Annotated in this window: 37 protein-coding genes (1 of these 37 cut by a window edge); 13 read left to right on the top strand and 24 right to left on the bottom strand. The window is 72.9% G+C overall.

What is annotated here, in order from left to right; genetic code table 11:
* Positions 1-938: hypothetical protein (locus AB0M28_RS09105; RefSeq protein WP_365400149.1), on the bottom strand; the 938-nt coding region annotated here is incomplete at its 3' end.
* Positions 939-1,229: 291 nt separating this feature from the next.
* Here AB0M28_RS09105 and AB0M28_RS09100 point away from each other — a divergent pair.
* The 9 genes from AB0M28_RS09100 to AB0M28_RS09060 all read left to right on the top strand — a co-directional run bounded on the left by AB0M28_RS09100 (position 1,230) and on the right by AB0M28_RS09060 (position 12,776).
* Entirely contained in the window at positions 1,230-2,099 is an 870-nt protein-coding gene (locus AB0M28_RS09100; RefSeq protein WP_365400145.1) for a universal stress protein, read from the top strand.
* Between the two features lie 153 nt (positions 2,100-2,252).
* On the top strand, positions 2,253-3,161 hold the full coding sequence (locus AB0M28_RS09095; protein WP_365400142.1) for a universal stress protein: 909 nt from the start codon (positions 2,253-2,255) through the stop codon (positions 3,159-3,161).
* Positions 3,162-3,524: 363 nt separating this feature from the next.
* Positions 3,525-4,325 carry a VOC family protein gene (locus tag AB0M28_RS09090; RefSeq protein ID WP_365400139.1) on the top strand — a complete coding sequence of 267 codons (801 nt, stop codon included), beginning with the start codon at positions 3,525-3,527 and terminating at the stop codon, positions 4,323-4,325.
* A gap of 180 nt (positions 4,326-4,505) precedes the next feature.
* Positions 4,506-5,156, top strand: coding sequence for a carboxymuconolactone decarboxylase family protein (locus tag AB0M28_RS09085; protein ID WP_365400136.1), 651 nt, complete (start codon positions 4,506-4,508; stop codon positions 5,154-5,156).
* Between the two features lie 824 nt (positions 5,157-5,980).
* Positions 5,981-7,138, top strand: coding sequence for an acyl-CoA dehydrogenase family protein (locus AB0M28_RS09080; protein ID WP_365400133.1), 1,158 nt, complete (start codon positions 5,981-5,983; stop codon positions 7,136-7,138).
* Complete coding sequence (locus tag AB0M28_RS09075) at positions 7,138-8,808, top strand: 5-guanidino-2-oxopentanoate decarboxylase (protein ID WP_365400130.1); 1,671 nt, start codon at positions 7,138-7,140, stop codon at positions 8,806-8,808. The genes AB0M28_RS09080 and AB0M28_RS09075 overlap by 1 nt, the downstream gene beginning before the upstream one ends.
* The gene (locus AB0M28_RS09070) at positions 8,808-9,986 is read left to right on the top strand and encodes a Glu/Leu/Phe/Val dehydrogenase dimerization domain-containing protein (protein ID WP_365400127.1); all 1,179 of its coding nucleotides are present in this window, start codon (positions 8,808-8,810) and stop codon (positions 9,984-9,986) included. Before AB0M28_RS09075 ends, AB0M28_RS09070 begins: the two co-directional genes overlap by 1 nt.
* Positions 9,983-12,118, top strand: a complete 2,136-nt coding sequence (locus tag AB0M28_RS09065; protein WP_365400124.1) for an acetate--CoA ligase family protein — start codon at positions 9,983-9,985, stop codon at positions 12,116-12,118. The genes AB0M28_RS09070 and AB0M28_RS09065 overlap by 4 nt, the downstream gene beginning before the upstream one ends.
* A 67-nt stretch (positions 12,119-12,185) precedes the next feature.
* A complete protein-coding gene (locus AB0M28_RS09060; RefSeq protein WP_365400122.1) occupies positions 12,186-12,776 on the top strand; it encodes a TetR/AcrR family transcriptional regulator in 591 nt (196 codons plus the stop codon).
* A gap of 16 nt (positions 12,777-12,792) precedes the next feature.
* On the opposite strand, the gene AB0M28_RS09055 is transcribed toward AB0M28_RS09060, so the two are convergent.
* The 5 genes from AB0M28_RS09055 to AB0M28_RS09035 all read right to left on the bottom strand — a co-directional run bounded on the left by AB0M28_RS09055 (position 12,793) and on the right by AB0M28_RS09035 (position 17,572).
* Positions 12,793-13,230 (bottom strand): VOC family protein, encoded by a 438-nt coding sequence (locus AB0M28_RS09055; protein WP_365400119.1) that lies wholly within the window; start codon positions 13,228-13,230, stop codon positions 12,793-12,795.
* Between the two features lie 44 nt (positions 13,231-13,274).
* Positions 13,275-13,643, bottom strand: coding sequence for a VOC family protein (locus AB0M28_RS09050; RefSeq protein WP_365400163.1), 369 nt, complete (start codon positions 13,641-13,643; stop codon positions 13,275-13,277).
* A 109-nt stretch (positions 13,644-13,752) separates the two neighbouring features.
* A complete protein-coding gene (locus tag AB0M28_RS09045; protein WP_365400160.1) occupies positions 13,753-14,526 on the bottom strand; it encodes an SGNH/GDSL hydrolase family protein in 774 nt (257 codons plus the stop codon).
* A gap of 139 nt (positions 14,527-14,665) precedes the next feature.
* The gene (locus tag AB0M28_RS09040; RefSeq protein WP_365400117.1) at positions 14,666-15,385 is read right to left on the bottom strand and encodes an SIMPL domain-containing protein; all 720 of its coding nucleotides are present in this window, start codon (positions 15,383-15,385) and stop codon (positions 14,666-14,668) included.
* Positions 15,386-15,499: 114 nt separating this feature from the next.
* Positions 15,500-17,572 carry an alpha-galactosidase gene (locus tag AB0M28_RS09035; RefSeq protein ID WP_365400114.1) on the bottom strand — a complete coding sequence of 691 codons (2,073 nt, stop codon included), beginning with the start codon at positions 17,570-17,572 and terminating at the stop codon, positions 15,500-15,502.
* Between the two features lie 127 nt (positions 17,573-17,699).
* Here AB0M28_RS09035 and AB0M28_RS09030 point away from each other — a divergent pair, with 127 nt between their 5' ends.
* Positions 17,700-18,488, top strand: coding sequence for a tyrosine-protein phosphatase (locus AB0M28_RS09030; RefSeq protein ID WP_365400112.1), 789 nt, complete (start codon positions 17,700-17,702; stop codon positions 18,486-18,488).
* A gap of 6 nt (positions 18,489-18,494) precedes the next feature.
* Here the strand turns inward: AB0M28_RS09030 and AB0M28_RS09025 are convergent, their stop codons facing one another.
* The 11 genes from AB0M28_RS09025 to AB0M28_RS08975 form a co-directional block, all read right to left on the bottom strand.
* Complete coding sequence (locus tag AB0M28_RS09025; RefSeq protein WP_365400109.1) at positions 18,495-19,721, bottom strand: serpin family protein; 1,227 nt, start codon at positions 19,719-19,721, stop codon at positions 18,495-18,497.
* A 55-nt stretch (positions 19,722-19,776) separates the two neighbouring features.
* Positions 19,777-21,153, bottom strand: coding sequence for an aspartate aminotransferase family protein (locus AB0M28_RS09020; protein ID WP_365400106.1), 1,377 nt, complete (start codon positions 21,151-21,153; stop codon positions 19,777-19,779).
* Between the two features lie 40 nt (positions 21,154-21,193).
* Entirely contained in the window at positions 21,194-23,068 is a 1,875-nt protein-coding gene (gene dxs, locus AB0M28_RS09015) for a 1-deoxy-D-xylulose-5-phosphate synthase (protein ID WP_365400103.1), read from the bottom strand.
* Positions 23,069-23,091: 23 nt separating this feature from the next.
* Positions 23,092-24,114, bottom strand: a complete 1,023-nt coding sequence (hpnH, locus tag AB0M28_RS09010; RefSeq protein WP_365400100.1) for an adenosyl-hopene transferase HpnH — start codon at positions 24,112-24,114, stop codon at positions 23,092-23,094.
* A gap of 5 nt (positions 24,115-24,119) precedes the next feature.
* Entirely contained in the window at positions 24,120-24,758 is a 639-nt protein-coding gene (locus AB0M28_RS09005) for a 1-hydroxy-2-methyl-2-butenyl 4-diphosphate reductase (RefSeq protein WP_365400097.1), read from the bottom strand.
* A complete protein-coding gene (shc, locus tag AB0M28_RS09000; protein ID WP_365400094.1) occupies positions 24,758-26,764 on the bottom strand; it encodes a squalene--hopene cyclase in 2,007 nt (668 codons plus the stop codon). The genes AB0M28_RS09005 and shc overlap by 1 nt, the downstream gene beginning before the upstream one ends.
* Before the next feature lie 99 nt (positions 26,765-26,863).
* The gene (locus AB0M28_RS08995; protein ID WP_365400091.1) at positions 26,864-27,952 is read right to left on the bottom strand and encodes a polyprenyl synthetase family protein; all 1,089 of its coding nucleotides are present in this window, start codon (positions 27,950-27,952) and stop codon (positions 26,864-26,866) included.
* A gap of 23 nt (positions 27,953-27,975) precedes the next feature.
* Positions 27,976-29,433: a hydroxysqualene dehydroxylase HpnE gene (gene hpnE, locus AB0M28_RS08990; protein WP_365400088.1), complete on the bottom strand. Its 1,458-nt coding sequence runs from the start codon at positions 29,431-29,433 to the stop codon at positions 27,976-27,978.
* A gap of 187 nt (positions 29,434-29,620) precedes the next feature.
* Positions 29,621-30,541, bottom strand: a complete 921-nt coding sequence (hpnD, locus tag AB0M28_RS08985) for a presqualene diphosphate synthase HpnD (protein WP_365400085.1) — start codon at positions 30,539-30,541, stop codon at positions 29,621-29,623.
* Positions 30,542-30,547: 6 nt separating this feature from the next.
* Complete coding sequence (gene hpnC / locus AB0M28_RS08980; protein WP_365400082.1) at positions 30,548-31,447, bottom strand: squalene synthase HpnC; 900 nt, start codon at positions 31,445-31,447, stop codon at positions 30,548-30,550.
* Between the two features lie 457 nt (positions 31,448-31,904).
* Positions 31,905-32,525, bottom strand: coding sequence for a TetR/AcrR family transcriptional regulator (locus AB0M28_RS08975; RefSeq protein ID WP_365400079.1), 621 nt, complete (start codon positions 32,523-32,525; stop codon positions 31,905-31,907).
* 87 nt (positions 32,526-32,612) lie between these two features.
* Here AB0M28_RS08975 and AB0M28_RS08970 point away from each other — a divergent pair, with 87 nt between their 5' ends.
* Entirely contained in the window at positions 32,613-34,793 is a 2,181-nt protein-coding gene (locus tag AB0M28_RS08970) for an efflux RND transporter permease subunit (protein ID WP_365400076.1), read from the top strand.
* Between the two features lie 69 nt (positions 34,794-34,862).
* On the opposite strand, the gene AB0M28_RS08965 is transcribed toward AB0M28_RS08970, so the two are convergent.
* From AB0M28_RS08965 to AB0M28_RS08935, 7 genes are read right to left on the bottom strand one after another with little or no spacing between them, the layout of a single operon-like run.
* A complete protein-coding gene (locus tag AB0M28_RS08965; RefSeq protein WP_365400073.1) occupies positions 34,863-35,663 on the bottom strand; it encodes an ABC transporter ATP-binding protein in 801 nt (266 codons plus the stop codon).
* Positions 35,650-36,573 carry an ABC transporter permease gene (locus tag AB0M28_RS08960; RefSeq protein ID WP_365400157.1) on the bottom strand — a complete coding sequence of 308 codons (924 nt, stop codon included), beginning with the start codon at positions 36,571-36,573 and terminating at the stop codon, positions 35,650-35,652. Before AB0M28_RS08960 ends, AB0M28_RS08965 begins: the two co-directional genes overlap by 14 nt.
* 56 nt (positions 36,574-36,629) lie before the next feature.
* Positions 36,630-37,526 (bottom strand): glycosyltransferase, encoded by an 897-nt coding sequence (locus AB0M28_RS08955; protein ID WP_365400071.1) that lies wholly within the window; start codon positions 37,524-37,526, stop codon positions 36,630-36,632.
* Between the two features lie 5 nt (positions 37,527-37,531).
* Positions 37,532-38,311: a CDP-alcohol phosphatidyltransferase family protein gene (locus tag AB0M28_RS08950; RefSeq protein ID WP_365400068.1), complete on the bottom strand. Its 780-nt coding sequence runs from the start codon at positions 38,309-38,311 to the stop codon at positions 37,532-37,534.
* Positions 38,289-39,353, bottom strand: a complete 1,065-nt coding sequence (locus tag AB0M28_RS08945; protein ID WP_365400064.1) for an iron-containing alcohol dehydrogenase family protein — start codon at positions 39,351-39,353, stop codon at positions 38,289-38,291. Before AB0M28_RS08945 ends, AB0M28_RS08950 begins: the two co-directional genes overlap by 23 nt.
* Positions 39,341-40,078 (bottom strand): phosphocholine cytidylyltransferase family protein, encoded by a 738-nt coding sequence (locus AB0M28_RS08940; protein ID WP_365400061.1) that lies wholly within the window; start codon positions 40,076-40,078, stop codon positions 39,341-39,343. The genes AB0M28_RS08945 and AB0M28_RS08940 overlap by 13 nt, the downstream gene beginning before the upstream one ends.
* The gene (locus AB0M28_RS08935) at positions 40,075-41,877 is read right to left on the bottom strand and encodes a DUF5941 domain-containing protein (protein WP_365400155.1); all 1,803 of its coding nucleotides are present in this window, start codon (positions 41,875-41,877) and stop codon (positions 40,075-40,077) included. The genes AB0M28_RS08940 and AB0M28_RS08935 overlap by 4 nt, the downstream gene beginning before the upstream one ends.
* 356 nt (positions 41,878-42,233) lie before the next feature.
* On the opposite strand from AB0M28_RS08935, the gene galE reads away from it, so the two are divergent.
* Positions 42,234-43,229 (top strand): UDP-glucose 4-epimerase GalE, encoded by a 996-nt coding sequence (gene galE / locus AB0M28_RS08930; RefSeq protein ID WP_365400058.1) that lies wholly within the window; start codon positions 42,234-42,236, stop codon positions 43,227-43,229.
* A 196-nt stretch (positions 43,230-43,425) separates the two neighbouring features.
* Positions 43,426-44,024 carry the 5' portion of a cation diffusion facilitator family transporter gene (locus AB0M28_RS08925; protein ID WP_365400055.1) on the top strand. The gene runs 340 nt beyond the window's last position, so 599 of the gene's 939 nt are visible here — the first part of the coding sequence; the start codon lies at positions 43,426-43,428; the stop codon falls past the right edge of the window.

Genomic DNA, 44,024 nt, shown 5'->3' with positions numbered 1-44,024 from the left:
CGCCGCGGCGTGGCGGCGCCCGCCGGACCGTAGCCGAGGCGCAGCAGCATCTGCACATGGGAGTGCGGTGATCCGCGCAGGGTCCAGCGCAGGTCCGGCCACTCCAGCGCCTGGTGGAGCAGCGACGCCTTCACCGAGTGGGCGGTCGCCGCGAGCAGGACGTGCTCCAGCGCCTGGCCGGCGCGCAGCCAGTCCGCCCGCCGGTCGTGCGCGGTGGTGAGGACGGCGATGACCGGGCGGTCCTCGAAGACAGCCGCGGGAAGGGCGTGCGTCCGCGGCGCCCCGGTGAAGTCGCGCACCGGGACACGCCCCGTGGCGTCGGGCGGGCCGAGCGACGCGCCGGTGAGCCCGTCGCGCGCTCCCTCGCGGATCCAGCTGCGGCTCTCCGCGCGCCGCTCGGGATCGCGGACGTTGCGCTGCTCCGCCTCGCCGGTCACCTGCAGCAGCCGGCGCGCCTCGGCGTCGTCGGGCAGCAGCAGCGTCGCCCCTTCGAAGGCCGCGGCGGCGACGAGTTCGGCGAGCACCGACTCGGGCGGGCGGACGCCGGCGTACGGCAGCCGGCTCGAGTGGCGGCGCCAGATCGCGTCGTACAGGTCGGGGCGGTTGTGCCCGCCGGGGAGCACCGGTCCGGCGAACCGCACCTGCGCGAGCAGCTCCGGCCGCTCCGGGTCCGGCAGCAGCCGTACGACGGACTCCCATCCGAAGTGGGCGGCGGCGACACGGAGGTTGTACAGCGCCGCGCCGACGGACACGTGCAGGCCGCGGCCCATCGGGTCGGTGTGCCGCAGCCCGCGTCCGGGAGCGGCGTGCACGTCGAGGGTGGCGTCGCCGGGGCTGAGCCGGTAGCGCCAGGGCTGGCTGTTGTGCATCGACGGGGCCGCGACGGCGGCGGAGATGAGCCGCGTGAGCGTCCCGGCGTCGAACTGCGCAGCGGTCATGGGCGTTCCCAGCAGACTAGAGGCGGCGGTGATCACGGTGGTCCCCGTTGCGCTCGGTGGGCCCGCCGCCCCCGTTGCGCTCGGCGGGTCCCCCACCCCCACAGTGGCCTCGCGCGCACCCCCCGTGCAGGGGCCGACCGGCCCACCCGCCCGGCCGGTCGGCACCCCTCGGACGCACCCCCGCGCCACCCGTGCCCGCAACCACTCGCCGCTGTGCGGGGCTTGACGCGCGCGGGGCGGCCGGGGTGAGCTGGTGGGCGTTTGAGGTGGTCGTGGAAGGCGGTGAGGGGCGTGGCGCGGCACCTGGTGGTCGGCTTCGACGGTTCGGACTCAGCACGCAGAGCGCTCGACTGGGCGGCCGGTGAGGCGGCACGGCACGACGCCCTGCTGCACATCGTGTACGCGTCCCTGTGGGAGTACTACGACGGCTCCCTCCCCGCCGGCTTCCCCGTGGCGCCCGCGGACCGCACGCCGGCCGAGCACGTCGTGGCGACGGCCGCCGGGTACGCCGCGGCCCGCGAGCCCGGGCTCAGGCTGGCCACCGAGATCCTCGCGCAGGACACGGTGCCCGGACTGCTGCGCGCCGGCCGCGACGCCCTCGCGGTGGTCGTCGGCGACCGCGGCCGCGGCCGGCTGCCGCTGGCCCTCGGTACGACGGCGCTGGCCGTGGCCTCGCGGGCCGAGGGGCCGGTCATCGTCGTACGGGGCGGAGAGCGGACGTCGGCCGGCGGCGCGCGCCGCGTGGTGCTGGGCGTCGGTGAGACGGGAGAGCGCGGCGCGGCCATCGAGTTCGCGTTCCGCGAGGCGCAGCTGCGGGACAAACAGCTCGACGCGGTACGCGCCTGGCGGTCGCCGGAGCGCGGAGTCGCGACCCACGCCCACACGCTGGCGGGCGCCGCCGACCCGCGGATGCGGGACGCGGAATGGGCGCTGCAGCACGCGCTGAAGGACGCGGCCCAGCGTCATCCGGACGTCGAGGTCCGCCGCAGGACGGCCGAGGGACACGCCCGCGACGCGCTGCTGCTGGCCTCCGACGAGGCCGACCTGCTCGTGGTCGGCGCCCGCCGCCGCACCGGCGAGTCGGGCGTACACCTCGGCCACGTCAACCACGCCGTGCTCCACCACGCGAGCTGTCCGGTGGCGCTCGTACCGGAGCATTGAGCCGCCCGTTGACCCGACCTTGAGCCGCCCGCCGCCGCCCGCCCCGGGCAACAGCCGATCGGCCCCGGAATCCGGTCCTCCCGGCCCATGACCGCGCCCCCACCGGTAAGGCGAGGGTGGAGAGACACACCCGCCCCTTTCCGGGAGGAAGTCATGCCCGAACGGAACAGCTCCCCGCTCCCCCACGGCCGTGTCCTCGTCGGTTACGACGGGTCCGGGCCGGCGCTGCGGGCACTGGACCGCGCGGTGGACGAGGCGGTGCGGCGCGGCACGGCCCTGGAGATCCTCTGCGGCGCGCCGTGGGCTCCGCCGCCCACGCCGGGCACGGGGCTCGCTCCGGCGGAGCAGGAGCAGTTCCACCGCATCGCCCGCCTGGCGCTCGACGACGCCGCGGAGCGGGCCGCCCGGCACGCCCCCGAACTGCGGATCGTGCCGACGCTGACCGACGAACCCGCCGCGGCCGCACTGCTGCACGCGGCGCGGACGGCGGGCCTGGTGGTCGTCGGCACGCGCGGCCACGGCGGCTTCGCGGGGCTGCTGCTCGGCTCGGTGAGCCTGCGTGTCGCCGCGCACTCCGCGGCGCCGGTGATGGTCGTACGCGGAGACGCCGAACTCGACGAGAAGCCGCGCGGCGCGCTGCTGGTGGGCGTGAAGTCGGACGCCGACGCGCCGGCGGTGCGGTTCGCCCTGCAGGAGGCCGCCCGGCGGGACGCCCGGGTGCGGGCGCTGCACGCCTGGCTGCATCCGGCCCCGCCGGGCGGGATGCCGACCGTGGACGCCGAACGGATGTGGCTGCAGGCGGAGCAGCGCAGGGAGGCGGAGGAGACGGTCGCCCGCGACGCGGTGGCCGCGCTGCGGGCGGAGTTCCCGGACATCGACGTGGCCGCCGACCACGAACTGGCGCCGCCCGCCGCCGCAGTGCTGGAGGCGACCGCGGCGGTGGACCTGGTGATCCTGGCCGCGCGTCGCGACAAGCGACGCTACGGGCTGCAGTTGGGCCCGGTCACCCACGCGGTGCTGCACCATGCCCGCTGCCCTGTCGTGCTGGTGCCGGTGGTCTGACGGCGCGGGGCTCGCGGGGGCGGGAGGGCTGCGGGGCTGGCGCCGGTGGGCCCGCGCCGGGCAAGCTTCGGAGCCAGGGCGCCGCCCGCTTCTCGCGGACCATGATTGCGCGGTGCGCGGTGTACTGCTCCGCTTCTCCGCGCCTGTCGGCTGCGGTCCCTGGCTCCACTTCCAGCAGAGCACGGATGCCCCATGATCGGAAGGGGGGAGGGCGCCGCCGTTTGCCTCCGACGGCCCGCGAACCACCCGCCCCGGGCCCCGGACACGCCCCTGACCTGGGCGGACGCGAGCTCTCGGGCGATTGTCAGTGCCCGCTGCCATGCTGGGAAGACCCGGAATCCACCTGGCAGGGGAGGAGCGACGATGCTCACCACTGATACACCCGACGGCGCACCCACCTGGGTCGAGTTCGCCAGCCCCGACATCGGGGCATCCCTGGCGTTCTACCGTGAGTTGTTCGGCTGGGACTTCCAGTCCGCGGGCCCCGAGGCCGGAGGCTACGGCTTCCTGATGCTCGACGGGAAGATGATCGGGGGCGCGGGACCGCTGCAGGGCGACGACGCGCGCCCGGGCTGGACGATCTACTTCAGGACCGCGGACGTCGACGCCACGGTCAAGGCCGCCGAGCAGTCCGGCGGGACGGTGCTCCAGGCACCGATGGACGTGATGTCCTTCGGCCGTTCCGCCGTGCTGGGCGACCCGGCGGGGGCGGCGTTCGCGCTGTGGCAGGTCTTCGATCCCGCCATGGCCGGCATGCAGGTCGTCAACGACCCGGGCTCCCTGTGCTGGGTGGAGAGCTACACGACGGACGCCGGTGCCGCCGTGGCGTTCTACCGCCAGGTGCTGGGCTGGGAGACCGAGGAGATGCCGACGCCGGTCGGTCCGTACGTCGTGGCCCGTCCCGCCGGGGGCGCCGAGGACTCCGGCTTCGGCGGGCTCATGGCACTGCCCGAGGAGAACAGGGCCGCGGGCTCCGTCTCGGAGTGGCATCCGTACTTCGAGGTGGCGGACTGTGACGCGACCGCCGCGACGGCGGCGGGGCTGGGCGCGACGACGCTGGTCCCGCCGACGGACATGGAGGACGTCGGCCGGTTCGCGATGTTCGCCGATCCGCACGGCGGCGCCTTCGCAGTGATCAAGAGCGTGCCGCCGGCCCCCCAGTAGGCCCGCGGCCCGCCGTTGACGACCCGGTGCCGCGCCCGCACCCGCGGCGCCGGGTCCAGGCGATGCCTCCACCACCGCAGTGCTTGTGACCTGGATCACAAACATCCGTGTCACATTCCGGCCGCGACCTCCCGTCCTATCCGTGTCAGCACGACTACGCACGGATGGAGGCGCCGGCTCATGGCCCGCATCTCACTCAGCCCGCCCCGTACGCTCCTGGTCCGTTTCATGGAGTGGTACTCCAAGCGCACCTACGGCAAGGTGCTGGACCCCGGCATGGCGCTGGCCCACAACCGCAAGGTGCTGCTGGCCGACGTCGGGTTCGAGCGCAAGGTGGCCAAGTTCGACGCCCTCGACCCGCATCTGAAGAACCTGGCCGTGATGGCCTCGTCCGCGAGCATCGGCTGCAGCTGGTGCATGGACTTCGGCTACTGGGAGAGCCGGGAGATCGGCACGGACGCGCGCAAACTGCAGGACGTGCCGGTGTGGCGCGACAGCCCCGTCTACACGCCCCTGGAGCGGGACGTCCTGGAGTACGCCGAGGCCATGACGGCCACCCCGCCGGCGGTGGACGACGTCCTGGCCGCCACGCTGCTGCAGGAGCTGGGCGAGGCCGCGTTCGTCGAGCTGACGGCCATGGTCGCGATCGAGAACCTCCGCTCGCGCATCAACGCGGCCCTGGACCTGACGAGCCAGGGCTTCAAGGACACCTGCGACGTCCCGACCACCACCCGAACCGCGAAGACCCCGCGGATGGCCACCCCCGCCCCCGCCGCCCAGGCCGCCGAGACGGCCTCGCACCGGGCGTCGGACCCCCAGCGCGCCGCGTGAGCGGCATCGGACCGCCCCGGCCACCCTCCCCCGGTGGCCGGGGCACAGCCCGCACGTCCGAACGCCCCCAGGGCACAGAGACCCGCGCCTGAGCCGAGCACCTCCGTCGGGCGCACGACAGCCGCATATGCCCCAGCTACGCACGTCCAACAGCCGGGCGCCCCCACAGCCCCGCGTGCCCCTCGGCCAGGCGCCCCTGACGGCCGCACGTGCCACTCTGCCGGGCGCCCTCACAGCCGCACGTGTCACATGGCCACGCGCCCCTGACCGCCGCGCACCTCCCACAGCCGGCGCCCCAGTGGCCGCACACGCCGCGGAGCCGGGCGAGCCCGACAGCCGTGCGGCCATGTCTAGTTGACCGGCACGTACGCCGTCGCCGCAACGCCCGACACCCTCGCCGCTCCGCCGTCAACCGCCGAGCCCGGCCTGGAACTCCGCGGGCACGGGCCCCCCACCAGGCGTGCGGGGGCAAGCCGTCGGAGAAGCCCAGCAGGAGGCGCGCGGTCCAGCCGCCCCGCCTCCTCCCGGCGCAGCGCACCCGAGCGCTCGCAGACCACCGCGCCCCGCGCGGCCCCGGCCGGACCGCACAACCACGAGGCAGCGGCGCCTCGCCAAGCCGGACGCCGTACCATCATGTCCTCGCCAGGACCCACGAGCCGCCCCGGCGAGACGCTCGCTCCAGCCGCGCACCCCAACACCCCCGCCGTACCCCGCGACACGCCACACGACCTGCTGAAACTCCGCCCGGCGCGACACGTTGACACACCAACCGCCTCCCACCGATACTGAATGACGATTCAGTAAGCACCGGCTGGAGGCCCACCGTGTCCACCCTCCCCACCGAGCTCTGCCCGCTCACCCAGGAGCAGACCGACATCATCGAGCTGACCCGCGCCTTCGCCCGGGACGAGATCCGTCCGCGGGCGCGTGCCGTGGACGAGGCCGATGTCGAGACGCCCTGGGATCTGTGGCGCTCGGCCGCCCGGGTCGGCATCACGGGGTTCATGCTGCCCGAGGAGTACGGGGGCGGCGGCTTCACCGACGTGTTCACCCAGTGCCTCGTGCAGGAGGAGCTGTGCGTCGGCGATCTGGGTATCGGGAACCTCCTCTGCTCCAACGGCTTCTTCGCCGACCCCGTGCTGGAGCTCGGCGACGCGGACCAGCGGCAGGAGTGGCTGACGCCGCTCACCGGCCCCGACACGCCGATGACCGCGCTGGCGGCCACCGAGCCCGGCGCCGGCTCGGACGCCGCGTCGATCACGACGACCGCCGTGCGGACGGCAGGCGGCTACCGTCTCAGCGGCCAGAAGGCGTGGATCTCCAACGCCGGCGAGGCCGAGCTGTACGTCGTCTTCGCCAAGACCGATCCCGCGCTCCGCTCGCGCGGCATCAGCGCGTTCCTCCTGCGCAAGGGAACGGAGGGCATGACCTTCGGCGAACCGATGCGCAAGATGGGCCAGCGCGCCATCGTCTGCCGCGAGATCTTCCTCGACGACGTCTTCGTGCCCGAGGAGCAGCGCCTGGGCGCCGAGGGCGAGGGCTTCACCGGCCTGATGCGCACCTTCGACATCTCCCGCGCGGTGCTGGGCGCCGCGGCCACCGGTGTGGCGCGGGCGGCGTACGAGTACGCCGTCGACTACGCGAAGAACCGGGTCCAGTTCGGCAAGCCGATCATCGAGCACCAGGCCGTCGCCTTCCGTCTCGCCGACATGCGCACCCGGATCGACCAGGCGAGGCTGATGACGTGGCGGGCGGCCAAGCGGCTGGACGCCGGCCTCGACGCCACCACCGAGGCGGCCATGGCCAAGCTCACGGCCTCCGAGACGGCGGCCTACTGCACCTGGGCCGCCGTGCAGACGCTGGGCGGCTGGGGGTACTCGCGGGAGTTCCCCGTCGAGCAGTGGATGCGCGACGCGAAGCTCGAGGAGATCGAGGAAGGGACCTCGGACATCATGCGGCTGATCATCTCCCGGAGCCTGTGATGACCACACCCGCACCCGACGGCGTCCCCGCGACGCCCGGCCTCCCCACCGACCCCGCCCGTGCCACGCCCGGCCGTCCCACCGACCGCCTCACCGCCGGCGAGGCCCTGGTGCGCGCCCTCGCCGCGCACGGCACGGACCTCGTCTTCGGCATCCCCGGCACGCACAACCTGGAGCTGTACCGCCACTTCCCCGCGTACGGCATCCGCCACGTCGCCCCGCGCCACGAACAGGGCGCCGGTTACGCCGCCGACGGGTACGCCCGTACGACGGGCCGCCCCGGCGTCGCCGTGACGACGACCGGCCCCGCGCTGCTGAACATCGCCGCCGCCGTGGGAGAGGCGTACTCCGACAGCGTGCCCATGCTCGTGGTCTCCCCGGGGATGCCGCTGCGGCACCCCGTACAGTCCACCGGTCTGCTGCACGAGATGCGCAGCCAGTCGGCGGCGCTGTCCGCCGTCGCCGCCTTCAGCCACCGCGTGTCGTCGGCCGCCGAGGCGGGTGCCGCCGTGGCGCGGGCGTTCACGCTGTTCCGGCAGGAGCGCCCGCGGCCGGTGCACATCGAGATCCCGCTCGATCTGATGGAGACCGCGGAGCCGGCCGGGCCGGTCCGGCTCGCGCCCGCCGCGGCGCCGCGGGCACCGGATCCCGAGGCGCTGAAGGACGCCGCCGCGGCCCTGTCCGCCGCCCGCTCCCCCGCACTCGTCCTCGGCGGCGGGGCGCGGGGGGCCGCCGCCGAGTGCCTGGAGCTGGCCGAGCGGCTGGGCGCCCCGGTGCTCACCACGGCCAACGGCAAGGGCGTCATCCCCGAGACCCATCCGCTCGCCGCCGGCGTCTCCTTGCACAGCCCTTCCGCGCGCCGCCAACTGTGCGAAAGGGACGTCGTCATCGCCGTCGGAACGGAGCTCGCCGAGTCCGATCTGTGGGCGGAGGACCTCCCGCTGACCGGCACCCTCGTCCGGATCGACCTCGACCCCGCCCAGATGTACGCCCGCACGCCCGCCGACCACGCGCTGGTGGGCGACGCGCGGACGGTCCTCGCCGCACTGCTGGAGCAGCTGACCGGGGCGCCAGCGCCCGGCGGCCCCGACGCCGTCCGCCGGCTCCTGGCCGACCGGGACGCGGAGACCGCGGAACGGGACGCCCGCTGGCTGCCGTATCTGCGCGTCCTGCGCTCGGTGCTGGCGGACGACGCCGTCATCACCTCCGACCAGGCGCAGTGCTGCTACTACGGCGCGCTCCCCCACCTTCCGCTAGGCCCCGGCGGCCGCTATCTGCACCCCACCGGCTTCGCGACCCTCGGCTACGCGCTGCCCGCCGCGATCGGCGCCAAGTGCGCCGCCCCCGGGCGGCAGGTGGTGGCCCTCTGCGGCGACGGCGGGCTGCAGTTCACCGTGCAGGAGCTGGCCACCGCGGCGGCCCTCGGCCATCCGCTGCCGGTCGTCGTCTTCGACAACGGCGGTTACGGAGAGATCCGCGACGGCATGCGCGGCCGGGGCGACGCCCCGTACGCCGTCGACCTGCCGCCCGTCGACCTGCCCGCGCTGGCCCGCGCGTACGGCGGCAGCGGCGTCCGCGTCGAGCGCCCCGCCGAGCTGGCGGATGCGCTGCGGACCGCGCTGAACACCCCCGGACCCACCGTCATCCACATCCCCGAGGAGCACCCCTGATGCCCGCCCCCCTGCTCTCCGTCACCTGGACGGACCACGTCACCGGACGCCAGGGCCACCTGGTGGTCGACCGGCTGGTCCGCGGGGTGTCCAGCGGCGGGCTGAGGATGCGCGCCGGCTGCACCCTGCAGGAGGTCACCGGCCTCGCCCGCGGCATGACGATGAAGGAGGCCCTGCACTACGACCCCGAGGCGCGCTACGTCCCGCTGGGCGGCGCCAAGGGCGGCATCGACTGCGATCCGGCCGACCCCGCGTCGTACGGCGTACTGGTGCGCTATCTGCGGGCGATGCGGCCGTACATCGAGCGGTTCTGGACCATGGGCGAGGATCTCGGGCTCACCCAGGAGACCGTGGACCGGGCCGTGACGGAGGCCGGCATGGTCTCGTCCATCCAGGCCGTCTACCCGCTGCTGGACGACGAGCGGTCGGCAAGGCGGCGCCTCGCCGACGCGTTCGCCGCCCGCGTCGACGGCATCGGCCTGGGCGAACTGGCCGGCGGCTGCGGGGTCGCCGAGTCGGTGCTGGTCGCCCTGGAGCGGGCCGGACAGCCGTACGCCGGGACCCGGGTGTCGCTGCAGGGCCTGGGCACGATGGGCGGCGCCACGGCGCGTTTCCTGGCCCGGGCCGGGCTGACCGTGGTCGCCGTGGCGGACGTGAAGGGCACCATCGCCAACGACGCCGGCCTGGACGTCGAGGCGCTGCTCGCGGCGCGCGACGCCCGCGGCACGGTGGACCGCTCCGCGCTGCGCCCCGGCGACCGGGAACTGCCCGCCGGAGCCTGGCTCTCGGCGGACGCGGAGGTGCTCGTGCCGGCCGCCGTCTCGTACTGCGTCGACGAGTCGAACCAGCATCTGGTGCGGGCCCGCTGGATCGCCGAGGCGGCCAACATGCCGGTGCTCCCGGCCGCGGAGGAGCTGCTGGCGGCCCGCGGCATCACGGTGCTGCCGGACGTCGTCGTCAACTCGGCCACCAACGCCTGGTGGTGGTGGACCCTCTTCGGCGACGTCGGCCCCGACGCGGACGCCGCGTTCGCCCATATCCGCCGCTCCATGCGCGCGCTGACCGGCGAGGTGCTGCGGCGCGCACAGGACGGCGGGACGACGCCGCGTCAGGCCGCGCACGGACTCGTCGAGGACCGCCTGCCGCGGATCTCCGAGCGCTTCGGGACGTACGAATGAGCGACGCACCGCAGGACGTACGAATGAGCGGCGCACCGCTGGACGTGCTGTTCGCGCCCTCCTCCGTGGCGGTCGTCGGCGCCTCCGCCGACCCCGCCAAATGGGGCTACTGGCTGGCGAAGGGCGCGCTGGCGGGGCGCGATCGGCGCCAGGTGCACCTCGTCAACCGCAAGGGCGGCGAACTCGACGGCGTGCCCTTCTCCGCCTCCCTCCCACCGGCCGAGCACGTCGTGGTCTCGGTGCCCGCACCGGCGGTCGAGGCGGTCGTACGCGACGGACTGGCGGCGGGCGCCCGCTGTTTCACGGTGATCACCTCGGGCGCCGACGGCCGCCGGCTGGCCGAGCTGGCCGCGGCGGGCGGCGCCCGGCTGCTGGGCCCCAACTGCATGGGCGTCGTCGACACGTCCGCCGGTCTCCGCCTCAGCTGGGGCGACTTCCCGGCGGGCGCCGTCGGCATGGTGTCGCAGAGCGGCAATCTGGGCCTCGAGGTCGGCCGGCTGCTGGCCCGCGCGGGTGAGGGCTTCTCCCGCTTCGTCTCGCTCGGCGACCAGCGGGACATCGACGCGGCGGAGGCCGTGGAGTCCCTCGTCGCCCACGAGCAGACCCGGGTCATCGCCCTGTACGTCGAGGACTTCCGCGACGGCCGCCGGCTGACCCGGGTGCTGTCCGCCGCGCGCGCCGCGGGCAAGCCTGTGCTGCTCCTGACGGTCGGCGGCAGCGCGGCATCTCAGCGCGCGGCCGCCTCCCACACCGGCGCGCTCGTCAGCGCGCGGGCGGTGGTGGCGGCCGCCTGTGACGCGGCAGGGGCACTGCTGCTGCGGTCCGCCGGGGAGTTGGCGGACGCCGCGGTGGCGCTCATGGGGGAGGTACGGCGTAACAGCAGCGAGGCACGGCGTAACAGCAGCGACGTACGGCGCAACAGCAGCGACGTACGGCGCAACAGCAGCGAGGCACACCGTGAACCCGCGCCCCTGCGCGTAGCCGTCGTCGCCGACAGCGGCGGCCAGGGCGCCCTCGCGGCGGACGACTGCGTCCGCCACGGCCTCGACGTGCCGCCCCTTTCGGCGCCGACGGTGTCGTCCCTCGCCGCCCTCCTCCCGTCGGCGGCGGGCACCGGCAACCCGGTCGACCTCGCCGGTGCGGGCGAGGCGGACCTCCGCTCGTACGCGCGCGTGGCCCGCACCCTGCTGGCGTCTCCGGACACCGACGCGGTCGTCCTCACCGGCTACTTCGGCGACTACGCGACGGGAAATCCGGCCCAGAGGGCAGAGGAGTGCGCGGTGGCGGAGGAGTTGGCGTCGGCCGCGCGGGACAGCGGCAAGCCGCTCCTCGTCCACACCATGGCCCGGGACACGCCCGCCCTCGCCGTGCTCCGTACGGGCGGCGTCCCGGTCCACGAGCGGATCGAGCAGACGACGGCAGCCCTGTCCGCCGTCGCACGCCTACGGGCGGGCGAGCACCGCCTCCCCGTCCTCCCCCTCCCCCGTCCGTCAGGGCCGCGGGCGACGGACGGCGGATACGAGGCAACGCGCGAACTCCTTGCTTCCTACGGCCTGTCGTTCCCGCCCGCCGCCTTCGTCACCTCCGCCGAGGAGGCCGCCTTCGAGGCGGATGCCGTCGGCTACCCGGTGGCCCTGAAGGCGATGGGACTCGCCCACAAGACGGAGGCCGGCGGAGTCGCCCTGCAGCTGGCGGACGGGCACGCCGTCCGCACGGCGTTCGCCCGGATGCGGGAGCGGACGGGAGCGGCACGCTACTGCGTCGAGGCGATGGCCACCCCGCCGTACGCCGTGGAGCTCATCGTCGGCGTACGCCACGATCCGTCCTTCGGGCCCGCGGTGATGACGGGCATCGGGGGTGTCACGGCGGAGCTGCTGGCCGACACGCGCGTCGCCCTCGCTCCCGTCTCCCCCGCGCAGGCCCGCGAGCTGCTGCTCGGCCTCGAGCACGCCCCGCTGCTGCGCGGCTGGCGCGGCGCACCGCCCGTCAGCCTGGAGGCGGCCGCGGCGGCCGTCTGCGCGATCGCCCGGGCGGCGGCCGAGCACCCGGAGCTGGCCGAGCTGGAGGTCAACCCGCTCCTCGTCCACCCGGGCGGAGCGGTGGCCCTGGACGCCCACGCGGTCCCGGCCTGACGGGCGCCGGGCGGACCCCGCCGCGCCCGGCTACCTCGGGTCGCTGACCAGGCATTAGGGTACGGGCGTGGCGAGGACCAGACTGACCGTCGAGGAACGGCGCGGGGAGCTGCTGCGGGCAGCCGTCGAGCAGATCGAGGAGCGCGGGGTCGCCGCGCTGCGCATCTCCGACGTGGCGGCCCAGCTGGGGGTCAGCAACGCCCTGGTGCTCTACCACTTCGAGACCAAGGAGAAGCTGGTCGCCGCCGCCTTCGCGCACGCCGCGGAGGGCGACCTCGCCGAGCTGCACGCGATCCTCGCCCGCCGTGATCCCGCCCTGAAGCGGCTGCGCGCCGCGATCCGCTGGTACGCGCCGACGGGCGCCGCGAAGGGCTGGCGGCTGTGGATCGAGGGCTGGGCGTCCTCGCTGCGTGAGCCGGCGCTGCGCGAGGTCGCCCGGGACCTCGACTCCCGCTGGAAGTCGGCGCTGGCGGACGTCATCGCGCAGGGCACGGCGGCCGGTGAGTTCGACTGCCCGGACCCGCGGTCGGCGGCGTGGCGCCTGACGGCTCTCCTGGACGGTCTGGCCGTCCAGCTCACCTGCTATCCGGGCGGCCTGAAGCCCACGGCGATGCGCGCGTGGATCGACGAGGCCCTGACCCGCGAACTGGGGCTGTGACGCGGGAGGCGGCCTCCTACGACGCCCCGAAGTCGGGGATGGTGAGCGTCCCGTCCGCCGCCAGCGGGAAGCCCGGGTTGTGGGCGATCTCCCAGGCGTGCCCGTCCGGGTCCGTGAAGACACCGGTGTAGAAACCGAGTTCCGAGGACCGCGCGGCCCTGGTGACGGTGGCGCCGGCCCGCTCCGCCGCGGCCATCAGCGCGTCGACCTCCGCCGGGGAGCGGACGTTGTGGGCGAGCGTGATCCCCCCGAACCCGTCGCCCTCCGCGAGCTTCTCGAGGCCGCAGTCCGCCGCCAGCTCCCGCCGCCCCCACAGCACCAGCCCGAGACCGCCGGCCTGGAAGAAGACGGTCTCCTGGACCTCCTGCCCGCGCCAGCCGAGCGCCTCGTAGAAGGCCCGGGCCCGGGCCAGGTCCCGCACACCCAGCGTGATCAGACTGACGCGCTGCTCCATGGCCCCAACCTAGTACGCCCGGGTGGTCACCGCCGCCTCACGCCTCACAGCGCCTCCGGCACCGGCTCCCACAGCTCGAAGCGGTTGCCCTCCGGATCGCAGGCCCAGCCGAAGCGGCCGATGCCTTCCTGGGTGCGGACCTCGTCGTCGACGTCCGCCCCGGCCTGCCGGAGCTGCGCCAGCATCGCGTCGAGGTCGCGCACGCGGTAGTTGAGCATCCACTGCTGCCCGGGACGCCCGAAGTAGCCGGTGTCGGCGGCGAACGGCGCGAAGACGACCGGGCCGCCGGCCGGGCGCCACACGTCGCCGTCGGACACGGCGTCCACACCGAGGTGGTCCTGGTACCACCGGGCCAGCTTCTCGGGGTCGGCGGACCGGAAGAACACGCCGCCGATGCCCTGCACCTTCTCCACGATCTCCTCCCTCGGGTCGTCCGGCTGCCCTTCCAGCGTCGCACCGCGGGCGCGGAACGTCATCAGGGGGCGGCCCCGGCGGTCCCCTGCGGGCGCGCGTACAAGGCGCTCACCCGGCCGTCCCCTCGAAAGCGCTCAGATCCGGCCGCTTGGCCGTCACCCCGTCCCCCGACGACTCCCCGCGCAGCCGCCGCCCGATCCACGGCACGAGGTGCTCACGCGCCCAGTGGATGTCGTCGCGCCGGACCTCGAGCGTGCCGCGCGGCGGCAGCGGGGGCCAGGGCTGGTCGGGGTCGGCCGGCGGGGTGTAGCCCAGCACCTGGGCGGCGCGCAGCGCCACCCGGGTGTGTCCTTCGGGCGAGAGGTGCAGGCGGTCGTCGTCCCAGGCCCGCGGATCCTGTACGGCGCGCAGCGACCACAGGTCGAGTACGGGGCAGCCGTAGCGGTCCGCGATGGCGCGCACATGCGCCGTGTACGTGGCGATCTTGCCCCGGAGGTGGCGGAAGACCGGGACACCGCGGGTGTCGAAGCCGGTCGTCACCATCACCGTGCCCACCGCCGACGTCAGCCGGGCCACCGCCGCCTCGTAGCGCTCGGCCACGTCGTCCGGATCGGTGCCGGGACGGATGATGTCGTTGCCGCCCGCGCAGAAGCTCACGAGTTCGGGGGCGAGTTCGACGGCCCGGGGGACCTGTTCCTCGACGATGTGGTCGAGGAGCTTCCCGCGCACCGCCAGATTGGCGTAGCGGAAGCCGTTCTCGCCCGTGCGGTCGGACAGCAGGGTCGCGAACCGGTCCGCCCATCCCACGAAGAGCCCGTCCGGGCCGGGGTCGCCCACGCCCTCGGTGAAACTGTCACCGATCGCCACGTACGACCTGATCACGTCATGTGCCGGAGTATCTGAATCGTCAGCCACATCCGCCCATCCTTCACCCGGGGCTGTGACCTACGCGACCGTAGGAACGGGTTGACGGCGGGTGAGAAAGACCACCCGCCGTCAACCCCGCCTGCAGGAATAACCGTCAGGACAGCTCGTACACGACCGAGACCGACAGCTCGCCCTTCACCTCTCCGGGTGCCACGGGCGCGGGCCCGCCGGCGGCCACCTCGGCGGCGGCCATCATCGGCATCTGGTACGGCACGGGCGTACCGCCGTACTCGCTCACCGACACCAGCCGGCCCAGGGTGCCGCCGCTCTGCTTCGCGTACTGCTCGGCCTTGGCGCGCGCTTCGCCGAACGCGGCCTCGCGCGCCTCGGCCTCCAGCGCCTGCCGGTCGGAGACGTCGAAGCCGACGCCGTTGATCCGTCCCGCGTCACCGGTGGCGGCGGTCACCGCGGAGACGACCGAACCGGTCTTCGCGATGTCGCGGACCTTGATGGTGAAGGTCTGTCCGGCCTGGTAGCCGACCAGCGTCGCCGAGCCGTTGTTGTAGTCGTAGCGCGGGCCCAGGGACAGGCCGTCCGTCTTGATGTCGCGGTCCTCGATGCCCTCCTTGTGCACGGCGTCCAGCATGGCCTTCGCGGCCTTGCTCTGGGCCGCCATGGCCTCCTTGGCCGTGCGACCGTCGGCCTCGACGCCGGCCGACAGCACCGCGAGGTCCGGGGCCTTCGTCGCCGATCCCGAGCCGGTCACGCTGACCGTGGCGGGCTCGGGCAGGCGGGACTGGGCGAGGGCGGGGACGGTGGCGGTCACCGCGAGCACCGAGGCGCTCAGCAGGGTGACGGCGGCGATTCGTCTCATGATGGGCATGAGCCGTATATCAGCACCTCGTACGGCGGCCCCTCGGACGCCACTCCCGGCCGTTCACCGGTTCAGCGGCGGCCCGGCTGCCCACGGACCACCGGCCCGGGCCGGTCAGCGCCGTCGGAGGTGCACCACCGCCGCGTCCAGGTCCCCGCGCAGCGGCAGCCGCAGGCCGCGGTGGGCGAGCAGGGCACCGCGGTGGACCTCGCCCGTCTCCACGTCCTCGTAGCGTGCGGCGGGGTCGATGCCGCGCAGCCGCAGCGGCGGCAGCGGCTCGCGGTAGCGCTGGGCCTGCAGCCACGCCAGGACGGCCGTCTCGTCGCCGTGGACGAACTGGACGGCCGTCAGCCCCTCCTGCGGCTCGCGCAGCCGGTACAGCTCGCCCAGCTGCACCAGCGGGCGCATGCGCTTGTAGCGGGCGATCCAGCCGGCGGCCTCGGCGAGCTCCGCCTCCGTCCACTTCGCCAGGTCGCCGCCGACCCCGAGGACACCGGCCATGGAGCTGACGAACCGGTAGCGCAGCGACGCCTCGCGGTCCTGCATCTGGTGGTTGGGGCTGTCGGTCACCCAGGCCGCCATGACGCGCGCCGGATGGATCTGGCTGAAGCCGTGCTGGATCGGCAGCCGGTCCAGCGGGTCGGTGTTGTCGGAGGTCCACACCTGGTCGGTGCGGGTGAGGATGCCGAGGTCGATCCGGCCGCCGCCGCCCGAGCAGGATTCGAAGGCGACGCCCGGGTGTGCGCCGCGCAGCCGGTCGATGAGGGCGTACAGACCGTGCACGTGCTCGGGTCCGTTGTACGCGGCCTCCGTGAAGGAGCGGTTGAAGTCCCACTTGACGTAGTCGATCGGCGCGGAGCGCAGCAGCGCGTCGAGCCGCTCCCACAGGTGTGCGCGGACGTCCTCGCGGCCGAGGTCCAGGACGAGCTGGTTGCGGAACTCCGTCCGCTCGCGCGAGGGGCGGTGCTGCACCCAGTCGGGGTGCGCGCGGTAGAGGTCGCTGTCCGGGTTGACCATCTCGGGCTCCACCCAGATGCCGAACCGCATGCCCAGCGCGTGCACTTCGTCCGCCAGGGGCTTCAGCCCGTCGGGGAAGCGGTCCGGGTTCGGCGTCCAGTCGCCGAGCCCGCGGCGGTCGTTGGTGCGCGTGCCGAACCAGCCGTCGTCCACGACGAACAGCTCGACGCCCATCGCGGCGGCACGGCGGGCGAGTTCGAGCTGGTGGCCGGCCTCCACGTCGAAGGTGGTGGCCTCCCAGGAGTTGTACAGCACCGGCCGTACGGTCTGCGCGTCCGGCACGACGTACCGCAGCTGCCACGCGTGCCAGGCCCGAGAGGCGGCCCCGAACCCGCCGTCGGCGTACAGCCCGGCGAAGACGGGCGAGGTGTACGAGTCGCCGGGGGTGAGGACGACGAGCCCCGACTCGTCGTGACCGGCGCCCCCGACGGCCTGCACGGAGCCGTCGGGCAGCAGCTGTACGGCGATCCGCCAGGACCCCGACCAGCCCAGCGCACAGCCGTACACCTCGCCGTGCTCCTCCCCGGCCGTCCCGTCGTCCAGGGCGACCCAGGGCAGGTGGATGTGCGAGGTGTGCCCGCGCCGGCTGCCGATGACGTGCTCGCCGGGGGTGAGCGACGTGCGGACCAGACGGCTCTCGGCGCCCCAGCGTCCGTGCAGGTGGCTCATCCGCCAGCCGTCGCGCGCGGGGAGCGGCCAGGCGGCGGCGTCCAGCCGCAGTACGTCGAGCGGCGGCGCGTCCGCGGGCCCCTCGTGCGTCGCCGTCACCCACCGCTCCAGGACGTCGTCGCGCATCCGGTAGTGCAGGGTGAGGGAGAGATGGTGGACGGGGTCGTGGAAGCGCAGCCGCAGCTCGTCGTCCCCGGCCTCCTCCGTCCCCTCGAACCGCCACTCCGTTCCGCGCGCGAGGCGGTCGGTGCGTACGACGAGGGCGGGGCGGGCGAAGCGGGGGCCGCCCTCCACCGGGTACTCCTCGCGGCCGTCGAGGGCGGACTCGAAGGAGTGCGACCGGGGCAGCCCTTCGGCGGCGAGGGCCTGCGCGTCGGCGAGCGTGATGCGCGGACCCCAGTGGAGGTGCAGCAGCTCATCGCCGTCGGTCACATACAGGGCGTAACTGCTGGCCGTACCCGATATCAGCCAGACCCGACCGTTTTCGCCAGTTTCAATCATCGGAAGCCCCAGATTTCCACAGTCCCGCACAAGCCGTCCGGACATCATCACCCACGGCCGAACTGATTGACCAGCGAACGTTTGTCGTATCGTCGAGGGTGCCCCCGATTGTGCTGAGGAGCCGCAGATGACGCAGACGACCGAGCCGGAGCTGACCGGTGTGCGCAACTTCCGCGACGTGGGCGGACTGCCCACCGTGGACGGCCGTACGACCCGCACCGGGGTGCTGTTCCGCAGTGGCCATCTGGCGCACGCCACGCCCGAGGACGCCGCCTTCCTCGGCGCGCTCGGCCTGCACACCGTCTTCGACTTCCGCAACGCGGCGGACATCGCCCTGGAAGGCCCCGACGTGACGCTGCCCGGGGTGCGGAACGTGAACATACCGCTCAACGATCCGGCCGACGGCAAGGAGTTCTGGAACCTCGTCCGGCACGGCGACATCGCCCAGCTGCGGGAGATGCTGGGCGACGGCAAGGCGGCCGGGCGGATGGCGGCCACGTACCGCGAGCTGGTGGTCACCAAGACCGGGGACCAGTCCCGCGTGCTGCACGCCGTCGCCGACGACTCCGTCCCCGCCCTGATGCACTGCGCCGCGGGCAAGGACCGGGCCGGGATGACGATCGCGGTGGCGCTGCTGGCGGTCGGCGTCGAACGCGAGGCGATCGAGGCGGACTACCTCGAGTCCAACGCCAAACACCGCCGCTACAAGATGCACCGCGGCAAGGACGCCGTGGACGGCATGTCCCCCGAGGTCGTGGCCCTGCTCAGCCCGCTCTTCGAGGCCCGGGCCGCGTATCTGGCGGCGGCCTTCGACCAGATGGAGCAGACCTGGGGCTCCGTGGAGCGCTACCTCGCCCAGGGGCTGAAGCTCGCCGACGCGACGCGCGAGCGGCTGCGGGAACGCCTGCTCGTCTGACGCCGGTCAGCTCTCGTCCTCGCCGAACTCCGCCGCCAGATCGTACTCGTCGGGCTCGGTGACCCAGCCGGCGGCGAGGACCAGCCTCGACGCGCGGTGGACGGCGAGGAAGCCGAAGGGGCGCAGGAAGCGGGCGTCGATGTGCCGGACGACGTGGGGGCGCTTCGGCTCGGCTGGCACGCCTGCCGCGACTCCCCCGAAGTCTGTCACCGCCGCCGCCTTGAACCCCAGCGGCCCGAAGGTGGCGGTGGCGTTCTGGGCGGCCGACCCGACGGCCAGGGGCTCCTCGGCGACGCCCGGGAAGTGGCCGGTGCGGTTGTCCGTCGCCGCGTCGAGGCCGAAGACCTGCGGCATCTGCAGGAGATCGTGCTCCGCCTCCACCGTGAACTGCGCGACCTGCAGGCTCAGCCGGTCCTCCCGGACCTCGCTGCGCCGCAGGGACACCTCGACCCCCGGCCCCGCCTCCCCCGGCGGCAGCCGGCTGCCCGGCCTTCCGGGCCACGCGCCGCCGACCGCTTCCGTACCCGCGGCGAGCACGTCGCCCGGGGCCGCGTCCTCCTCGCCGAGCACCAGATGGACGCTGAGCCCGTCGTCCCCGACGACCTCGACCACGGTCAGCGGTCCGGCGGGCGTCCGTACGACCCGCAGCCGGTCCGGCACGGCCGTCCGCCGGCACAGCACGGTCAGGTCGCGGCCCGCCCAGGGGCCGTCCTCGGTGCCGGACCACACGTCGTAGAACGGCCGCAGCCACGTCGTGCGCAGCAGCAGGGCGCTGGCCAGCACCAGCCGTGTGTCGTCGACGAGTTCCACGCGCATGGCCGGGATCAGCCCCTCCGTGCGCGCATGGGCCCAGTCGTCCAGCACCGCGTGGTCCGCGTCGTGGTCCCCGGTCAGCGTCCCGTGGACGGCGGCGGGGAGCATGGCCTGCCACTCGGGCCGGAGGGTGAGCTTGTCGTCCCGGGTCCACAGGCCTAGGGCGCTGTCGACGCCGGTCATCCCGCCGAGGGCCGAGAGCAGGTCGCCGCTGCGCCTGATGGCCTCGTCCGCGGGTACGCCGAGGGCCGTCTCCATCTCCGAGCGGGCGGGCCCGTCGGCCGCGCCGGCGAGCAGCCCGATGAGGGGCCAGGCGCCGGGCGAGGCGAACACGGTGCCGCCTTCGCCCCCGGCGAGACTCGCGCGGGCCCAGCGGGCCGTCATGGCGTTGACCGCGCGGACGGTCGACTTGTCGATCATCCATGCAGCCTAGGACGCGGACTCCCGGGTCAGCCAGCGGGTTTCGAAGCGCCGATCACCTGTTGGCCACCGCCTGCTTGACCAGCGTCTTGCCGAAGTCCCAGATCAGCCCGCCTTCATGGGCGTCATCCATGACCTGGGTGAACGCGTCGACGAACCGGTCCGCGTCGGCCTCCGTCACCACCAGCGGCGGGATCAGCTTGATGACCTCCAGATGGTCGCCGGAGACCTGGGTGAGGATGCGGTGCCGCTGCAGCAGCGGTACGACGACCATCTGCGCGAACAGCCCCTTGCGCGCCGCCTGCAGCATCGTCCACCTGCTGCGCAGCTTCAGCGACCGTGGCCGGCCGAACTCGATGCCGATCATCAGGCCGCGGCCGCGCACCTCGTGCAGCAGCTCGTACTTGTCGACCAGCGCCGCGAGCCGGCCGTGCAGCAGACCGCCGACGTGCAGGGCGTTCGCGACGATCTCCTCGTCCTCCATCACCGACAGCGTGGCCAGGCCCGCCGCCATCGCCATCGCGTTGCCGGCGAAGCTCGCCGAGTGGACCAGGACCCGGTCCATGGACGAGTAGACCTTCTTGAAGATCCAGTCCTTGCCGAGCGTCGCCCCGACCGGGACGTAACCGCCCGACAGCGCCTTCGCCACGCAGACCAGGTCCGGCTCTACGCCGTCCTCGTGCTGGTACGCGAAGAAGTCCCCGGTGCGGCCGAGTCCCGTCTGCACCTCGTCGGCGATCAGCAGCGCCTTGTACTTGTGCAGCAGCTCCTGCGCCGCCCGCAGATAGCCGGGCGGCGCCTCGAGTACGCCCTTGCCCTGGATCGGCTCGACGATGAGGGCGGCCACACCGCCGCGCCGCAACTCGCGCTCCAGGGCGTCGAGGTCGCCCAGGGGGACCGCCGTGTCCGGCAGCAGCGGTGCGAATCCGTCCCGGAAGGACGACTCGCCGTTCACCGACAGCGAGCCCGTCGTCAGCCCGTGGAAGGCGTGGTCGCAGTACAGCACCCGCGGCCGCCCCGTCACGTACCGGGCGAACTTCAGGGCGGTCTCCACCGCCTCCGTACCGCTGTTGGAGAAGAACACCCGGTCCAGATGCGGCGTGTACGACAGCAGCCGCTCGGCGAGCAGCCCCGGCAGCGGCTGGCAGTCGAACCGGGTGAGGTCTGCGAGCCCCGCGTCCAGGACGTCGTGCAGCGCCTTGCGGACCACGGGGTGATGGCGGCCGACGCCCATCACCCCGAAGCCCGCGAGCATATCGAGGTAGTCGTTGCCCTCCTCGTCGAAGAAGTGCGCGCCCTCGGCCCGGACATACGTCTTGTCGAAGCCGATGGTGTGCAGCATCCGCGGCAGCTGGTGGTTGAGGTGACGGGTCTGCAGCTCGTACCGCTCTCCGCCGCGCTGGGCAAGGAGCTCACCGATGTCGAAGGTCACCCGCCCCTTTCTACTCCCAATGCCCGGGCCTCGCCAGCTTTCACCCCTCGAGCCGCGCCAGCACCCCGCTGACCGCCCCCGCCAGCTCCGCGGGGGTGAGCCCGAGGTCGGCGAGCAGCTCGCCGCGCTGGGCGTGCGGCAGGAACTGCTCGGGCAGCCCGTAGCACCGCACGGGCATGTCGAGCCCGGCGTCCCGCATCGCCCGCTCCACGGCTGAACCGACGCCGCCGGCACGGCTGTTGTCCTCCGCGACGGCCAGCAGCCGGTGCCGGGCGGCCAGGGGCGCCAGCGCCTCGTCGACGGGCTTGACCCAGCGCGGGTCGACGACCGTGCAGCCGATGCCGCGCTCGGCGAGCAGCTCCGCCGCCCCGACGCACGCCTCGGCCAGGGCGCCGACGGCGACCAGCAGCACGTCCTCCCCCGGCCCCCGGTACAGCACGTCCATGCCGCCGACGCGGTCCACGGCGGGCACCGACGGGCCCACCGAGCCGCGGGCGAACCGCACCACGGTCGGCGCGTCGTCGACGGTCACCGCCTCGCCCAGCTGCAGCCGCAGCTGTTCGGCGTCGCGCGGCGCCGCGATCCGCAGCCCGGGCACGACCTGCAGGATCGACATGTCCCACATGCCGTGGTGCGAGGCGCCGTCCGGTCCGGTGATACCGGCCCGGTCCAGCACGAAGGTGACGCCGCACCGGTGCAGCGCGACGTCCATCAGCAGCTGGTCGAAGGCCCGGTTGAGGAACGTGGCGTAGATGGCCACCACCGGGTGCAGCCCGCCGGTCGCCAGACCCGCCGCGGAGACCGTGGCGTGCTGCTCGGCGATGCCGACGTCCCACACCCGCTCCGGATAGGCGTCGGCGAACTTCTTCAGCCCGACCGGCTGGAGCATCGCCGCCGTGACGGCCACGATGTCCTCGCGCTCCGCGCCGAGCTTCAGCATCTCGTCGCCGAACACGCTGGTCCACGACGGCGGGCCCTTCGGCCCGACCGGCTCGCAGGTCAGCGGGTCCATCTGGCTCACCGCGTGGAAGCGGTCCGCCTCGTCCTCCAGCGCCGGCTGGTAGCCGCGGCCCTTCTCCGTCAGGCAGTGCACCAGCACCGGCCCGTGGAAGCGCGCGGCGCGCCGCAGCGCGGACTCCACGGCCTCCACGTCGTGCCCGTCGATCGGGCCGACGTACTTCAGCCCCAGGTCCTCGAACATGCCCTGCGGCGCGAAGGCGTCCTTGAAGCCCTTCTTCGCCCCGTGCAGCGACTCGTACAGGGGCTTGCCGACGACCGGCATGTCCTGCACGACCTTCTTGCCCCAGGCGAGGAACTTCTCGTAGCCGTCGGTGGTGCGCAGCGTGGCGAGGTGGTTCGCCAGCCCTCCTATCGTGGGGGCGTAGGAGCGCTCGTTGTCGTTCACGACGATGATCAGCGGCCTGTCCCGGGCGGCGGCGATGTTGTTCAGCGCCTCCCAGGCCATCCCGCCGGTCAGCGCCCCGTCACCGATCACCGCGACGACGTGGTCGCCGCGCCCGAGGACCTGGTTGGCCTTGGCGAGGCCGTCGGCCCAGCCCAGGACCGTCGAGGCGTGGCTGTTCTCGATGACGTCGTGCTCGGACTCCGCCCGGGAGGGGTAGCCGGACAGGCCGCCCTTGCCGCGGAGCTTGGAGAAGTCCTGGCGGCCGGTGAGGAGTTTGTGGACGTAGGACTGGTGGCCGGTGTCCCACAGGATGCGGTCCGCCGGCGAGTCGAAGACCCGGTGCAGGGCGATGGTGAGTTCCACCACGCCGAGATTCGGGCCCAGATGGCCGCCCGTTCTGGCCACCGCGTGGATGAGGAACTGGCGGATCTCCTCCGCCAGTTCGTCCAGGCGTTCGCCGGGCAGCTCCTTGAGGTCGCGCGGTCCGCGGATGTTCTCCAGCAGGGACATGAGTCCGGCCCCCTCCCTTTAACTCAATCGCGTCCGCCGAGCGTTTCGCGGGCGGCCCGCAGGGACTCCTTCAGCGACCCCATGGTCGCCAGGACGGCCGTGGGCTCGTAGCCGCAGTGCGCCATGCAGTTGGCGCAGCGCGGGTCCTTGCCGCGGCCGTACTTCTCCCAGTCGGTCTCCTCGACCAGTTCCTTGTACGTGGTGACATATCCGTCACTCATGAGATAGCAGGGACGCTGCCACCCGAACAGCGAGTAGCTGGGAATCGCCCACGCCGTGCAGGGGAAGTCGACCTTGCCCTCGAGGAAGTCGAGGAACAGCGGCGACTGGTTCAGCCGCCACTTCTTGCGGTTGCCGCCGGCGAACGCCTTCTTGAACAGCTCGCGGGTCTGCTGCACGCCGAGGAAGTGCTCCTGGTCGGGGGCCTTCTCGTAGGCGTAGGCGGGCGACAGCATCATCTCGTCGACCTTCAGGTCGTCGTTGAGGTAGTTGAGGACCTCGATGATGGTCTGCGGGGTGTCGGTGTTGAAGAAGGTCGAGTTGGTGGTCACCCGGAAGCCGCGGCGCTTGGCCTCCTTGATGGCCTCCACCGCCTCGTCGAAGGTGCCCTCCTTGGCCACCGAGGCGTCGTGCCGCTCGCGCAGGCCGTCGATGTGCACGGCCCAGGCGAAGTACGGCGACGGGGTGAACTTGTCCATCTTCTTGCGCATCAGCAGGGCGTTGGTGCACAGGAAGACGAACTTCTTCTTCGCCACCAGCTGCCGCACGATCTCGTCGATCTGCGGGTGCATCAGGGGTTCGCCGCCGGCGATGGAGACCATCGGGGCGCCGGCCTCGAGGACCGCGCCGACGGCCTGCGCGACGGGCATCCGCTGCTTCAGGATCCCGGCCGGGTGCTGGATCTTCCCGCAGCCCTCGCACTTGAGATTGCAGGCGAAGAGTGGTTCCAGCTCCACGAGGAGGGGGAACTTCTCCCGCTTGCGCAGCGTTTTCTGCTGAAAGAGATAGCTAGCGACCTTGATGGACTGACGGAGCGGCATGGCCATCTGGCTCACCTCCTGGGGAGCGACGTACGGTGCCATTCGAGGAAGGCGGGTAGCAGTGTGCTGAGCACGCGGTAGGCCCTCAGGCCACCGCGCAGTGTCTTGACGTTGATGAGTTCGTGTCCGGGGGCGTCGACGACGACCCGGACGGCGGCGACCGGGCGGGGCCCGGCGCGCAGTGCCTCGCTGAGGGTGGCCGCGGACTCCATGTCCACGGCGGCGGCGCCGGTGGCGCGCAGTCCGTCACGTTCGCGCGGCCGCACGACGTGGTCGGATCCGGCCAGGGTGCCGCGGTGGGCGGTGAGCCCGAGCAGGCCGATGGCTTCGGCCAGCGTCTGGGTGGCGTCGCAGGGGATGCGCTCGCCGTCCACCTCGACGGTGTCGGCGAGAAAGACGTCCCCCGGGCGCATCCCGGTTTCGAGTCCGGCGCAGAAACCGGTTGCCATGACAGGAGCGTTACGGAACACGGGATCCGCGAGCCGCTCGGCGACCGCGCGCCGGGCGGCGGCGGGCCCCATTCCGCTCCGCAGTACGGCGACCGGACCGGCCGCTCCGCCACGGATCCCGCCGCGCAGCGCCCGGCGCTCGATGCCGAGCGCACAGGCGAGCACGAGCGGGGTGTCCGTACCGAGAGCGGGTGCCGGCATCAGTCCTCCCGCCTGCTGCGCTCCAGCGCGTCCGCACCGCCGTGCAGATAGCGCCCGAGCGCGGTGAGGGGGAACACCTGCCGGTACAGGTGGTAGTTGATGGAGAAGTCCCAGGGGAAGCCCGTGCCGGTGAACTCCGGCTCGTCCCAGGAACCGTCCTCCAACTGCGTGCGCGCGAGCCACAGGACGCCGCGCTCGACCGCCTTGGACTCCGCTTCCCCGGCGGCCAGCAGCGCCAGCAGCGCCCAGGCCGTCTGGGAGGCGGTGGAGTTGCCGCGGGCGATCCACTCCGGGTCGGGGTAGGAGCGCAGGTCCTCGCCCCAGCCGCCGTCGTCGTTCTGCACGCTCTCCAGCCACGTCACGGCCCGCCGGATCGCGGGGTGCGAGGCCGGCAGCCCGGCGGCGGCGAGCGCCGGTACGGCCGAGCCCGTGCCGTAGACGTAGTTGACGCCCCAGCGCCCGAACCAGGCGCCGTTCGCCTCCTGCTCGGCCAGCAGCCACGCGACGCCGCGGCGGGCGTGCGGGTCCTGGGCGAGCCCCTCGTACGACAGCATCTCCACGACGTGCGCCGTGACGTCCGCGGACGGCGGGTCGATGACTTCGCCGAAGTCGCAGAAGGGCAGCTTGTTCGGCAGGGGCGAGGTGTTGTCCGCGTCGAACGCCCCCCAGGCGCCGTTCTTCGACTGCATGCCGGCCGTCCAGCGCACCGCCTTCTCCACCGCGTCGTCGACCTTGGCCTGTTCGGGGTGGGTCACGCGGCGCAGGGCGAGGACGACCTCGGCGGTGTCGTCGGTGTCCGGGTAGTTGTCGTTGTGGAACTCGAACGCCCAGCCGCCGGGAGCCAGGTCCGGCTTGCGCACCGACCAGTCGCCGTCCGCGAGGACCTGCTCGGCCAGCAGCCAGTCGGCGGCCTTGACCAGCCGCGGGTCGTCGGCCGGCACGCCGGCGTCGGCCAGGGCGATCACGGACAGGCAGGTGTCCCAGACCGGGGACTGGCACGCCTCGATCATCCGGGTCTCGTCGTCGGGCCAGACGGCGAACTCGTCGAGCGCCTTCAGCCCGGCCACTATCACCGGATGGTCCAGGCCGTAGCCCAGCAGGTGCAGGGCGATGACGGAGTACACGGCGGGCGGCTGGATGCCGCCCCAGCAGCCGTCGTTCTCCTGCCGCTGGATGATCCAGTCCGCGGCCCGCTTCCTGGCCGCCCGCCGCAGCGGCCGGAACGCCACCTTGTGGTACAGGTGCATCGCCTTGTCGAGGCGCTGGAAGGCCCCGTCCCAGGTGAACGGGCGGGCCAGCGGGCGGGGCGGGTTCGGCTGGGACGGGTCGGCGTGCAGCTCGTCCAGCGTGAACGGCGCCGGGTGGACGGGCCGTTCGGACGAGACGACGGTGAGCGGCACGATGGTCTGCCGCGCCCAGCAGCCGAAGTCGTAGATGTTCAGCGGGAACCACGACGGGAAGTAGATGAGCTCCGGCGGCAGTTCGGGGAGGTCCTCCCACTTCCACCAGCCGAAGAGCGCGAGCCAGATCCGGGTGAAGACCCTGCTCGCGGCGATGCCCCCCTGTTCGCGCACCCAGGCCGACGCGGTCGCCATGTGCGGCGCGTCCGGTGTGTCACCGGCGAGGCGCAGCGCGACGTACGCCTCGATGGTGGCGGACAGTTCGCCCGGTCCTCCGTGGAAGGTGTTCCAGGTACCGTCCGTCTGCTGCTGCGAGCGGATCCAGCGGGCGGCCGCGGCCGTGGTGCGCTCGTCCCGGATTCCGAGGAACTCACGCAGCATCAGGTCCTCGGCGTCCATGGTGACGTTCGTCTCCAGGTCGCCCTTCCACCACCCCGCCTCGTCCTGGCGGTCCAGGAGATGGGCGGTGGCACGCTCGGCAGCGGCTCTGGCAGCGACTAACGTCTCCCGCTCGCCCGCCGCGCCGGGCTGCGGAGCGGCGACGGTCGTGGCGGACGGGGGCTGGGGGTGTACGGATCCTGCGCTGTCGTCAGTTGTCGCGGTCAATGGGTGGCACCCCTTTCCCAGTGAGAGTTCTCCCCTGTGCGCGCAGGCCGGTCGGTGCCTGCGCCGGGCGCCTGTCGGCGCCCCCCTCAACGGCGCCGGTCAGCGCCTGCGTACGACGACGAAGTCGGCGAGCTCGGTGAGCTGGGCCCGGACGGAATCCGGCATGGTCACTCCGTTCAGTGCGGCGAGCGCGGTGGCGTGCTGGCGGCGGGCCTCCTGGGAGGTCCACTCCCGGCCGCCCGCCTCCTCGATCAACGCCGCCCGGGTGGCGAATTCTTCCTCGCTGAAGCCAACACCATCAGAAGTCCCGTCCGCCTCCGGATTTTCCCCGGTCGCGGTCTTGGCGTCGGCGGCGAGCATCTCGGCGAGCCGCTCCGAGGCGGGCCCGCCCGCGGCGAGCGCGGCGCACACCGGAAGGGACTTCTTGCGCTGGCGCAGATCGCTCCAGGTCTGCTTGCCGGTCACGGCCGGCTCGCCCCAGATGCCCAGCAGGTCGTCGACGGCCTGGAAGGCGAGTCCCAGGTGGTAGCCGTACGTCTCCAGGGCGTCGGCCGTGGCGTCGTCGGCGCCGCCGAGCACCGCGCCGATGGAGCAGGCGCAGGCCAGCAGGGCGCCGGTCTTGTTGCCCTCCATCTCCAGGCACTCCTCGACGGTGACGCGCTCGCGCCCCTCGAAGGACATGTCCTGGGCCTGACCGTCGATCAGCTTGCGCGTGGCGGTGGTCAGCCGGCGCGTGGCGCGGCCCGCCTCGGGCGTGCCGAGCTCCAGCAGCACCTCGTTGGCGAGGGCGAAGAGCGCGTCGCCGACCAGGATGGCCTGGGCGGGGCCGTGCACCTTCCAGACGGTGTCGCGGTGGCGGCGCTGTTCGTCGCCGTCCATCAGATCGTCGTGCAGCAGCGAGAAGTTGTGCACCAGCTCCACGGCGACCGCGCCCGGTACGCCCGCCTCGGGCGGGGCACCGGCGGCCTCGGCGGAGATCAGCGCCAGCGCGGGGCGCACGGCCTTCCCGCCGTCGCCGTCGGCGGGCCGGCCCTGGGCGTCGATCCAGCCGAAGTGGTAGGCGGCGACGGTGTCCATGGGCGGCGCGAGCCGGTCGACGACGGTGCGCAGCAGCGGGGTGGAGAGGGCGCGCCCGCGCTCGAGCAGGGCCTCCGTACCACCGGTGTGGTTCGAGTCGTTCACGGCCACGCTGTCTCCTTGGTATCCGTTTCTCATGCCGCCTCGGTCGCCGTCACCGGCAGGGGTCGTGTGCGGGTCTGCGGGGTCAGTCGGCGACCGAGATCGCCAAGGATGCCACGCGCCGCCGACATCCCGCTGAGCACGGCACTCTCCATCGTCGCGGGCCATCCGGTGTCGGTCCACGCGCCGGCCAGCGCCAGTCCGCGCGCACGGGTGCGCGAGGGCGGGCGCAGGCGCACCACGCCGGGGGCGGGCGCGAAGGTGGCGGTGCGCTCCCGGGTGACGAAGAAGTCGCGTACCACGGCGTCGCGGGAGGCGGGCAACAGCCTCTCCAGCTCGGGGAGATACAGCTTGCGCAGCTCCTCCACCGGACGGTCGATGTCCTCCTGGGCCGCCGACTGGGACAGCGCCAGATACTGGCCTCCCTGTCCGTCCGCGGAGCCGGCCAGCCCGGAGGTGTCGGTGCGGTCGAAGACCCACTGCACCCGGCTGCCGAGCGCCGCGAAGAACGGCCGGCGGACGAGCTTGCGGTCGTACACCACATGGATGTTGAGGATGGGCGCCGTGCCCATCTCGAGCAGCCGGCCCTTGTTCTCGACGGCCCCGTCGGGCAGCAGGTCGTGCGCCTCGCGCTGCGGTACGGCGATGACCACCGCGTCCGCGTCGAGGGTCTCGCCGCTTCGCGGTCCGGTCGCCGCAGTCACCTGCCAGCGGCCGTCGTCGCCGCGGACGACGGACTTGGCGCGGGTGCGCAGCAGGGTGCGTACGCCGGCCTTGTCCAGCTCGCGGCGGGCGAGGGTGTCGTGCAGTTCGCCCAGCGGGACCCGGGCGACGCCGATGTCCGCCGCGCCCGGCTCGGAGAGCAGGCCCGTCTTGAAGACCATCGCGGCGAGCGACAGGGACGACTCCCCCGCCACGGCGTTGAGGGTGGCGACGCCGACCAGGTCCCACAGCGCCTCGACGGTGCGCGGGGACTGCCCGTGCCGGGCGAGCCAGCTGCCGAAGTCCTCCTTGTCGAGGTCCGGATCCGCGAGGTCGAGCCCCTTCAGCGCGAGCGCCGCCCGCCCGACGCTCGCGCGTTCGGCGAGCGACAGATGCGGATAGCGGGCGAGGCTCGCGGCCAGATGGAGCGGTACGGGCAGTCCGGCCCGGCGCAGCCGCCCGAACCGCATCGTCTCCGCGTCCAGCACGGGTACGTCGAGACGGCGCTGCAGCGGGGCGAGGTCGAGGCCGCCGACGCGGTCCAGGAAGTACTGGTACGCGCTGCAGCAACGCAGATAGACGTGCTGGCCGTTGTCGACGGTGAGGGGGCCCGCGGCGGACTGCCGTTCGAAGGAGAACGCGAGCCCGCCGAGCCGCGGCCGCCCTTCGAGCAGCGTGACGTCGGCACCGGAGTCGGCAAGGGCGAGCGCCGCGGTGGTACCGGCGAGCCCTCCCCCGATCACCACCGCCGACGGCCGTCCCCCGGACGGCGCTGCAGCGGCGCTCATACGACCTCCCCCTCGGTCATCACGATCAAGGACGCAGGCTTCCGGCGGAAGGTTGCCCGCCGCATCAGGATCCTTGGCCCGCCGACGGCCCGCGCGAAACCCGCGTCCCGGTGCGAACTCGCGTACGCCTCAGGGGGCGTCGCGACGCCGCGGAGCTCCGTCGGGCACCCCCCGGGACTGTCGGCGGTCATGCCCGGCGCCTCCGGGCGGTCTGCCGGGCGTCGTAGCCGGTGAGCCCGCGCATGGCGACGTACGCCTTCTCGCGGCCCGGCAGGGACACGCGGCCGCGCAGGATCGCCTCGGGTTCGGCGGCGATCCGGCCCAGCAGGCGGTGGTAGATGCCGGCCATCGCGGCGACGCAGGCGCCGCTGCGCCGGTCCAGCATCGGCAGCAGCTTGAAACCCTCCGCGAACAGCGCCCGCGCCCGCCGCACCTCGAAGTGCACGAGGCCCGCGAAGTCGGAGCCCGGCGGCGGCGTGTCGCTGTGGAAGCCGGCGGAGCAGCCGAACTTGGCGAGATCCTCGGCGGGCAGATACGTGCGGCCGTTGCCGGCGTCCTCGCGGACGTCGCGCAGGATGTTGGTCAGCTGCAGCGCGAGCCCCAGGGTGTCGGCGTACTCGGGGGCGTGACGCGCGCCGCGCGCGCCGGGGACGGTACCGAACACGCCCAGCGAGAGGCGGCCGATGGCGCCGGCGACGCAGCGGCAGTAGACCTTCAGGTCGTCCCAGGTCTCGTACTCCTCGCCGCGTACGTCCATCAGGACGCCGTCGATGAGTTCGTCCAGCCCGCCGAGCGGGACGGGGAACGCCCGGGCGGCGTGGTCCAGGGCCACGGCCACCGGGTCGATGTCGTCCTCGGAGACGTCGCCCTTGCGGATCCGGCCGAGGACGTCGCGGGTCTGTTCCAGCCGGACGGCCTTCTCCCGCGGGTCGAGGTCGCCGTCGCCGATGTCGTCGACCCGGCGCGAGAACGCGTACAGGGCGGACATCGCGCGCCGTTTGTCGGCGGGCAGCAGCCGGATGCCGTACGCGAAGTTGCGGGCCTGCAGACCGGTGACGGCCTCGCAGTAGCTGTACGCGGCGAGTACAGGAGGGCTGACGGTTTCCACGTATCCTCACCTCTTCTTTCGCAGAGCCGCGCCCACCTCGCGCAGCAGCACGGGCTTGGTGGGCTTGGGAGGACCGGGGAGGGTGTCGTAGCCCGCTGCCGCGATGGCTTTCAGTGCGGCGCGCCCCCCGGCCACGAATCCCGCGAGCAGTAGTTTCAGCCTGCCGTGGACACTCCCCACCAGGGGTGCGCCCTGATCCAGCAGTTCGTTCGCACGTTCGACCTCGAACGCGGTCAGTGCGCGGACGTCCTTGTCCGCCGCCGGCCGGGCGAGCTGCGCCTCACTCACCCCGAAGCGCTTCATGTCCTCGGCCGGCAGGTAGATCCGGTCCCGCGCCAGGTCCTCGGCGATGTCCTGCAGGTGCTCCACGATCTGCAGTCCGCTGCAGATCGCGTCCGACCAGGCGATCCGCTGCTCGGTCGCGACGCCCGCGAGCTGCAGGACCAGCCGGCCGACCGGGTTGGCGGAGAGCTCGCAGTAGTCGAGGAGCTCCTCGTACGTGGCGTACCGGCTGACCAGCTGGTCCTGCCGGTTGGCCCCGATGAGGCCGAGGAACGGTCCGGGCTCGAGGTGGTGCTTGCGGACGGTCGGCTGCAGGGCGCGCAGCAGCGGGTGCCGCGGCGTCTCGGAGCCGTCGAAGACACGGTGCAGATCGTCCTCGAACGCCTGGAGCAGCACGAGCCGGTCGGCGGCCTGCTCCTGGTCGAGACCCAGCGCCCGGGCGTCCGCGCCACCGGGCGCGAGGTCGCCGTCGCCGATGTCGTCGACGAGCCGGGCATAGCCGTAGACGGCCATGAGGTCGGTGCGCCATGCCTTCGGCAGGAAGAACGGCGCGACAGGAAAATTCTCGTCACGGGCCTGGTCCAGTACGGCGCGTGATGGATCTTTACGGTTCTTTCCCCCCACCCTCCGCAAGACGACGTCCGGCGCCCGGCGGTTTCCGGCGGTCACCGGAAACTGCCCGGGGACTGCCGCGCGGAGTTCGTCGGGGCAGCCTTCCGGGCCGCCGTCCTCCCCGCTGTGGCGGCGGGGGCGGCCGGGTCCCAGGACTCGAACCTGATCAATGCCGTCACGCCTCCCGTTCTACACTGCCGACCCAGACCAACCCATTTCGGACACGCCGCTCACGCCCACCCTGAGCTGCGACGCTGCGGTACGAGCTGGGGCGGCGAGCGGGCTGATACCGCCCGTCTGGGGACGAAGCAGCACCGCAACAGCGTACGCCGTACAGGGCTCGCACGTATGCCCGGGGGCAGGCTCCCCCCGGAGCAACTCCAGACGATCCCCGAAACTTCCCTGCGCTGCAGGGACTTGACCGGAACGTGATCGCGTGAACGCGTTCAGGAAGGTGCACGGCGGCGGTTCAGGCGACCGTGAGGCCCTCGATGACCATGGTCAGCGCGCCGTCGACCAGCGCGTCGCGCGCCGGGTCCGGCAGGGTGGACAGCGGTCCGTCGAGGATGAGCATCGCGAGCCCGTGCACGGTGGCCCAGGCGGCAACCTCCGCCCCTTGGCGGGCGCCCGGCCGCATCACCCCGGCCTCCTGCAGCTCGTCGAGGAGGCCGACCAGCATGCCGAACGAGGGGACCCGGTCGCCCTTGCCGGCGGCGTCGAACCCGTGCGTCTGCGGGATCCGGCAGAACGCCACCCGGTAGAGCCCCGGCTGCTCCACCGCGAACCGCACATAGCCCCGCCCCAGCGCGAAGAACCGCTCCCGCGGCCCGCCGCCGAGCTCCTCCACGACCGCGGCCATGGTGTCGGCGAGCGCCTGCTGCGCCTGGGCCTTCACCGCGGCCAGGAGATCGGCCCGATCGGCGAAGTGCCGGTAGGCGGCCGTGGCCGACACGCCGACACGCCGGGCGGCCTCGCGCAGCACGACGGCCTCGGGACCGCCCTCGCGGGCGAGCTCCATCGCCGCACCCACCAGCGCGTTCTCCAGATCGCCGTGGTGATAGCCGGAGCGGCCTCCCTTGTTTTCTCCCATGGTCGAATCATGCCCGATGTTGACAGGCATAACATCCCCTGCGACCGTAGAGGTTAACGTCGTTAACATTCCGAGGGGACCACTGCCATGCTGCTCAGGATCGCCGGACTCACGGCACGCAGGCCCAGACTGCTGCTCTGGCTGACCGCCCTGGCGGTGGCGGCGATGGCCGTCGTCGGCGTCGGGGCGTTCGGCAAGCTCAGCGGAGGCGGCTTCCTGGATCCGGACGCCGAGTCGACCCAGGCCCGCACGGTGATCGACGAGAGGTTCGGCGGGGACACCAACTTCGTCCTCCTCGTCGACGGCGTCGGCACCCCGGCCGCCGACGCCCGCGGCCGGGAGATCACCGAGGGGCTCAAGAGCGACGACACCGTCGCCAACGTCGTCTCCTACTGGGACCAGGGCGGCCAGGGCCTGGTCTCCGAGGACGGTGACCAGGCCCTGGTGCTCGCGCACGTCAAGGGCGGCGACAAGGAGGAGGGCGACAACGCCAAGGCCCTGATCGACGCCTACGCCGGCGACCGCGACGGCGTCCAGGTCCGCGCGGGCGGCGACGCGGCCGTGGGTGACGATGTGTCGTCCCAGGTCAGCAAGGACCTCGCGGTCGCCGAGTCGATCGCCGTACCGCTGACGCTGATCCTGCTGGTGATCGCCTTCGGCTCGTTCGTGGCCGCGCTGCTCCCGCTCGTCATCGGGCTGATCGCGATCATGGGCACCTTCGCCGAGCTGTACGTCCTCGGCAGCGTCACGGATGTCTCGATCTTCTCGGTGAACCTCACCACCGCGCTGGGCCTCGGCCTCGGCATCGACTACGGTCTGCTGCTGGTCAGCCGGTTCCGCGAGCAGCTCGCACACGGCGACGACATCCCCGAGGCGATCCGCCGCACGGTCACGACCGCCGGCCGCACCATCGCCTTCTCCGCCGCCACGGTGATCGCGGCCCTGGCGGCGCTGCTGCTCTTCCCGCCCTTCTTCCTGCGCTCCTTCGCGTACGCCGGGATCGGCGTGGTCGCCATCGCGGCGGTCAGCTCCCTGATCGTCGTACCGTCGCTGCTGGCGGTGCTCGGTCACCGGGTGAACCGGGGCCGCGTCCCCGGCGCGAAGACCGTGCGCAGCGCCGACTCCCGGCTGTGGGGGCGGATCGCGGGCACCGTGATGCGCCGCCCGGCGCTCACCGCCCTGCCGGTGCTGGCCGTGCTGCTGCTGGCCGCGAGCCCGCTGCTGGGCGTCACCTTCGGCACGCCCGACGAGCGGGTGCTGCCCGAGGACGCCGGCAGCCGCCAGGTCTCGGCGGCCGTCGAGCGCGGCTTCCCGTCGAACGACGAGAGCGCCCTGCAGCTCGTCTCGACCGGCGCGGTCGACACACCCGCGCTCGACTCGTACGCGCGGGCTCTCGCCGGTCTCGAGGGCGTGGCCCGGGTCGACACGAGCGCGGGCAGCTGGGCCGGGGGGCAGCGCTCCGAGCCCGGTCCCGCCGCCGCGGCGCTCGGGCGGCCGGACGCGCAGCGGCTGACGGTGATCAGCGGCCTCGAGGCCAAGTCGCAGGCCGCCCAGGACCTGGTGCGCGAGGTGCGCGCGGTGCCCCCGCCGGCCGGGACCGAGGTGCTGGTGGGCGGCGTCGACGCCCGGCTCGTCGACTCCAGGGACTCCATCGGTGAGCGGCTGCCGTACGCGATCGGCTGGATCGCCGTCACCACGTTCGCCCTGCTCTTCCTGTTCACCGGCAGCGTCGTCCAGCCGCTGCGCGCCCTGGTGCTCAACGCCGTGAGCCTGCTGGCGGCGATGGGCGCGATGGTGTGGGTCTTCCAGGACGGGCATCTGAGCGGTCTGCTCGGCTTCACCGAGCAGCCGATGGACACCGCGATGACGGTGCTGATGTTCTGCATCGCCTTCGGCCTGTCGATGGACTACGAGGTCTTCCTGACCAGCCGGATCAAGGAGCTGCACGACGCCGGGAAGGCGCCGGTGGAGGCCGTCACCCAGGGGCTCGCCCGTACCGGGCGGATCGTCACCATGGCGGCGGGGCTGCTGGCGGTCAGCTTCTTCGCCTTCACCACCAGCGAGGTCAGCTTCATCCAGATGTTCGGTCTGGGCAGCGGGCTGGCGATCCTGATCGACGCGGTGGCCGTCCGCGGCGTGCTCGTACCCGCGGCGATGCGGCTGCTCGGCCGGTCGGCCTGGTACGCGCCCAAGGGGCTGCGCCGGCTGCACGACCGGGTGGGGCTGAGCGAGGCGCCGCAGGAGGAGCGGATGCCCGCGGGGGTCTGACCCGACCGCCGGTACGACGACGGCCCGCCCCGATCGGATCGGGGCGGGCCGTCGTCGTACGTACGCGGGCTACTTGCCGGTCTCCTTCTCGTACGCGGCCATGACCTCTTCGGCCGGCCCGTCCATGACCAGCTCGCCCTTCTCCAGCCACAGCACCCGGTTGCAGGTGTCGAGGATGGACTTCGAGCTGTGGCTGACCAGGAAGACCGTGCCGGCCTGCTGGCGCAGCTCGCGGATCCGGGCCTCGGAGCGCCGGCGGAACTTCAGGTCACCCGTGGCCAGGGCCTCGTCGATCATCAGCACGTCGTGGTCCTTGGCCGCGGCGATCGAGAAGCGCAGCCGCGCCGCCATACCGGAGGAGTACGTGCGCATCGGCAGGGTGATGAAGTCGCCCTTCTCGTTGATCCCCGAGAAGTCGACGATCTCCTGGTAGCGCTCGCGGACCTCCTCGCGCGTCATCCCCATCGCGAGGCCGCCGAGATAGACGTTGCGCTCGCCGGTCAGGTCGTTCATGAGCGCCGCGTTCACGCCCAGCAGCGAGGGCTGGCCGTCGGTGTAGACCTTGCCGCTCTCCGCCGGCAGCAGGCCCGCGACGGCCTTGAGCAGCGTGGACTTGCCGGAGCCGTTGGTGCCGATCAGTCCGACGGCCTCACCGCGGTACGCCGTGAAGCTCACCCCGCGCACCGCGTGCACCTCGCGGATGCGGTTCGAGGGCTGGCGGCGCACCATCCGGTTCAGCGCGGCGGTGGCGTTGCCCCGCCCGCCGCCTCCGTGGACCCGGTAGATGACGTGCAGGTTGTCGCAGATGACGGTGGGAACGCGGTCTCCGCGGGCGGTGGCATCGGTGGGAAGGTGCTCAGCCACGGCCATATCGCTCCTCGGCCTTCCAGAAGTAGACGAACCCGAAGACGAAGGTGACCACGGCCCAGCCCAGGGCCAGCAGCCAGATGTGCGGCGCCACGTCGGCGTACGAGTAGTCGCTGATGAAGATGTAGCGCACCAGGTCCATGTACACCGCGATCGGGGTGGCCTGCATGATGTCCGACACCCACAGCGGCAGGTTGCCGCGGTCCGGGTGCGTGATCATGTAGTGCAGCGGGAACATCACGCCGGACGCGTACATCACCGTACGCAGGATGAACGGCATCAGCTGCGCCAGGTCCGGCGTCTTCGCCCCGGCCCGCGCCATGATCATGGCCAGCCCCGAGTTGAACATGAACTGCAGCAGCAGGGCGGGCAGGATCAGCGGCCAGCGCAGCGTGGGCAGCTGGTGGAACGCCACCAGCACGAGGATCATGACGATCATCGAGTAGAGCAGCTGCTGGAGCTGCTGCAGCGCGAACGAGACCGGCAGCGAGGCCCGCGGGAAGTGCAGCGCGCGCACCAGACCGAGGTTCGTCGGGATCGCCTTCACACCGGCCATCACGGACTGCTGGGTGAAGGTGTAGATGAACACCCCGATGATCAGGAACGGGACGTAGTTCCCGGAGCCGCCGGGGATGCCGTCGCGGGCGCCCAGCAGCAGGCCGAAGATGAAGTAGTAGACCAGCGCGTTGAGCAGCGGCGTGGCCACGTGCCACACCTGGCCCAGCTTCGCCTTGCTGTACTGCGCCGTGAGCTTGGCCTGCGAAAAGGCCAGGATGAAGTGCCGCCGTGCCCACAGCTGCCGGACGTACTCGGGCAGCGGAGGTCTGGCTCCGCTGACGGACAGTCCGTATTTCGCGGCCAGCTCTGCCGGCGACAGCGTGTCGTCGGGGTGGCTGCCGGGCGGGGCGCCCATTGCCGTATCGCTCACAGTCGTAAAACTTCCGTCCTCGGTGACTAAACGCAAGCTTGTCAGATGACCGGCGGTCGGCCCAGCCGGGTCAGCCGCCATACCGTACGCCACTTCATGGGGTGCCGTGGACCGCAGGGGGTGGTCCAGCCCTCCCGGAAGCCGCCCAGCCACGCTTTCAGGGCGGCGGCCGAGGGGCGGCGTACCAGCGTGAGCAGGAACCACACGCCGAGGTAGACCGGGATCAGCGCCGCGGGCAGATTGCGCCGGGCCAGCCAGACGCGGTTGCGGGCGACGTTGTGGTGGTACGTGGCATGCCTGCTCGGCGGCATGGTCGGATGGTGCAGGACCATGTCCGCGCGGTAGTCGATGGACCAGCCGGCGTCCAGCGCGCGCCAGGCGAGGTCCGTCTCCTCATGGGCGTAGAAGAACTCCTCGGGGAGCGCCCCGACCTCCTGGAAGACCTTGGTGCGGACGGCGTTCGCGCCGCCCAGGAAGGTCGTGACCCGCGAGGAGCGCAGCGGGTCCGAGGAGCGCAGCCGCGGCACGTGGCGGCGCTGGGTGACGCCGGTCTCGGGGTCGGCGATCCGGAAGCTGACGATCCCGAGCCCGTCGTCGGCCGCGAACGCCTCGCGCACCAGCCGGCCGGTGTCCTGGTTCGGCAGCAGGCCGTCGTCGTCCAGGAACAGCAGGACGTCCACGTCCCGGCCGCCGGGGCCGAACTCGAGGATGCCGACGTTGCGGCCGCCGGGGATGCCCAGGTTCTCGGGCAGGTCGACGGTCCGCACCCTGCCGGGCATCGGGGGCAGCTCGGGTACGGGAGCGCCGTTGCCGACGACCGCCACCTCGATGGGCGGGCCGTCCTGCTTGGCGATGGACTCCATCAGGGCCCGGAACTCCGCGGGGCGGTTGCCCATGGTGATCACGACCGCGCCCAGCTTCAGCTGTTCATGTGCCATTGCGTTCACCGCAACCTGCTGGAGGCGAGGATGCTGACGAGGTGCAGCACGGTCTGGAGGACCGCGATGCCCGCGAGCACGGCCACGCCGAGCCGGGAGAAGAAGAGGTCGTCCCTGATGGTGTCCAGCACCGCCAGCACCAGGATCAGCAGCGACGCCTCGATGCCGAGGATCAGCCGGTGGAACTTCAGCGCCCCGGCGGCCCGGCGCGCCAGCGCCATCCCGGACGAGCGCGGCTCGGACGCCGACTCCTGGACGGGCGGCAGCCCGCCCTGGTGCCGGGCGACGCCCACCAGGTCCGTCTCGGCCTTGATCATGATCGCGCCGAGCGCGGCCAGCGTGCCGAGGAACGCCCACAGCCAGTCCACGCCCCCGTCGCCCCACAGGTCGGCGGCGCGCAGACCGAAGCCGACCAGCACGGCGGCGTCCGTCAGATAGGCGCCGACCCGGTCGAGGTAGACGCCGCCCAGCGAGTACTGCTTCTTCCACCGGGCGAGCTCGCCGTCGACGCAGTCGAGCAGGAGGTAGAGCTGCACCATCAGTACGCCGAGCAGCGCCCCGGGGATCCCGGGCACCAGCAGCGCCGGCAGGGCCAGCACACCGGCGACGGTCATCAGGTACGTCACCTGGTTCGGCGTGATCTTCGTGTTCACCAGATGCCGGTCCACACGCAGCGAGATCTCGCGCATGTAGAGGCGGCCTCCCCAGTGCTCACCGCTGCGCCGGTCCTTCACGCCCGCGGGGTGCACCACCGGGCGGAGTTCAGCTACTGATGGCTTTTGCATAATCGGTGTAGGCGTCCCTGATCTGGTCGGTGGACAGGTCGAGGTGCTCGAGGATGGTGTACCGGCCGGGGCGGGTCTGCGGGGCGAAGCGCACCGCCTCGACGAGGTCCGTATCGCTGAACCCCATCTCGCTCGCCAGCACCGGCAGCCCGTGCCGGCGCAGCGTGCCCGCCATCTCCCGCGCGGTGTCGAGATCGCCGCGCAGATACGTCGCGAACGTGCCGCCGAAGCCGCACTGCTCGCCGTGCAGCGCGTTGCGCTTGGGGTACAGCAGGTCGAACGCGTGGCAGATCTCGTGGCAGGCGCCGGACGCCGGGCGCGAGTCGCCGGCCACGGACATCGACAGCCCGCACATCACCAGCGCCTCGGCGAGCACGGTGAGGAAGGCGTCGTCGCCGATGCCGCCCGGGTGGCGCAGCACCGCCTGGGCGGCCTGGCGGGCCATCGCGGCGGCGAGTCCGTCGACCGGTTCGCCGTTGACCTCGTGGGACAGCTCCCAGTCGGCGACGCAGGAGATCTTGCAGATGACGTCGCCGATACCGGCCCGCACATAGCGGGCCGGGGCCTCGCGGATCACGTTCAGGTCGATGACCACACCGATCGGGTTCGGCACGCCGTACGAGCCGCGGCCCATGTCGTTGTCCAGCGTGGCGACCGGCGAGCACAGTCCGTCGTGGGCGAGGTTCGTCGCCACCGCGACCAGCGGCAGGCCGACCCGGGCCGCCGCGTACTTCGCGCAGTCGACGACCTTGCCGCCGCCGAGGGAGACCACCGCGTCGTAGCGGCCGGCCCGCTTGATGGAGTCGGCGAGCTTCACGGCACCGTCGAGGGTGCCGTCGGCGTCGTCGAACCAGTCGGCGTCCGGGAAGGCGGGCGCGAAGCGCTCGCGCAGCGCCTGGCCGGAGCCGCCGCTGATGGCGAAGGCGAGGCTGCCCGTGGGGGCGATGCGCTGGTCGGAGAGGATCGCTGCCAGATCGTCCAGCGCGCCGGCCCGGATGTCGACGACGACCGGGCTCGGCATCAGCCGGGTCAGTACTGGCACGCGATCTCCCGTCCCCTGGCCAGATCGTCGTGGTTGTCGATCTCGACCCACGTCACGTCGCCGATGGGGGCCACGTCGATCTGGACGCCGCGGTTCACCAGCTCCTGGTAGCCGTCCTCGTAGTAGAGGTCGGGGTCGCGCTCGAAGGTGGTCCTCAGCGCGTCCGCGAGCTCGTCGGCGGCCTCGCCCTCGATGAGGGTGACGCCGATGTACTCGCCGGTGGCCTCGGCGGGCTCCATCAGCTTGGTGATGCGGCGCACGCCCTTGCCGGGCTCGACGACGACCTTCATCTCCTCGTCGGCGAGCTGCTTGACCGTGTCGAGGGCCAGGATGATCCTCCTGCCCTCGCCGCGGGCGGCCAGCAGGGTGCGCTCCACGGACACCGGGTGGACCGTGTCCCCGTTGGCGAGTATCACCGAGTGCCGGATCGCGTCACGCGCGCACCACAGGGAGTAGGCGTTGTTCCACTCCTCGGCCTTGTCGTTGTCGATCAGCGTGAGCTTGATCCCGTACGCGGCCTCGAGCGCGGCCTTGCGCTCGTACACGGCCTCCTTGCGGTACCCGACGACGATCGCGGCCTCGGTGAGGCCGATCTCGGCGAAGTTGGCCAGCGTCAGGTCGAGCACGGTCTTCTCGCCGTCGACCGGCACCAGGGCCTTGGGGAGCGTGTCGGTGTAGGGGCGCAGACGCCGTCCGGCACCGGCGGCCAGCACGAGGCCGATCATGCGGGTTCTCCTGTTTCGTCGTGTACTGCGGGTGCCCCGGAGGAGACCCAGAACCGGATGCTCTCCGTGAGCACCAGTGCCGCAACGGCCACTGCCATGACCGTGAGCGCGATGGTGAAGCCCGTGCCGCTCAGCAGGGCGGCCGCGGCGACCGCCACGAGGGCGCGGCCCTCCTGGCCGCCGGTCGCCCGTACCAGCCAGGCGGGCGGGGCACCGGCACCACCCCGTATGCGGTACTCGGTGTCGTAATGATGGTAGGCGACGGCGGCCACCAGCCCGAAAGCGGCGGGAAGCGCTCCGGATACGTCGGCGCGGGCCGCGAGGGCGAGGACCGTGGTGTACTCGGCGACCCGGAAGAGCGGCGGGACCAGCCAGTCCAGCGGCCCGGTGAGGGGTCGCGCGACGGCCAGGCCCGAGGTCACGACGTACACCAGCGCGCCGAGCAGCGGCCAGAGGCCGCCGGCGGGGGTGAACAGCGCAGTGGCGATCATCACGGCTCCGCCCAGGGCCGCGACGGCCGGCGGTCCGACCGCGGGCAGCCGGCGGGCGACGCCGCGCAGCCCGGCGGCGGCACCCTCGGCGAGCGGCCCGGTGTCGGCCAGGGCCCCCAAGGCCCGCACGGCCCGGTCGGTACGGCGGTCGTGGGCGCGCATCGAGCGCACGACGCGGCCGGCCAGCGTGTAGCAGGCGGCCAGCGCGCAGCCGACGAGCAGGGCGTAGAAGGTGATGCGCGGAGTGGTCAGCGCGGTGAGCACGGCCACCATGGCCCAGCGCTCGCCGATCGGCAGCACGATGATCCGCCGCACCCACACCGTCCAGCCCACGCTGTCCAGGCGCGCGGAGATCGCGGCGTTGGCGGCGGCCTTGCCGGACGCGTCCTGGTTGGCCTCTATGAAGGCGAAGTCGACCATGTGCCGGGCGGTCTGCAGCACCATCGCGCCCAGCGCCAGGGCCCAGACGTCGTCGCCGTTCGCGGCGGCGCCCAGCGCCAGGCCCGCGTAGAAGGCGTACTCCTTGGCCCGGTCGAACGTCGCGTCCAGCCAGGCGCCGAGCGTCGAGTACTGCAGGGAGTAGCGGGCGAGCTGTCCGTCGGTGCAGTCCAGGACGAAGGAGAAGAGGAGCAGCACGGCCGCGGCGACGTAGCCGGGCCGGGTGCCGGTGGCCGCGCAGCCCGCCGCGATCAGCGCGGTGAGCAGGCTGGCGGTGGTGACCTGGTTCGGGGTGAGGCCGCGGCGGGCGCACCAGCGGGCCAGGTACTTGGAGTAGGGGCTGATGAAGAAGGTGGTGAAGAACCCGTCCCGGGACTTCACGGCGGAGTTCAGCCGTACCTTCTCCTCGTCCACCGCCGCGACGGCCGCTGCCGCCTTGACTCGCTCGGCCTCGTCGGCGGGCACGGCGGCCACCAGGGCGCCCAGCTCGGGCCGCACCAGCTCGCCCCCGTCGGACCGCAGCTGGCCGGCCAGCTGCTCGGTGAGGCCGTCCAGTGTGTGGCTGCGCATCGTGGCCCGGGCCAGCGCGGGACGCGCCCCGGCGTGCGCCACCACGGCGCCCGGCACGGCGGCCGCGGTCCAGCGGGGGTCGGTGAGGGCCAGGCGCAGGCTGTGCGTGTGTCCGGTGAACCGGCTGTCGACGAGCGCGACGGACCCCGCCTCCGGCCCGCTGTCGGGCAGGAAGGCCAGCATCGTGGCGGCATCGGCTATGTCGGCCGCCGCCCGGAGGTCGTCATAGCCGAGCGACCGCAGGTCGCCCTCGAGCGGCGACCCGGGGACGGACGGGCCGATGAGGATTGCGGTCCGCAGACGAACTCACTCCTTGGCTGGCAGGACTGCCGGAGCTGCGACAGGTCCGGACACGGCTGTACACCGCCCCGTCCCCCGTATGCGAGCGGCCTGTCGGCAGAGGTTAGCGGATCCACGGAACCACGGGTTCACCGCCCGTTCTCCTGTCCGATCTCTGTCCGACGACGCGATCATCATGGTCCATCACCGAGTTGCGGGACAAGCCGGGCCACCAGGCAGGACCCCGCTGACGGGGCGTCTCACGGGGTGGGGGTGGGGCGCTGCGCACGGTGCGGGGGGGGGGCGTCGCACGCTTCGCGGGCGGGGCGTCGTGCCCGGCGCGGCGCGTCCGTACGGCGGGCGGATAGGGTCGGGGCATGACTTGGATGATCATCGGTGGAGCCGGGTACATCGGAGCGCACGTGGCGCTGGCCATGCACGAGGCGGGCGAGCGGGTCGTCGTCCTGGACGACGTGTCCTCCGGCATCCCCTCGCGGCTGCCCGCGGACATCCCCCTGGTCCGCGGCTCGTACCTGGACCGCGAGGTGCTGCGCCGGGCCTTCGCCGAGCACGAGGTGAGCGGCGTCGTGCACTGCGCGGCGAAGAAGCAGGTCGGCGAGTCGGTCGAGCAGCCGATCTGGTATTACGAGGTCAACGTGCACGGTCTGGCCGTGCTGCTCGACGAGGTCGTGGCGGCCGGGATCGGGCGCTTCCTCTTCTCCTCGTCCGCCGCGGTGTACGGCACGCCGCAGACCGACGACATGATCACCGAGGACACGCCGTGCGCGCCGATGAGCCCGTACGGCGAGACCAAGCTGGCGGGCGAGTGGCTGGTCCGTGCGGCCGGCCGCGCCCACGGGATCGCGACCGCGTGTCTGCGCTACTTCAACGTGGCGGGCGCGGCGGCGCCCGAGCTCTCGGACACCGGGGTCTACAACGTCGTCCCCCTCTTCTTCGACGCGGTCACCAAGGGCGAGGCGCCCCGGATCTACGGCGACGACTATCCGACGCCGGATGGCACCTGCATCCGCGACTACATCCACATCGTCGACCTGGCCGAGGCCCATCTCGCCGCGGCGCGCAGGCTCGCCCTGCCGGACGCGGCCGGTGATCTGACGGTGAACCTGGGCAGCGGTACCGGCGTGTCCGTGCGGGAGATGGCGGACATGGTCGCGGAGGTGTCCGGGCACCACGAGCCGGCGGCCGAGGTGGTGGGCCGGCGGGCGGGCGACCCGGTGCGGTCGGTGGCCAGCTACGCGCGGGCGGAGAAGGAGCTGGGGTGGACGCCGCGGCGGGACCTGCGGGCGATGGTGACGTCGGCGTGGGAGGGGTGGGTGCTGCGGCATCCGGAAGCGCGGGTTGCCGCCGGCTGACACGGCGCCGGCGTCGGGCCTGAGGTCGCGGACCGGCCGGGCGGATCGTTTCCGCAGGTCAGACGATGACAACGGTGTTCAGTTCCGTGTTTGCCGGATACCCCCACCCCGTAGTTCACTGTGGTGACCGGGTGCGCCGTGCGCCCCGGGACCGGGGCAGGCCCCCGGACGGCGACCGACGGCTGGAGGTTCTCGCATGGGTGCGGGTCACGATCATTCGCACGGCCCGCCGCCCGGGGTTTCGGGCACGGCCGCGGCGGCCTACCGCGGCAGGCTGCGGATCGCGCTGGCCCTGACCCTGACGGTGCTGGTGGCGGAGCTGGCCGGCGCGGCCCTGTCCGGTTCGCTGGCGCTGCTGGCGGACGCGGGCCATATGGCGACGGACGCCGTCGGCCTGTCGATGGCGCTGCTGGCGATCCACTTCGCGAACCGGCCGGCGACGGGGCGCCGCACGTACGGCTTCGCCCGCGCGGAGATCCTGGCGGCCCTGGCGAACTGCCTCCTGCTGCTGGGCGTTGGCGGCTACGTCCTGTACGAGGCGGTCCGCCGCTTCATCGATCCGGCGGAGACGGAGGGCGGCCTCACCCTGCTCTTCGGCGCGATCGGCCTGGTGGCGAACCTGGTGTCGCTGGCGCTGCTGATGTCCGGCCAACGGGAGAGCCTGAACGTGCGCGGCGCGTTCCTGGAGGTCGCGGCGGACGCCCTGGGCTCCCTGGCGGTGATCGTCTCCGCACTGGTGATCATGCTCACGGGCTGGCGCCAGGCGGACCCGATCGCGTCCCTGCTGATCGGCGC

This window comes from Streptomyces sp. NPDC051940 (assembly GCF_040680895.1).
Taxonomy (GTDB): Bacteria; Actinomycetota; Actinomycetes; order Streptomycetales; family Streptomycetaceae; genus Streptomyces.
This window is presented reverse-complemented; position numbering and strand designations above follow the sequence as displayed.

Bases quoted from the DNA above. Each gene is read 5' to 3' on its own strand.
- AB0M28_RS09075 (WP_365400130.1), top strand. From the start codon at position 7,138: ATGACCACACCCGCACCCGACGGCGTCCCCGCGACGCCCGGCCTCCCC.
- galE (WP_365400058.1), top strand. From the start codon at position 42,234: ATGACTTGGATGATCATCGGTGGAGCCGGGTACATCGGAGCGCACGTG.
- dxs (WP_365400103.1), bottom strand. From the start codon at position 23,068: ATGTCCCTGCTGGAGAACATCCGCGGACCGCGCGACCTCAAGGAGCTG.
- hpnE (WP_365400088.1), bottom strand. From the start codon at position 29,433: ATGAGCGCCGCTGCAGCGCCGTCCGGGGGACGGCCGTCGGCGGTGGTG.
- AB0M28_RS09025 (WP_365400109.1), bottom strand. From the start codon at position 19,721: ATGATCGACAAGTCGACCGTCCGCGCGGTCAACGCCATGACGGCCCGC.
- AB0M28_RS08955 (WP_365400071.1), bottom strand. From the start codon at position 37,526: ATGGCACATGAACAGCTGAAGCTGGGCGCGGTCGTGATCACCATGGGC.
- AB0M28_RS08965 (WP_365400073.1), bottom strand. From the start codon at position 35,663: ATGGCCGTGGCTGAGCACCTTCCCACCGATGCCACCGCCCGCGGAGAC.
- AB0M28_RS09055 (WP_365400119.1), bottom strand. From the start codon at position 13,230: ATGGAGCAGCGCGTCAGTCTGATCACGCTGGGTGTGCGGGACCTGGCC.
- AB0M28_RS09030 (WP_365400112.1), top strand. From the start codon at position 17,700: ATGACGCAGACGACCGAGCCGGAGCTGACCGGTGTGCGCAACTTCCGC.
- AB0M28_RS08970 (WP_365400076.1), top strand. From the start codon at position 32,613: ATGCTGCTCAGGATCGCCGGACTCACGGCACGCAGGCCCAGACTGCTG.
- AB0M28_RS09035 (WP_365400114.1), bottom strand. From the start codon at position 17,572: ATGATTGAAACTGGCGAAAACGGTCGGGTCTGGCTGATATCGGGTACG.
- AB0M28_RS08960 (WP_365400157.1), bottom strand. From the start codon at position 36,573: ATGGGCGCCCCGCCCGGCAGCCACCCCGACGACACGCTGTCGCCGGCA.
- AB0M28_RS09070 (WP_365400127.1), top strand. From the start codon at position 8,808: ATGCCCGCCCCCCTGCTCTCCGTCACCTGGACGGACCACGTCACCGGA.
- hpnH (WP_365400100.1), bottom strand. From the start codon at position 24,114: ATGGCCATGCCGCTCCGTCAGTCCATCAAGGTCGCTAGCTATCTCTTT.
- AB0M28_RS09085 (WP_365400136.1), top strand. From the start codon at position 4,506: ATGGCCCGCATCTCACTCAGCCCGCCCCGTACGCTCCTGGTCCGTTTC.
- AB0M28_RS09065 (WP_365400124.1), top strand. From the start codon at position 9,983: ATGAGCGACGCACCGCAGGACGTACGAATGAGCGGCGCACCGCTGGAC.
- AB0M28_RS09095 (WP_365400142.1), top strand. From the start codon at position 2,253: ATGCCCGAACGGAACAGCTCCCCGCTCCCCCACGGCCGTGTCCTCGTC.
- AB0M28_RS08975 (WP_365400079.1), bottom strand. From the start codon at position 32,525: ATGGGAGAAAACAAGGGAGGCCGCTCCGGCTATCACCACGGCGATCTG.
- AB0M28_RS08950 (WP_365400068.1), bottom strand. From the start codon at position 38,311: ATGCAAAAGCCATCAGTAGCTGAACTCCGCCCGGTGGTGCACCCCGCG.
- AB0M28_RS08940 (WP_365400061.1), bottom strand. From the start codon at position 40,078: ATGATCGGCCTCGTGCTGGCCGCCGGTGCCGGACGGCGTCTGCGCCCC.
- AB0M28_RS09040 (WP_365400117.1), bottom strand. From the start codon at position 15,385: ATGAGACGAATCGCCGCCGTCACCCTGCTGAGCGCCTCGGTGCTCGCG.
- AB0M28_RS09090 (WP_365400139.1), top strand. From the start codon at position 3,525: ATGCTCACCACTGATACACCCGACGGCGCACCCACCTGGGTCGAGTTC.
- AB0M28_RS09005 (WP_365400097.1), bottom strand. From the start codon at position 24,758: ATGCCGGCACCCGCTCTCGGTACGGACACCCCGCTCGTGCTCGCCTGT.